Here is a 45451-nt window from a genome sequence, read left to right on the forward strand (position 1 = left end):
ATTCATTTGTTAAGGGGGTTTTTATTTTGTACGAAACTAGAAGTAGTAAAACGCAATTATAATTTCAAATTACTTGTAACATGAAATGACGAAAAAAGTAGAATTTTCAGTTTTGGAAGTTGTAATTGGATTATTCTTATGTTACTTTAATAATTATAATATGAACAATAAAAAAATTTGTAAAAATCATATTTTTTAAACCGTTAACGTATAATGCTTTGCTTTTCCCCCGGTTAATTCTTTTTTTGTACTTTTCTACCAAAGTGTTTTTCCTCTACACCATTATTAAATCTAATATAAGGAGTAAAAAGCTCTTTTACTTCACTTTACTTTAATTCCATTAAATAGTAAATTTAACATGATGAGGAAGATTTAAACGTGTAGATATATAAATTAAATGCTTGATAAAATGAAGTCATCATCTCTCTTACAAAAAATCAGGGAGGTATAGAATATGGGAATCTCTACACTACTATTAAATGCGTTTATTATTATAATTTGTATCCTTACTTATCAAGTATTTTGGCTAGATAAGACCGAAAAAGAACCACATAACGAGATATTGATTGCTGTTCTTGCGTCGATTGCACTTGTTCTTTGTATGACATTCCCTTTTCGCTTATATGATGGATATATTTATGATTTACGTTTTATTCCTATTATTCTGGTTTTCTTATATGGCAATACAAGAAGCATTATTGTTATAAGTGTTATATATATTTCTTATAGATTTTATTTGGGTGGGAATGGTTTTTTTCCATCGTTCATTATATTTAGTATAACTACTATTGTTACGTTTATATCCCGTTATGTTGTACCTATTCATTTCAAGAGAAATAAAATATTGTTTAATATACTTCTTATTTTGATTAATACAAGTTCTCTTTCTATCTTTGCTATAATCAATCAAATTAAAATAAATGGTAAAATCGAAGCGGTTTTTATTGAACTTCTAATCAATTATATAATCATTAACATTTTCACAGGACTATTATCTGCTTATTTAGTAGAAGGAATGATTGAGAAGTTTAAAATGAAAGAAAAAATTCAAAGAGCGGAAAAATTTTATACAGTTAGTGAATTAGCTGCATCGATTGCACATGAAATTCATAATCCACTAACTACCGTATATGGATTTACTCAGTTGTTTCATGAAAATGACATTCCGAAAACATCTCAAGATCAATACTTACAAATTATGTTAATGGAGTTAGAGAAAGTACAAATGATTATTAATAATTATGTATCCTTAACAAACTCACAAAACACGATAAAAAAACCACTGAATATAAGTAGTATTGTTCATGAAGTCACAGAAATGATTACACCGCTAGCACTTTCACACAATGTTGAAATTAAGAGAAATATTACAGGTGATCTGTATATAAATGCTAATCCTGAAAAACTAAAACAATGCCTAATAAATATTGTACAAAATGGAATTGAAGCTATGGAAAATGGAGGGATATTACAAGTTCATGCCCAAAAAATAAAAAGTAATATTGTAATTCATATTATTGATTCAGGAATTGGAATGTCCTGCCAAGAAATAAAGCGAATTGCCATGCCGTTTTATTCAACAAAAGAAAAAGGAACTGGATTAGGTACTATGATTGCTTATAGCATTATTAAAGAATTAAACGGAGATATAGAAATAAGGAGTACAAAAGGAAAGGGAACACGCTTTTCCATCATTATACCTTGCTAAGTAAAAACGAAATCAAGCGTTTTTTTATTGGTGAATTTTAATAAAATCATCACAAAAATTCAATACTAATAAAAAAGAGGTGATTTTGATGGGAAAATGGAATGAACAGGCAGCACCGAATAATAATTTGCCATCCAGCACAATTCGGTCATCTGAACTCCTGTTAGGGAAGAAAGCAGACCATGAATTTTCAGAGGAGCTTTCCGATGGCGGAGAAAGAGATAAAAATATTCAGATACTCAAAAACAGCCCTAAATAAAAAAACTGATGCAGAGGTGACGATGAAAAATCGTCACTATTTTTTGTTTTGTACCCCCATATTCTTTCAACATACGCTTCAAAAATATATGCCAAAATCAAAAGGATTATTGTATAGTTTAAATATTATATCAACTAGGAAGAACTATGCAGCAATGAGTGATGTTACGCAATCACTTTCGAGAAAAAGATACTAACTTTGTTTCTATTTTATTACTAAAGGGGGATTAGACATGGCACAGCAACAATTGAAACGCGAACTGCAACCACGTCACATCAGGCTTATGGCAATAGGCGGGATGATTGGGACAGGAATTTTCAAAGGAAGTGCAGATACGATTTCAGCTGCAGGGCCCGGCATCGTTTTTTCTTATTTATTTGCAGGATTTCTTCTTCTCATTGTTATGAGTGCAATAGCGGAAATGGCTATTGCTTACCCGGGTTTAAACATTCAAGGGATGATTCAAAAAGCTTTTGGTTCTCGTTTCGCCTTTGTCATTGGTTGGCTCTACTGGGTCGACTGGATTTTAGTTATTATTGTTGAGGTTTTGGCAGGGGGGAGCTTTTTACAATACTGGATTCCATCCGCTCCTTTATGGCTGCTTAGTTTAGCATGTACTGTGCTTCTTCTTCTTATCAATTTGTTTAGCGTCAAACTTTACGGCGAAATAGAGTTTTGGCTTGCGAGTTTCAAAATTATTACTCTTGTTTTATTTATTTTGCTTGGTTTTGCCTTATTATTTGGCTTCATTCCAAATCATGAAGCAGCATATTTTACAAACTATACAAGTCACGGCGGATTCTTTCCGCAAGGATGGGGAAGTGTTTTTACAGCACTCTTAATAGTTGTCTTTTCTTTCGGAGGTTCAGAATTAATCGGATTAACTGTAACAGAAACGAAAAACGTGGAACAGACGCTTCCTAAAGTAATAAAAGGGGTCATGTTCCGAGTGGTTTTATTTTACACATTACCTATTCTCATCATCACTGGACTTATCCCTTGGAATGAGGTAGGACAGCAAGGCAGTCCTTTCGTACAGGTTTTCTCTGCAACTGGATTACAAGGTGTAGCACATATTATGAACTTTATTTTATTGACCGCTGTGTTGTCGGCTGCCAATTCAGGAATGTATGCTACTTCCCGTATTTTGTACTCTCTAGCGCAAAATAAAGAAGCTCCTGCTCTATTCGCTCGTCTTACTAAGCGCGGTGTTCCTGTCTGGGGAGTTCTTGTTAGCTGCACTGGTTTATTAATCGGAGCTTTTATCGCGTTCCTTACACCAGAGCATGTTTTTGGCTATCTGATGTCTATCCCGGGCTTTACTGTTTTGCTCATTTGGACTAGCATTTGCCTTGCGCAATTCAAGTTGCGTAAACAGTATCCTAAAATGCCGTATTTTCGCGTGTGGTTCTTTCCATACAGCACCTTGTTTGCAGCAGCTGCCTTGGCAATTATTTTTATTTTCTTCTTGTTCAATGCAGGGAATATAATTAACTCTATTGTATGCGCAAGTATTCTTATCCTTTTATCGGTCCTATCCATTTTGGTTGGCAGAAAGGAATCGAAATAAAGATCTTCAGCTTAAAAAGGAATATTCACTTTCTAAGAGCAAAAAGGCCGTGTAAAGCGGCCTTTTTGTTTTGATATTTTCATTGAAAAGCTTCTGCAAGACTTTAATAGAATGTGTATTTCATACATGATTAGCTAACATGATGTTTTTAAAAAAAATTTCAGATGACTAATAGTAATTATGGAAAAATAATTTTTCACATAACGTCCGAAAAAATATTTGAAAAATCGGAAAAATTAGATTATTATTTAATTAAGGTGAATTTTTCGACAAATAAAGTCAAGTATTTACAAAGCGTGAGAAATTTTGTGGTTGTATTTTTCATTCTACATCTTTGATTCCAAAGAAAATTAGGAGGAATGATTATGCCAAAAAAAATCCGTAAATTACTCAGTAAATCATTTAAAGAATTAGTGCAAGAAAATAAACAAAAGATACTTGATGATAAACAAGAATTGGAAAGAATCGAACAACGAATTGAACAACGTCATATAATGAAAACACCAGCCTCATAATGGCTGGTGTTTTCATTTATCCTGCTATTTGCGGGCAGTAAGACTCGATGGAAGTTTCACTTTATTAAAAAAAGCTTCTGCAAGACTTTAACAGAATGCATATTCCATACATGATTAGTTAACATAAAATTTTTGAAAAAATCCTCAGATAATTAATGGTAACTTGTGAAAAATAATTTTTCACAGAAAGTTCAAATAAATAACATTTGAAAAACTAAAAGTTATAGTATTATTTAGGTAAGTTGAATTTTTCGACAAATTAAGACAAATATTTTACAAAGCACGAAAAATTTTGTGGTTGTATTTTTCATTCTATATCTTTGATGCCAAAGAAAATAAGGAGGAATGATTATGACAAGAAAGTCCCGTCAATTACTCAGTAAAACATTTAAAGAATTAGTGCAAGAAAATAAACAAAAGATACTTAATGATAAACAAGAGTTGGAAAGAATTGAACAAAGAATTGAACAACGTTATATAATTACAAAACCAGCCTCATAATGGCTGGTTTTTTCATTTGTGAAATTGTTATACAAGCTGTACGTTACAAAAGTGTAATGTTTATGTCATGTTTTTAAATTTTACCTTTTGCAAAAACGCATTATGATAACAACATAGTAAAAAGCACACGAGGTGAATGACGTGAAACGATATATTGCACTTTTTAGTATTTTAGTTGTATTTACAACGATGTTAGCTGGTTGTAACGTTAACCGTATGGGGAAAGATCAATACTATGTTCAAATTACAGCTGATGGACTAGAGAAAAATGAAAAAGCTGATAATGGTACGCCAATTAAATTATTTGAATATAAATTATCAGGATTTGATGAAGGTGGTAAAGAGAAAACAATGGAATTTACAGCTCCGAAAAATCTTCGCAAGGAAGCATTTTTACGCGTATATTATTCTGATAAAAAAGGTGTAACGTCCTGGGAAGAAGTAAAGAAAGATGATATTCCATCAAAAGTGAAAGAAAAGCTGGGTGTGAAATAAGGAGATAGCTGAAAAGCTATCTCCTTATTTTTTCTTTCACTGAAATACTTGAGGGAACTGCCTTACAATTCCTGCAGTAAGTGCATCCGCCATTTCTAAGGCTTCCTTTTCAATTTTGTCATACAATTGCACACCTGACTGATAATCTTTCTTTAGCATGGATACAGCCTCAGCTTTCGTCAATGCTAGATGCTCATAAAACATTTTCCTGAATTTCTCTTTAGGTATATACGGATTTATACTGCTTATGAACTCAACAATCTCGTCTCCATTGGCGTACCATTTTTTCTCTGCGATTGATGCAGTGTGTTGATCGCCAGCCTTTGCTGCCTTGACAAGGTCTGCGGCGATTACTAAGTGCTCTTTTATCAAATTACTATATTTTGTCGCTGCATTTTGACCGTAGAAAGGTTTGAGTGCATTACCCATATCTGGAGCGTTTTGAAGGAGTCGTGTAATCGTAACGTTAACATCTGGCAAATTAAAAATAATGCTGATAATAGCCAGTCTTGTCCAAGCGACATGCTGTTCCCATAGTGAGCGCATATAACTTTTTAAATCAACTTCATTTTTACTGATACGGTAATCTCGTGCCATTGAAAACGCAGATTGTGGATCCAAACTTACATAAGGTATATCATATGTGAAATAATTGGATTGCCAATAAGGGTAGTACATAATGATTACACTCCTTTGAACATATATACCTCACGATATGATAAACGTCATTCCTAAGTGTCGTGTCCAAATGTTTTATCCCGTTAGTGTGGGGTAAAATCATCTTCCGAAATCACCGTAAAACCATGTCGTCTGAATAAAGCAGTCGTAACACCGTAACCATCTTGTTTTTGACCATTAAATTCACCTGTATAAATGACGGAACTTCCGCAAGATGGACTGCGTTCTTTCAGAATAATATATTCAGGGTTTAAATCTTTTATTTGATGTAATGCTTCGTAGGCCCCCGCAATAAAGATTTCTGTCACATCATTTCCGTTTTGGTCTATTACTTTTGCAGTTCCGTTCAATACATCGTCACCGTTTCCACCGACAATTTCGGCTGGTGTACGAGGTGTTGGCAATCCGCCTAATACTTCCGGACAAATAAGAATTGTTTCTTCTTTGTCTAGCAGTTCTTGAATCTTTGCAACGAGATTATCATTTCCGTCATAACGACAAGCAATTCCAGCTAAACACGCACTAATTACGATCATATTTTCACCTCAGTTTGATGGATTTACTTTCATCATACACAAAATCTTTCGCCAGTTTTATGTTTTTCCTCTTATTTATAAAGTGAAACTTCCGTCAGTGGGGGGCTTCATCCCCCACTGATGGAAAGCTCTCACCAATCGGGCTTTTACGGGCAGTTATCCCCCGCCTAGCTTCTTTGCTTTTCTCTGAATCTTGAGGCGGGGATTTTACTGCCCGTTAATGCGGGATAAACAGGGGGATAAGCATGAGTAAATTGTATACGTTAATGAAAGAATATAGCGAATTTCGAAGTAAAGAAGAGTTTAATACATATCAACAGCAAATTTTGACGCAGTATCAAACTCATATGAATCAAACAGATTTTCTCGTGATTCGTTTGTTAGGAAGGTATGCGATAAACGAAAAACAAAAAACGGTTGGTGTTGCATGTCCGTTAATGGAAACGATTGCGATGAAAATAGGGAAAAGTATACGGACTGTACGCCGTTCTGTCGCAAAGCTTGAGCAGCTTAGTATTATTAAGCGTGTGTTCACGAAGGAAAGATATAAGCGCGGGGGATATAGTGCGAATTTGTATGTGTTTTGTAAACGGGCAGTTGACCGCATGAGTGACCGTATGCAAATGACCGCATGTGAAAATGGCGAAAGTGCAGGAGAGTGTAGGAAGGAGCAGTTGAATGAGGAAACGGAAACTAGTTTTTATGAAAACAATTTAAAGATACAACATAAAACAAAAACGTATAACATGGATGAAACGTATTGTCGTCATGATATACCAATGATATTTATAGATGCAGTTGCACCAATGTCTCGTCATCCACAAACGATTAATTTTGCTTGGAGCAAAGTGGAACTCGCTTATAAAAAGAGCGGTTTGTTTGAGCTGGGATTGTTGTGGGAGCAGCTTATGAAGCATGATGATATACAAATGCAAATCATTCGGCGAACAAAAAGTGTTGTAAGGGCTTATAAGTACGGTGAGATTCGTAAAGATTTCGGTGCGCTCTTATATAGTACGATGCAGGCATTATTTTTAGATATTGCTTTAGATTGGGGAGCGGCTGTGAGAAGGAACAGCGGGATTGTTTTATATAATCCATTTGAGGGTGAAAAAAGAAAAGAGTCATGCTTACGAAGCATAACTCTCTAGTTTTAATCAAATTTTCGTACAACCGGAACGCGAATGGCGATAAATAACACAAACAGAATGACAGCAATTGCACCGCTTTTCATAATGGTGACAATCGGCATTCCGGCAGCTAATGCAAGTGAGGTAAGGGCATAAGAAATAGGGATAAAGCCCATCGACGATAACATGAGTAAACTCATAACTCGGCCCATCATTTCTTCTTTCACAGTTGATTGAATCATGGCCATTAACGGTACGATTGCCATTGCGATTGTAATGCCGTAAAAGCAGCCTGCCAGAACTGCTTGCCAAAGTGTTGTACTAAAGTTAATAGATAAGAAGAAAACACCGGATAGCAGCATCATAATAATGCAAAATAAACCGCGTCGTCGATTAATATTTCGCAGCCCGACGATAACTGCACCAATGGCCATTCCCCCGCCAACAGCAGCTTCTAAGTAACTAAAGTGGAGTGAATCGCCGTGCAGTACATCTTTAATGAACAGCGGAAAACCGACTTGCATCGGTCCGATTAAAAATAAATTCAAAAAGGCGCTGCAAATAAGGAACGTTGATAAAAATGGCGATTCCTTCACATAAAGGATGCCTTCTTTAATAGAAGTGAACATGCCTTTGTTTTGGTTTGTTTCTTCTTGCACTGTACTTGTATGAACTTTTTGGATGAGTATGGAAGCAGTAAGTAATAATAAAATCGCTATCGCAAAGATTGTTTCATAATTACTGAATTTAATCAGTATCCCGCCAAGGACAGGACCAAGAATAACAGATGCTTGGTTTGTCATTTGTGTGAGTGAATTTGCTTGTGTAAGGCGATGCTTCTCTACGAGATCCGGTAAGATAGAACCATCAGCTGACCAGAAAAAGGCATCAGCTAAACCAAAGAAGAGCGCAAAGAAAGCAAATGTGTATAATGTAACGTGCCCAACGATGAACCAAATGAGAATAATCGTTACAAGAAGCGCACGCACAATATTAGAATAAAACATGATGTTTTTTTTCTGGAATTTGTCTGCAACGGCTCCGCCAATAATCATAAAGATTAGGCGCGGAACACTAAGAGCAACAAATACAATTCCAAGTGATGCTTCTAAGTTTAATGTTTTTGCTATGTACCACGTTTGCGAAAACGTAAAAAATGCTAATGCAAAGCTTGAACATAGGGTAGCGCCCCAAAGAAACAGGAAGTTTGTATTCTTTAATAAAGGCGTTCCCATTTCTTTTACAGCAAGTTTACTTTTATGTAATTCCTCCATATGAATCCCTTTCTGTCATATGTCTTTTTATCTTTGTTAACAGTTTCTAATCTTTCTATACAGATACTTTTTTATTGTATTCAAAAAAGCAGAATTTGCCCAGCAGATTGTTGAAGCATAAAAATAAGAAGGTGCCGAGGCATCTTCTTATTTACACTTTAAACTAACGCAATATAAATATCAACTTGTGCATCATTTGGATTGAAAGTTCGTTCATCATACAGCTCGAAATCTGTTGTGAATGCACGGTTGTTTTCTTTTGACCATTTCCAAATGTCTTGCCATGTTTCTGCGATAATTTCTGATAACGGGCCTTTGCGGGTTGTAAATACAGCATATGTAGCAGCAGGTATAGTGAGTGCTGTCATATTTTTAGGTGTATTGCTTATAGTCGAAACCGGAACCCCGATTGTATATGTGTAGTTACCTGTTTCATCGGATTCATAGTTTGAATAGAGTGCTATCGTTTCTGTTTGGGTAGCTTTATTTGGAATCTGGTTGGTGATTTGTTCTTGGAAGTATTGATTCCATTGGTGAGGAATTTTTCCATTGCTGGACATTTCAATTTCGTTGTTTGTAATAATGGAAATACCAATGGTTTGAAAAGCTTTTTTTGTTACAATTGTAGGTTGAATCATCATATCATCCTCCTCAGTATAGAACAAATGTTCTTTTTAATTATACCATAATTATACAAAGAGGAGATACTTGGAAATGGTTATTTTTTCATAAAAAGAACTCCTTTCCATTAGAAAGGAGTTCTTCAACGTATCTATTTCAATTAAAACATGCTAGAACTATGCATTGGCTGCAGTTTTGCGTTTGGATCGAAGTACGCTTTTGCATTATTTACCGCTGTTGGCGCTTCACCAAATCCGCATGCAATTAGTTTTACTTTTCCTTCGTATGTGCAAATATCACCAGCTGCGTAAATACCGGGAATGTTTGTTTCCATTTTTGAGTTCACAACGATACTGTTTTTTTGGATATCTAAACCCCAGTCTTTAATTGGACCAAGAGAAGATACGAAGCCGTAGTTTACGATGACATCATCAACATCAATGACAACTTTTTCTTCCGTTTTCACGTGTTGAAGTACAACTTGTTCAATTTTCTCTTCACCGATTAGTTCAACTGGAACGTATGGTGTTTTGACTTGTGCGCGAGAGTTCATTAACGTTTCAACGCTATGCTCATGTGCGCGGAATTTATCACGACGGTGAACGATTGTTACTTCTGTTGCGATTGGCTCTAACATCATTGTCCAGTCTACCGCAGAGTCTCCACCCCCAAACACGACAACGCGTTTGCCAGCAAATTTATTCATATCCTCAACGAAATAGTGTAAGTTTGCTTTTTCGAATTTCTCTGTACCTTCTAATTCTAAACGGCGTGGTTGGAATGCACCGTTTCCAGCTGTAATGATAACTGATTTAGAGTAGTGTGTTTCTTTATTTGTTACAAGCTTGAATACGCCATCTGCCTGTTTTTCTAACGTTTGAACAGCTTCTTCTAAGCAAACAGTTGGTTCGAACTTGCTCATTTGTTCTTTTAAGTTATTAATGAGTTCTTGTGCACGAATTTTAGGAAAACCTGCGATATCATATATGTACTTTTCAGGATATAATGCAGATAATTGACCGCCGAGTTGTGGCAAGCTTTCAATAATTTTTACGCTTGCTTGTCTCATACCGCCGTAAAAAGCTGTGAATAATCCAGTTGGACCTCCACCAATAATAGTGATGTCGTATACCTTTTGATTTTCTGTCACTGTTTACTCCCCCTATAATTAGGAAATTTTTCGTGATTCTCCTATATACACTCGTATGTATGTTATACGAAACTTCCGTGAACAGAGTGCAAGCGCACTCAAGACAAATGATATCATATTTCATAAAAAAAAGCGTTAGAAAACGACTGAATTGTGTATACGATTTGTATAGATCTGTTAGAAAAAATGGCCAATAAATAAAGTGCATATTATTCGGTAATTATATCCATTTATAGTTGGTTGAACAAATTTAATAGATGAATACTTCCTTATTTTAAGGTGAGAAGACTGTAACTGTCCGTTGAATATTGGGCAAATAAGGGAATGTAAAAAACTTAAAAAGACCTCGTTATTTTAAAATATTGATAATTCTTCAACTGCTTGAAAAGTAAAGAGAAAACGACTAATATAGGAAAGTGAATGTGAATGTGTTAATTTTTTATGACAAATTTCGTAACATTTTTCAAACTTAATTTTTTTATTTTGTCTAGATTGTGAAAAAGTCTACATTCTTAGCATTTAAATTGTTTTAGCATTATTTTTGCTATTTTTACTATCTATATAAAGAAGATTAATTTTTTTATTTTGTCTAGATTGTGAGAAAGTCTACATTCTTAGCATTTAAATTGTTTTAGCATTATTTTTATTATTTTTACTATCTATATAAAGAAGAGGGTTGTGATTAGGGTGAAGAAGCCAAAAATCGTAGTTCTAGGCGCAGGTTATGGCGGAATGATTACTACTGTTCGTCTGCAAAAAACATTATCTGTAAGTGAAGCTGAAATCACATTAGTAAATAACAACAGCTATCATTATCAAGCAACTTGGTTACATGAAAGTGCAGCTGGTACGTTGCATCATGACAAAGTTCGCTTAGACATCAAAGATGTAATCGACACAAATAAAGTAAACTTCGTACAAGACACAGTTGTAGAAATTAAAGCAGCTGAAAAGCGCGTTATCTTAAAGAATGGCGAGCTAGAGTATGATTACTTAGTAATCGGTCTTGGTTTCGAATCTGAAACGTTTGGTATTAAAGGATTAAAAGAGCATGCATTCTCTATCGCTAACATTAATGCAACTCGTCAAATCCGTGAGCATATGGAGTACATGTTCTCTCTATATGCTTCAGAAAAACGTGACGAGTTAGTTACAATCGTTGTCGGCGGTGCCGGATTTACAGGTATCGAGTATGTAGGTGAACTTGCAAACCGTATTCCTGAGCTTTGCAAAGAGTACGATGTTCCTCGTGAAAAAGCACGCATCATCTGTGTTGAGGCTGCTCCAACAGCGCTTCCTGGTTTCGATCCAGAGCTAGTTGAGTACGCTGTAAAACAATTAGAGAAAAAAGGTGTAGAATTCCGCATCGGTACAGCAATTAAAGAAGGAACTGAAGAAGGTATTCTTGTTGCAAACGGTGACGATGTAGAATTACTGAAATCTGCAACTGTAGTTTGGGCTGCAGGTGTTCGCGGTAACGGTATTGTAGAAGAGTCTGGCTTTGAAGCAATGCGCGGCCGTGTAAAAGTGGACGAGTACATGCATGCTCCAGGTCATGAAGAAGTATTCATGGTTGGTGATGCAGCGTTAATCATTAATGAAGAAATTAACCGTCCATACCCACCAACAGCACAAATTGCAATTCAACAAGGTTACAACATTGCACATAACTTAGCTGTTCTTGTTCGTGGTAAAGGCGAAATGCAGAAGTTTGTATTCGATAACAAAGGTTCTGTATGTTCATTAGGTCACGACGATGCAATGGGCGTTGTAATGGGCAAAAAATTAACTGGTTGGAAAGCTTCATTCATGAAGAAAGTAATCGACAACCGTTACTTATTCATGCTTGGCGGACCTTTATTAGTTCTTAAAAAAGGTAAGTTAAAATTATTTTAATATGTAATGTAAAGCAGAAATGGCTGTAAGCTGTTTCTGCTTTTTTTATTTTTTAGTCTGATTTTGCTGTATTACTATTTGTTTCAATAAGCCTTTAGTGGATTCTAATCCATATTTGATTGAAAACCCTGTTAAAAAGATAGCTGTTACAATTTTAGTATCAACTAATAATAAATCAGTTATACATTCACCTCTTTTAGAATATGCCTTAATTTAATTTCGTTGAATATTCTAAAATAAATAAAGTTCCTTTTACAAAGAGCACACATTCCCCAACATTCTCCTTTCGAAAGCTTTATAGTATAATGAAAGAAAAGAATGAATATTCTGTTCGTTTGATTGGAAGGGGTTTGCAACGATGAGTAAACGAGGAAATGTGTGGCTGGCGGTAAGCGGTCTCGTTATCACAGCAGATGGCAGATGGCTTGTCGTTAAGAAAAAATATGGTGGATTAAAAGGGAAATGGTCATTGCCTGCTGGTTTTGTGAATGAAGGAGAAACAATCGATCAAGCAGTGCAGCGTGAAGTATTAGAAGAAACAGGAATTGCCACAAATGTAAAAGGGATAATGGGTGCACGATCTGGCGTGATACGCGGTGAGATTAGTGATAATATGATTATTTTTCTTTTAGAGCCAAAAGGAGAAGATATTGTCATCCAAAAGAGAGAATTGTATGAAGGAGCATTTTTATTTCCAGAAGATATCGCACATGATGAAAACACTTCAGTGTTAATACGTTATTTGTTAGAAGCAATGCCAGCACCGCTTTTTAAAATGGACGAGACGTTAAATCCAGGAGACCAGTTTGGTTATACGGTATATAACGTTTTTGTAGGAAGAGCAGATTGATCAGTAAGAAAGGGTGAAGAAATCATGAGCATACCTGTTTTATTAATTTCAATGATGTTATTTTTAGTCTTATTTTTTGGAATTGGTTTTTTATTAAATATGATTTTACGAGCAACATGGGTGATGGTCGTTGTATATCCGCTTATTTGTGTGTTTATTATTGATAAAGTTGATTTCTTCGATTATTTTGTACAACCGAAAAAAGCATTTTCTTTATTAGGGACAAGTTTTCTTCATCTTGGAAAAGCTGATATTATGATCTTATCAACTGGCTTAGTTGGTGCCGCTTTATCTGGTGTTGTTATTAAGTCACTACGTCAACGTGGATATCAAATGTTTTGAAGCTCCTTTCTTAGGAGCTTTTTTTAGATTTGTCTAGCTTCAGCGCCCAGCCCCTTGATTCGTCTTATCCTCCAAAAAGCGCCTTCGCTCTGAAGGGTTTCAGTACTTTTCGCGGCTAACATGGTGCTTGCGTTTTTCTTATAAGTATTTTCTTCATCGTTTCGGGAACAATAACGATGAAGGAGTGTGGAAAATAAAAATGATAAAACGATATAGCATTCGCGTGATGATGGTTTGCTTATTTTTGGCTGCACTATGTGTAACTTGGCAAGCTGTGTCAGGAATCTCTCTTTCTGAAATGATTCATATGTATAAGAAAAATGAAGTGAAAGAAGTACACGCAGCTGAGCAAGACAAGCGGACACTTCCAAGTATGGAAGTCATTCGTGCTCTTGAGAATACAAAGGATTGGTCAAAATATCGTTCGATGGAAGTTACAGCAACAGGATATACGGCAGGTATGGAGTCAACTGGGAAGACAAAAGGGCATCCTGAGTACGGGATTACATATTCCGGTGTGAAAGTAAAGCGAGATTTATATTCAACAATTGCTGCTGATTTGCGCGTATTTCCGATTGGAACAATTTTATTTGTTCCTGGATATGGCTATGGTGTTGTAGCAGATAAGGGCGGTGCGATTAAAGGGAATCGCCTTGATTTATATTATGAAACTGTGCGAGATGTATATAATCAATGGGGAAAGAAAAAATTGAATGTTTATATTGTGAAAGTGGGAAATGGAAAGCTCACAGAAGAAGATTTAACACTTTTAAATGAAGATGAAACGATGCAAGTGTTTCGCGGACAATATTTAAAACAACGATAGTCTAGACGCTTATAGCTCTGGACTTTTTTTAATTCTCTTGTAATCATAAAGTGAAACTTCCATTAGTGGGGGGCATACTGCCCGTTAGTGTGGGATAAAGTGAAATGAAGAAAAAAACGCAGCAAAGGGAGAGAAATAATGGAAGATTATCCTTTAGCGTATTATGAGTTTTTTATAAGGTATAACGAAGGCGATTATTATACGTGTCATGACTTATTGGAAGAAATGTGGCTCGAAGATCGAGGGAATTTGTTTTTAAAAGGTTTATTGCAAATGGCAGTTGCTCAGTATCATTATAGCTATGGAAATATAAAGGGAGCACGAATGATGATGGAAGTGGCGGAAGAGTATTTAACTCCATATTGTCCTGTTTATTGGAATTTAAATGTGGAAAAGGTCGTACACTTTATTCAAGTGTGCCGCAAAATTTTACCGAAAGAGATAAATCGAATTCCATATGAGCAAGTTCAAACTTTGCCGCAGCTCCCAGAGTTTCTTCTATATATAGAAGAAGTTTGAATTGTCGCATTTTCACGAAAATAAAGCTATAATAGAAACAGAAAAAATCTGGGGGTGCTAGCATGTTTCAAGTGCAAAAAGAACTAGCAAGTCATGAAGCGGTAGTTGTTGCTTTATTTGAAGATAAGGTAATGAGTAGTTTTGTAAAAGAATTAAATCAGGCGTTTGATGGACATTTACAAGTGCTGCTAGACGAGAAAGAAATTTCTTCGAAGAAAAAAGTAATTTCGAAAGTACATAGCTTAGGGAAAACAGATGCAAAGCGTTACTACTTTGTTGGTCTTGGCAAAAAAGAAAGATATACAACAGAAACATTACGCGGTGCACTTGGAAAGTTAGCGAAGACGTTACACAGTGCAAAAGTAAAAAATGTCGCGTTTGTGTTAGATTCATTCGTTACTGAAAAAATGGATGCAATTGATGTTGCACATATTGCAGCAGAAACATATTGCCTTGGTACATATGAGTTAGTAACATATAAAACAAACCAAAAAGAAGCACATCAATTAGAAAGCTTTGTTGTTATTACAGAGGAAGATCCGCAAGAAATTGAAGCAGCGTTAACAGTTGGTTATGTACACGGCCGTGCTACAAACTCTGCGCGTACGCTTGTGAATCTGCCGCCAAACGTATTAACAGCAACAGCTTTAGCTAACTATGCGGTTGAGCTGGCAGAAAAATATGATATGGACTATAAAGTACTTGAGAAAGAAGAGATGGAAGAGCTTGGAATGGGTGCGCTTCTTGCAGTCAACCAAGGTTCTACAGAACCGCCAAAAATGATTGCTCTTTTATACAAAGGTAAAGAAGAGTGGACTGATGTAATTGGCCTAGTTGGTAAAGGGATTACATACGATACAGGCGGTTATTCTCTGAAACCGCGCGAAAGTATGGTTGGTATGAAAGGTGATATGGGCGGCGCAGCAGCTGTTCTTGGAGCGATGGAAATTATCGGTGAGCTTCGCCCAGAACAAAACGTAGTGGCTGTTATCCCGTCTACAGATAACATGGTGAGTGCTGATGCATTTAAACCAGATGATGTGATCACATCGATGAGTGGTAAAACAATTGAAGTATTAAATACAGATGCAGAAGGCCGCTTAGCGTTAGCTGACGGTATTACGTATGCGAAAAAGCTTGGTGCAAATTATCTTGTTGATGTCGCGACATTAACCGGCGGCATTATTGTTGCTCTTGGAAACCATACGACAGGTGCAATGACAAATAACGAAGCATTTTATGAGCAAATGTTAGAAGCAGCGATGGAAACAGATGAACCAATTTGGCAATTACCAATTTTTGAACGCGATAAAGAGCGTGTTCGTAACAGTAAATTTGCAGATTTAAACAACTCACCAGGACGCGATGGCCATGCAATCATGGCAGGAACATTCCTTGGAGAGTTTGCAGAAGAAACACCTTGGGTGCATTTAGATATTGCAGGAACATCTGATACAAAGGGCTCACACGACCTAGGTCCAGCTGGTGGGACAGGCGCGATGGCGCGTACATTAGCAACACTTGTTGAGCGTTTCGGGGAAGAGTAAGATCAGAATGAATACGTATAGATAATATATGAAATGACGTGCAAGCAGATAGAAGGTTTGCACGTCATTTTTTAGTATGTTTTGAAAGGACTACGATTCATGAAGGAAATGTTTGTCTTCATTTCGATGATGAGTTTGCTTGTACTTTTGACAGTGAGTATATCTCACAAAAATGTAAAACAAAACTATGATGTGATTTGGGCACAGCATTCGGATCATGAAATAAAAAATATGCTATGAACTGCTTACAAAAAATGAAATTTCATATCAAATCGATAACGACAGTAATGTGAAAATCATGAAAAAAGACGTAAACGAAGCAGTTATGTCTTGTACATAATTTTAAACAGGTAACAGTAATTTTTCTCATAAAGAAATTGTGTACAATGTACCATCCAAAGCAAAAGAAGTGCGTCCAGTTTCTTCTGATACAACTAATACAAAGGCATCGCTTACTTCTGATAAGCCAATCGCAGCCCGGTGCCGAGTACCTAATTTTCGTTCTTTTGTTACATGCTGAGATAGCGGAAGAATGTTAGCAGCAGAAATGATATGGTTCTCCTTGATTAGTACAGCCCCGTCATGCAAAGGATTGCCTGGATAGAATATGGATTCTAATAAAGGGGCCGTCAGCTGTGCAGTGAGCGGTGTTCCAGATTGAATAAAGTTATCGAGTGCATCTTGTCTTTCAATGGCAATTAAAGCACCGTGCTTTTTTTCTGCTAGGTGTTGCATAGCTGTTGTTAAGGAGATGTAACAATCGGTAAATGGTGATAAGTATGTTTTCATATAATAAGAAGCAGCGTTTGCCTGAATATGCATGAGCATATGTTGAATTCCTTCGACTTTACATAAAATACATTCATGCTCATTATCTAAGGCTTGTTTTATTTTTGTTAATTCCACTTCAACATTTTGAATGGATTCTTTAATTTGGTGTTTTAGTTTTTCTGATAGTGTCCATTCTTCCATGGTAATCCCCTTTTTGAGAAGTATTGATTTCTAATCGTTAGTGTGCACAAAATATAGAAATATAAAAGGTAAATCCTTTCTAAATGTCAAAACATATTGAGGATAGTGTAGTTTTTTTCATATAATGAGAGTATGTTAATCGAGGGGAGAGGACAACATGGATTGGAAACAAGAATATAGTCGCTGGATGTCATTTGCAAATTTAGATGCAGAACTAAAGGAACAACTAGAAGCGATGCAGCAAGATGAAAAGAAAATAGAAGACAGCTTCTATAAAAACTTAGAGTTTGGTACAGGCGGTATGCGCGGAGAAATTGGTGCTGGTACAAATCGCCTGAATGTATATACAGTTCGTAAAGCGACAGAAGGACTAGCGCGCTTTATTGCTAAGCAAGGGGAAGAAGCGAAAAGACGCGGTGTTGTCGTTGCTTATGATTCCCGTCATAAATCTCCTGAGTTCGCAATGGAAGTTGCAGCAACACTTGGTGCACACGGTATTAAAACATATGTATTTGAAAGCTTGCGTCCAACGCCAGAGCTATCATTTGCAGTGCGTTATTTACATACAGTAAGTGGGATCGTTCTTACAGCAAGTCATAATCCTCCTGAGTACAATGGATATAAAGTATACGGAGAAGATGGCGGACAGCTTCCACCGAAAGAAGCTGATGAGCTTATCGATTATGTTAATGAAGTAGAAGATGAGTTAACAGTAACAGTTGCGGATGTGGAACAATTAAAAGCAGATGGTTTATTGCAAATAATTGGACAAGAAGTTGATGATGCTTATGCCAAGCAGTTACAAACTGTTATCATTAACAAAGAGCTTGTACAAGAAGTTGGCAAAGACTTAAAAATTGTATTTTCACCGCTTCATGGAACATCGAATATTCCGGCGCGACGTGGATTAGAGGAAGCAGGCTTTACAAATGTAACAGTTGTGAAAGAACAAGAATTACCAGATCCGAATTTCTCTACAGTAAAATCACCAAATCCAGAAGAGCATGCGGCATTTGAACTTGCGATTCGCTACGGTTTAGAAACGGATGCAGATGTATTAATTGCGACAGACCCAGATGCAGACCGTCTTGGTGTTGCTGTTCGTGATCATAACGGTGAATATCAAGTGTTAACTGGAAACCAAACAGGTGCATTAATGCTTGATTATTTATTATCGCAAAAGAAAGAGAATGGAACATTACCAAGTAACGGGGTTGTGTTAAAAACAATTGTAACTTCTGAAATTGGCCGTACAATTGCAGAAGCATATGGTTTAGATACAGTTGATACATTAACAGGTTTTAAATTTATTGGTGAAAAAATTAGACAATACGAAGAAAGCGGACAATATGAGTTCCAGTTCGGATATGAAGAAAGTTACGGATATTTAATTCGTCCATTCTGCCGCGATAAAGATGCAGTTCAATCTGTGCTCTTTGCTTGTGAAGTAGCAGCATACTATAAATCGCAAGGAAAAACACTGTATGATGGTTTATTAGATGTGTTTGGCAAGTATGGCTATTTCCGTGAGGATCTTGTATCGCTTACGTTAAAAGGAAAAGACGGTGCAGAGAAGATTCAACAGATGATGACATCATTCCGTGAAAGTGCACCGAAAGAAGTAGCTGGTATTACAGTAACAGCGGTAGAAGACTACAAAGCAAGCAAGGCAACATCTCTGAAAGATGGTCATGTAACAGAAATTCACTTACCGAAATCAAACGTATTAAAATACCAGCTTGGTGATGGTTCTTGGTTCTGCCTACGTCCATCTGGAACAGAGCCGAAAATTAAGTTCTATTTTGGTGTAAAGAGTGATTCCTTGCAACATAGTGAAGAAAAGCTAGCAGCGATTAAAGAAGCTGTTATGAATCTTCTGTGATAAAGTGAAACTTCCATCAGTGGGGGGCTTACTGCCCGCGAATAGCGGGATAAAATAGGAGTAAATAAGTGAGAGGAGAGCGGATATATACGATCTCCTCTTTTCGCTCCTGGAAAAGAAAGCGGTTTAATTAATGGATTTTTATGCTTGGAATGACAAATTTTTTATAGGACTATTAGAACATGTACATATATAATAGAAAGAGATGTATGAGGAAATAAAATAGAAAAGAGGTTACCTTACATGAAAAAAGTAAGAAAAGCGATTATTCCTGCAGCTGGTTTAGGAACACGCTTTTTACCAGCAACAAAAGCGATGCCGAAAGAAATGCTCCCGATCGTTGATAAACCAACGATTCAATATATTGTAGAAGAAGCTGTTAAATCTGGTATTGAAGATATTATTATTGTTACAGGGAAAGGAAAACGTGCAATCGAAGATCATTTCGATAACGCGTTTGAACTTGAACAAAACTTATTAGAGAAGAAGAAATATGAATTGCTTGAAAAAGTACAAGCTTCTTCTAAAATGGTTGATATCCACTATATTCGTCAAAAAGAACCAAAAGGACTTGGGCATGCGGTATGGTGTGCACGTAAATTTATCGGTGATGAGCCGTTTGCAGTATTATTAGGTGATGATATTGTACAAGCTGAAAAACCATGTTTACGTCAATTGATGGATGAATATGAAAAGACACTTTCTTCTGTAATTGGTGTGCAAACAGTTCCAGAGCAGGAAACACATCGCTATGGTATTATTGATCCACTTGAGCAAGAAGGACGTCGTTATCAAGTAAGACAATTCGTTGAGAAACCTGAACAAGGAACGGCACCATCAAATTTAGCGATTATGGGACGTTACGTGTTAACACCAGAAATCTTTATGTTCTTAGAAGAGCAGCAAATTGGAGCGGGCGGCGAAATTCAATTAACGGATGCCATTCAACGATTAAATGAAATTCAGCGTGTATTTGCATATGATTTCGAAGGAAAGCGTTATGACGTTGGAGAAAAATTAGGATTCGTACAGACAACGATTGAAATGGCGCTTCAGCATCATGAGTTAAAAGATGATATGCTTGAGATGATGAGAAAGATTTTAGAAGAACAAACAAAATAAGTATAAGATAGAAAATCCCTTAGCCAAATATGGCTAAGGGATTTTTTTAAGAAATTGTAGAATGGGAATGCTGATACGCTGAGCGGCGCACAGCATAATAAATGCGCGGTGCAATCATTGCTCCAAGTGCAGTGAAGGCGATATCTTTTACAGCAAACCACATCATAATTTTCCAAGCAGCTGCGTAGCTAATATGACCGCCTACCCAGTTATTTATAGCTAAGTACATATAAGTTGTTCCAATAATATAGACAAGAATGATTCCGACAGCAGAAGCAGTAGCAAATGTACCGAATTTTGGGTTTTTGACTTGTTCAACGATTTTACCTGTTACATAGGCAACAATAATGAAGGCAAAAATAAATCCGCCAGTTGGGCTTAATAGAGTGCTAAATCCAGCTTGAAAGCCAGCAAATATAGGTGCTCCTGCAATTCCAACTAGTGCATAAACAATCATAGATAAGGCTCCGATTCGGCTTCCAAGAAGGAGACCAGCTAAAATAGCAAAGAAAGGTTGCATAGAAAGCGGAACACCAGCAACTTGTAGAAATGGTGCCCAAGATGTAATGTTGGCACCGATCGCCATAAGTGCGACAAACATTGCGGCTAAAGCTAAGTCTGATGCACGAAGTTTGTTCATAATGTTAACCTCCTGTTGTTTTGTAGTTAACATTATCGTACTGAATATATCTATGCATTGTCAATTAGAATATTTTGATACTTTGGCTTTAACACCTCTCGAAGCAGTGTATAAGGAATACGGAATTGTGGAATGCCGCTTACGTACGGTGCAATTTCGTACAGCGGAAAATAAATCATGAGATGGTTTTGTTCTAAAACGTACTTCAGTTTTTTTTCGCTCATTACTTTCTCGGCAGCATCAGGGAAGAAGTTTTCCTTATTTTGTTCAATTTGTCTAACGATTTCTGTCTTAATGATTGTTTCATATTGACTATCTTGTTGAAATAAATCTGCTAAGCGAAGCGGTTTGTTTTTCTCTAGATCGAATGTATTTGCTTTCCATTCGTACATGCCATGAGCACCGCCCGTATATTGATAGCGATTTACATATAGACTGAGTAATGGAAACTTATTTAATCCCACTTTGTAGTCAACATTCGCGATATATGGATGGAATGGAGCATCAGTCTCTTTTGATTGTTCATAATATGTTTTCGCATCTTTTTCTAATTTCTTTTTAAACTGGTTTGTGCTTTTTTCATAATACGTATTTAATTTTTTTTGAAATTGCCCATCTGGAATATTATGAAATTGTGGATAATTGAGTTGATATTCAAAATAAGGGTTTTTACCTTTTTGGGTCATAGTATGAACTTTAATTGTAAGGTTAGATGCTTGGGCTGCTATTGCATTTTTTGGTACAATAGCGATAGAGAAGCAAAAAAACAATATAATATATAATAGTTTCTTCATGAAATGTACCTCCATGTATTATAGATTCACTGATAGTTTGAAAAGAAATAGATATTATTATGCATTTTTTGGTAATTCGAAAGGGGACAGTCGTATGCCTAAAACATTAATGGAAGCATTAGGTATTGAATTATTAGAAATGACAGAGGAGAAGGTTGTAGCGACAATGCCGGTACATGGAAGTACGCATCAGCCATTTGGTTTTTTACACGGAGGAGCATCTGTGGCTCTAGCGGAAACAGTTGCAAGTGTTGGCACGTATAATTTAATTGATCAAGATAAATATCTGTGCTTTGGTCTTGAAATTAATGCAAATCATTTGAATTCAAAACGAGAAGGAATTGTAACAGCAATTGGAACACCACTTCATAAAGGGAAGACGACAATGGTTTGGGACATTCGAATTATTGATGAAGACAATACCTTAATTTGTATTTCAAGATGTACAGTTGCGGTGAAAGAGAAAAGATAAAAACGATTGCCTATATCGGCAATTGTTTTTTTCTTTTTCGTGCTGTATTTATATTGAGAAGATAAAAAAACGACTGCTTCAAGCAGTCGTTTTCTTATTAAAACTGGATTTTCTTCTCTAAGAAGCCTTTTAATTCGCTAATTGGCATACGTACTTGTTCCATTGTGTCACGGTCACGTACTGTAACTGCTTTGTCTTCAACAGAGTCGAAGTCATAAGTGATACAGAATGGTGTACCGATTTCGTCTTGACGACGGTAACGTTTACCGATAGAACCTGTTTCGTCAAAGTCCACCATGAAGTCTTTTGCAAGTTCTGCGAATACTTCCCCAGCACCTTCAGATAGCTTTTTAGAAAGCGGCAGGATTGCTGCTTTAAATGGTGCTAATGCTGGATGGAAACGAAGAACTGTACGAGAATCGTTTTCTAATTGCTCTTCTTCGTATGCATCACATAAGAATGCTAATGTTACGCGGTCTGCGCCAAGAGATGGCTCGATGCAGTATGGCACGTAACGCTCATTTGTTTGTGGGTCTACGTAGTTAAAGTCTTCAGTAGAATGCTCCATATGACGGTTTAAGTCAAAGTCCGTACGAGACGCGATGCCCCAAAGTTCGCCCCAGCCAAATGGGAATCTAAATTCGATATCAGTTGTTGCGTTACTGTAATGAGATAATTCTTCTTCACCGTGGTCGCGAAGACGCATGCTTTCTTCGTTCATACCAAGTGCAAGAAGCCAGTTTTTACAAGTGTTGCGCCAGAATGTGAACCATTCTAAATCGTCGCCAGGTTTGCAGAAGAATTCAAGTTCCATTTGTTCAAACTCACGCGTACGGAATGTAAAGTTACCAGGTGTAATTTCATTACGGAAGCTTTTACCGATTTGGCCGATACCAAATGGAAGCTTTTTACGCATAGAGCGTTGAACGTTTTTGAAGTTTACGAAAATACCTTGTGCTGTTTCAGGACGAAGGAAAATTTCGTTTGTGCTAGATTCAGTAACACCTTGGAATGTTTTAAACATTAAGTTGAACTGACGAATTTCTGTGAAGTCTTCGCTGCCGCAATCTGGGCATTTTACTTCGTGTTCTTTCATTAATCCAGCCATTTGATCGAAAGTAAGACCGTCAACGATCATTTCGATACCTTTTGCATCTAAGGCATCTTCAATTAATTTGTCAGCACGGTGGCGCGCTTTACATTTTTTACAGTCGATCATTGGATCGTTGAAGTTTCCAACGTGACCAGATGCTACCCAAGTTTTTGGGTTCATTAAAATTGCTGCGTCTAAACCTACGTTATACGGAGATTCTTGAATGAATTTTTTCCACCAAGCTTTTTTCACGTTGTTTTTTAATTCGATACCAAGTGGACCGTAATCCCAAGTATTTGCAAGACCGCCGTAAATTTCAGAACCCGGGAAAACAAAACCACGATGTTTTGCTAAGTTTACGATTTGTTCCATTGAAGCCATTTTCCATTCCTCCTTGAAAGGTAACGTATTGGCGATGAAGGATAGAGTAGTACTTGTAGAAGTGATAATTAGGGATGATCCGCTTTTCAATAAAAAAACGCTCGTCTCTAGGCTTATTTAGCCTAGGGACGAGCGTTTGCCCGCGGTTCCACCCTAGTTGACACACAAAATTGTATGTCCACTTTATATTGTATTGCTCGGGACTGCCTTTTTCCTTGCAGTTTCAGGCTTTCACCATCCCTGAATCGCTTCGTTTTTGCAAGTACTTATTTGTCCTTCATCGCTACCATATTTAAAAAATAGATGACCATATTTTATCATGTTCTTTTCTAATTCACAATAGAGAGACGTGTTTAGCGTAGTATATGCACTGTCTGTTATGTAGTATAGCCCAAAACTTACTGCTCGAATACTTCTTTAATATGTTTAATACTTTCCCGTTTACTAAGCGGTGCAAGATGATGTGTTTGTACGAATTCCCATACAGCTTGCGGATTTGTTTTTGCGTATTCACGAAGTACCCAGCCAATTGCTTTTTGAATGAAAAATTCTTTAGAGTGACTGAGTTGTTCAATTAAAGAGAAGAGAAGTTCCGTATCCGTTTTTTCTTTATACTTAAGCTGGAATAAAAGGCATGTTCGTTGCAGCCACATATTGTTAGAAGTCATCCACTTTTGCACATATGATTCGATTAAATGTGGATGTGCCGCCAAGATGAGGCCGACAAAATGACTTGCAAGCATATCCACAGAATCCCACCATGGTTTTGTAGTAATGAGTTCTTCTAAGAGTGGTAAATGCGTTTCATTTAAATGTTTGCGATATTTATCTAATAGAGTTAAAGCGAGCATTTGGAATTCCCGTTCTGGCAATGCCCATAGTTCATAAAGAATGACAGGAAGGTCTGCTACTTTTGGTGCTTCATTGTTTTGTAGTACTTCACGAAATAACTGTTTTCGCTCTGGTGTTTGAATGCCGAGAAATAGAAAATGATTTTTCATATAACGTTCCATTGATTCTGCTTTTTCGCGGTTGCGGTGTGCTTCGAAATGTTTTTGTAAGCTTTCGGTGAAAGGATGCATATGTTCACTCCTCCTTATTCTTATTTTTGTATTTAATTGTAACGTTTTTTGGAAAAGATAAAAATTTTTTTATCCGCTTCTTAATACTTTCCGTTACGAATATATAGAAAAAGAACGGAACTGAGTTAAAAGGGGGTATTAAGATGGGTGACCAAGTTGTAATAAGTGGGACAGCGAATGATGGGATTATAGCCGGCTTTTTAGCGTTAGGACTTATTTTTGTTATTATCTTTTTAGTCTGGGTTGTAGCTGCTTATTTGTTAACAGCATTCGCGCTGTATAACATGGCAAAAGCTGATGGATTGGAAGATACCTTCTTTGCGTTTATTCCATTTTTAAACTGTAAAATATGGGGAGATTTAATTGGAAAGAAATTACCGCAATTTATGCAGCCTCAATCCGGGTGGAAGTTATTTGGTGTGCATGTTGCCTGCTTTATTATCGGATGGATTCCATTTTTGCATACGATATCTTCAGTTCTATTGATTGTGTTAGGGATTTATATCGTATATTTACTGTTAGAAAGATACACAACAAATGCAGTACTATATACGGTGCTACACGTTATTACATGTTCTATTTTTCTTCCGATTCACTTATTTGTAATTCGGAATAATGAACCGAGGTATTGAGGATAAGAAAAAAACGGAAGGGGTTTCCTTCCGTTTTTCTTATCCAGCTCCATATTTATTTACATTAAGTAACGTAAATAAATATAAATGTTCGAAATGATTAATGAAACAATTGTAATTGGGAAGCCGACCTTTAAGAACTCCATATAGCTAAAGCTATGTCCTTCGCGGTTTGCAATGCCTGCAACGATTACGTTTGCGGATGCCCCGATTAATGTTCCGTTTCCTCCTAAACAAGCGCCAAGTGCAAGTGCCCACCAGAGTACGTCGACCTGTGCATCAGATGGTGTTAAGCCGAGTCCAATTGCCATATCGTTAATAAGCGGAATCATTGTTGCAACGAATGGGATATTATCAATCGTTGCAGAAGCGATGCCAGATACCCATAAAATAAGTACAGCAGCGAAGGAAATGTCACCGCCAGTTATATTTAATACTTGCTGTGCTAACGATTTAATTAAACCAATATCGATAAGACCGCCAACAAGTACGAATAAACCAGCAAAGAAGAAAATTGTAACCCATTCTACACTAGCAAATACATCTTCAATTTCATGCTCTTTTACACCGATTAACATTAATACAGTTGCCCCTGTTAAGGCGATAATCGCTGCATCAACGTGAAAAATAGAATGTGTCATGAATCCGATGATTGTAAGCCCCAGTACAGTTAGTGATTTTTTCATAAGTACTGGATCTTTAATGTACTGCTTTTCATCTAGGCTCATTAACTTTTTAATTTGGATTGGATCAGCTATTAATTGTTTTCTGTACATGAAATACAGCATAACTGCTGTCACTGCAATAATGATGACTACAATCGGAGCTAAGTTCACTAAGAAAGTATTAAAATCTAAATGTTTATTTGCAGAACCAATCATAATATTTGGAGGGTCACCGATAAGTGTAGCTGTTCCACCGATATTTGAGAAAATAATTTCTGATAGTAAATACGGAACAGGATTTACTTGTAAAATACGTGTGATAGAGAGTGTAACTGGTACAACGAGAAGAACCGTTGTTACGTTGTCTAAAAAAGCGGAGCCAACTGCAGTCAGTAAAGAAAGAATAATTAAAATACGAATTGGATTTCCTTTCGCTTTCTTAGCTGATTTAATCGCAACATATTGAAAGACCCCTGATTTGCTCGTAATGTTAACTAAAATCATCATACCAATGAGTAAGGTAATCGTTCCCCATTCAATATGCTTCGTAAAAGCGTTATGTAAATCAACAACTCCTACAATTACCATTAAGGCTGCACCAAGTAGCGCGATGACAGCACGGTTAATTTTTTCAGAAATGATGATGGCATATGTAACTAAAAAGACAGCAATTGCAAAATAGTATTGCCAGTTTGCAATTTCTTGTGTTGTTTCGTGCAAAAATCCCATCTCCTCTCAGTAGTTATTCTTATTATTTGATACAACTCTGTAATAAACACAATTAAAGCCATTATAAAGTAGAAAAATGTAAGATGTAAACGAAAGCATCTATTTTGTCATATTTTCTGCACAAATGAATTGAGCTATTTTCTTGTTTTTGAAAATATTTGCTGCTATTTGACATATATATAAGATACATCTTATTGAACCAATCGGGCTTTTATGGACGCTTCCTCTTTCTCAATTAGGATTCATGCATGTAAACATGTTCGTGGTTATTTGTTGTGATATAATGGATGAATATGGAAGAATTTATAAGGAAGGGATCGTATGGATGAACAACAATTATTATTTTTAGATTTTGAGTTCACGATGCCTCAGAATCGAAAAAAGCCAAAAGGATTTTTCCCGGAAATTATTGAAGTAGGAATTGTCTCGGTTGTAAATCATGTTGTAGTTGATACGTATTCTTCTTATGTAAAACCGGAAACTTTTTCAACGTTAACAGATCGGTGCAAAAAGTTTTTAGGAATTCAGCAAAAAGCAGTGGACGATGGGATTTCATTTGCAACACTTGTTGAAAAGCTAGCAAACTATGATAAACGTTGCAGTACAACAGTTGTGACGTGGGGAAATATGGATATGAGAGTGCTGAAACATAATTGCGAAGTAGCGAATATTGCTTATCCATTTGCGGGGCAGTGCCGTGATTTATCGTTAGAGTATAAGCGTTTTTTTGGGGATCGCAACCAAACTGGATTATGGAAAGCTATTGAGGCGTATGGAAAGGCTGCTACAGGTAAGCATCACTGTGCGTTAGATGATGCGATGACGACATATAATATTTTTAAACTTGTTGAGAAAGATAAGCAATACTTAGTAAAACCAGCTCCTCCAACACTTGGCGAACTTGTAGACTTTTCGAAAGTATTAAAAAAGGTAAGTGCACAATAACAGCCAAATTACAATCATAATTGTAATTTGGCTGTTTTGTTTGTTTAGCGCTACTAATCCTACAATTGATAATCATGCTTTAATTGTTCTAGCATTTGTAAGCTTCGCTCTGCAAATGGAGAGTCGTCTTCTTGTAATTTTCGCATTTGTTCTGTTAATGCTTTTTGAAGCGATTCTTTATAATCAGGCACTTTACCTTCATAGTGCTTGACCATTTGCTGCGGGATATTTGTTTGTTCACGAAATGCTAAGGCGCGGCGTTCATGGAAAAAGGGCACGTCAGCTTGTTTTACGTTATGTAGGTCGCCTTGCGTTGGATGTTTTACAACTGCGAGCACTTTTACAAGATAATGCTGTGGACGAACATTTGTAATTTCGCCAATGTACTTACCCGTTTTGTAAATGCCTGTTACGACATCACCGATTTGGAATGTTTCATTCATGTTTTTCACCTCTTTCTCATAGTAAGCAATGAAAGAGAAGGAGTCAAAGGAGAAGGAAGTTTTGTTTTGACTGAAAGTTCTGTATAATTGGTTATATAAAAGGAATGAACAAAGGAGTGAAGATTTATGATGCCTTTATACTTTCCAGAAGACAAGACAGAATATATTATACCTGCTATTGTATGTGTATTATTTCTTATCGGAGCAGTTGCCACGTGGCGTATGTTTATTAAATCATCAGAACGAGAAGCAAAGAATTTGCAAGAGATGGAAAAACGTATCATGGGACGAGAAGAACGGTAAAGCGAAACTTCCTTTTGGAGTGCTTTTCTCCAAAAGGTTAGCCATCACCAATCGGGTTCTTACAGACGGTTTGTCATTACTTCGTAGCTAAGCATCTTACCGACTGTTAGAGCGGGATAAGTTGCTTTTGTATGTTTCCTTCTAGGCTCGGACAATATAAGAACAGAATGAGTTTGGAGGGAATACGGATGAAAAAGCAACTCGTATTGGGATGTTTCGCAGCTGTTCTCTTTGCTGGATGTGCGAAAGGGAAACCGACAGAAATAGAAGTGAAGCTTTACAATGCTTCTGGAGATAAAGTTGGAACGGCTAAGGTCACTCAACAGACAAGCGGTGTAAAGGTTTCTATTAAAGCAGAAGGATTTACGCCTGGTGCACACGGAATACATATTCATGAAATAGGTGAATGCAAAGCACCGGACTTTATTTCTTCTGGAAATCATTTTAATGTCGAGAAAAAAAAGAAGCACGGATTATTGCATCCGAAAGGGTCTGAAAACGGAGACTTACCGAATGTAATTGCAGATGGTCAGGGAAAGATTAAAGCGGATATTACTGCGCCGCAAGTGTCTTTAAAAGAAGGGAAAACAACGATGCACAGAAAAGACGGTGCATCACTTATTATTACAGAAAATGCAGATGACGGAATGACACAACCGGCTGGAAATTCGGGGAAACGAATTGCATGTGGTGTAATTGTGAAAAAAGCTTCGGATATAAAAAAGGAAAAGGAAAAAGGGAAGTAAAGAAAACACTCGGAAAACCGAACGTATAAAGGCTGCCGTGAAAGTCTCGGCAGCCTTTATATATTTTGATGTTAAAATCATCGATACAAGTTCTTGGATGCGGGCACAAAGAGCTCATATTTGCGTGCGACATCCGCTAAAGCAACGGCGGACAATTTCACGACGACAAGCAGCCGTCGAAGAACGAACATGGAAATTTCACTTTATCACCTGAAAATATTTGTTTTACTACTTGATACCTCAGTTTGTATTCATATAACCTATTAATATATAATATTTCCATTTTATCCCTATATTTATGGGCGGTAAGACCTTCATTTCAAGATTCAGAGAGAAACGTTGTCCAGCTCCAGTGGCTAGAATGTTCGGTGGCTTCGCTTCTTCCTACGAGGTAAAAAACACCTCTACGTCAGAAGCTCCATCCCCTTCACATTCTGAACGAGCCACTTCCGCATTTCTTCATTGTCCAGCTCTAGCGGCTAGAATCTCCGGTCGTTTCGCCCCCTCGGACGAGGCAAAAAGCGCCTCTCTGCCTTGGGCGCGGGCGTCCTGCGATTCTGAGCGAGCCGCTTCCGCTTTTCTACAGAAGATAGGTGGAGGATAAAGAAAGGAGATTACATGAAAAAGAAGCTTCTATATATTGAGGACAATAAGGAAATTGGTGCTTGGGTATGTGAAGATTTATTCGAACGGGGCTATCAGGTAACTTGGATTACTTCAGGTGAAGGTGCCATTGAACATATGGCGGAAATCGACCTAGTCATTCTTGATATTATGCTTCCGGGATTGGATGGTTTTTCAGTTGGACAGCGATTGAAAAAGGAATTTCCAAAAACCCCTATTTTAATGCTATCCGCCAGATCATCGATTGATGATAAGTTGCAGGGGCTGCAGTTTGCAGATGATTATATGACAAAGCCTTTTCACCCCGATGAACTCGCGGCACGGGTGGAAGTGCTTCTCAGGCGGTTTGACAAGATATGCTCCCCGCTCATTGTACTATCACATCTTCGCATTTATTTGAATGAGAACCGCATTGTGGATTCCAGATCGAATAATGATGTCATACTTACGGCTAAGCAGTTTCAAATTTTCACCTATTTACTCCGTCATCCAAACCAAATCTTAACAAAAGAACAAATTTATGAGGCTGTATGGGGAAATCCATATATCGAAGGAGATAAAACCTTAATGGTACATATCCGCCATTTACGCGAAAAAATAGAGCAGGAGCCAAGTCAACCACAAATAATTGAAACAATTCGCGGTATTGGATACAGGGTGAAACAATGAAATTCCGCCATTCGCTGTTAGTTAGATATTTGTTGCTTATTACGACTGCGCTCGTTTTATGGCCGTTTGCTTTACCTGTTTATTACTTGCCGAAATATATACTAGACAAGGATATGCAACAAAAGGTCAAGTATATAGATACAAAAAAGTTGGAACAAATGTGGAATGATGAGGCGAAAAAGTTGGACGGTGCGCCCACGGATCAAGTGGATAAACAACTCCGTTCGTTAAAAGAACGGTATTCAATGGCGACAATGTTCTGGGTTGATGCCGCAGGAAAAACACAGCTCAGGCTTCCCGAAAAAAAGAGTATACCTGACCAATGGACGTTTCAGGAAAGCACTAAGTTTATGAAGAAAAATGTTGATAATAGCCTGTTCACAATGATTGCTTTTATTGGCGACGACCAGAGCCAAGGCTTTATGGTTTTTCAAGTCCCTCTTTCCGATACACAACCACCCAGTGTGTCCGTCATCGATGATAAATTTTTGCTAGTATATACTGTGCTTGTCTTTGCAATTTTTCTAATTGCATCTTGGGTATTTTTCTCGAAAATTCGCAGGCGACTCGTTCAACTACAAACCGCAATGGCCGAAGTCGATGAGAACGGCATTCCTCAGAAAATTCTCGTTCGTAAAAAGGACGAAATCGCGCAACTAGGGTCGGCATTCAATCATATGATTGACGAGCTGACAAATAGTAGGAAACGTGAACTGGAGGAGGAAGTTCTTCGTAAACAATTGATTGCTAATATATCACACGATTTACGGACACCACTTACCACCATCCGTGGACATGCTTATTCATTGCAAAAGGAAACTTTATCTCCTCAAGGGAGGGAATCGCTTCATTTAATTGAAAGAAAAGTAGATGCTCTTAGCCAATTGCTCGAAAACCTTCTTTCCTACACGTTATTATCGGCGGGGAAATATACTTTGCAACAGAAGGAGACAGATGTTATCCGATTAACGCGGACTTCCGCTGCAGGGTGGTTTCCTGTGTTTGAAAAGGAAGGATTTGAAGTAGAAGTTCGTTTGTCAGAAAAAGCTTTAATGTGGAATATCGATCCGCACTGGTTTACCCGTATATTAGATAATCTATTCCAGAACGTTGTTAGACACGCAAAAGCCGGACGGTATGTTGGTGTAAGTTTGGAAGAGTTAGATGGAAGGACTGCTATTGTTATTGAGGACAAAGGACCTGGAATGGATAGCATCTCCAGTGAAAAAGGAGCAGGGATCGGCTTATCAATTGTTTCATTGATGCTCCAAGAAATGAATCTTGAATGGAAAATAACAAGCTCGACGAACGGAACTCGCATTTATCTATATGAAAAAGTTGGACTGTAAACGAAATAAGCACTGTGCATGCATTAGCTCGCCCGGCAAAAGTTAAACGAAATTTAAACTAGACCCCACCATCATTTTAATCTTCACTGATTAGAATAATGGTGGGGTTAAATTTTGAAACATAAATAAGTGCCAATACCCCATTCGGTTGGTTTCGTAGGTATTTAAAATAGTAAAGAAAAGAGGAGAATTTCAATGGAAACTTCATCGCCGATAATTGAAGGAAAGATTGGGAAAGGCTTTACACGATGGCCCTTATGGATTGGATATGGAGCCGCGGGATGGTCACTGCTTTACGGCGTTGTACAGCTCTACTGGTTACTTGGAGGGGCGGGGTATCCCTTCAAACGTGGTGAAATGGATTTGTTTGCGGCAATGGTTACGTATCTTCCATCCAAAGCTTGTGGCCTTATTTTTGTTATTCTTTGTTTATTAGGAACAGTGATTGGCATAGCTATGCAAAAAACATGGAGAGGTGTTCTGCGTCGGTGGCTAATACTTGCTTTTGCTTGGTGTTTTGCCGCTGCCCTGCTCCTTTTTATTCCTGATATTAGCCTAATCGCAGTTATGGCTTATGCCTTTTTATTTAAGTTTGCTTTTAACTGGATTATGCTCAATCAGATTATTTGTATTATAGGTGCTATGCTTTGGATCTTGACTGCTGTTGCATACCAACGTAGGACCCGTGATGCTTGTGAATATTGCGGACGGACAGAGAACGGAAACACATTTTTATTGGTACGCTGGGGGAAATGGCTAACCATTATCGCGGCTCTTGCGCCTATTCCTTATGCCCTGACACGTTTTGCTTGGGCACTTAATATCCCTTTAGGGGTGGATCCGCAGTTCTTTCACGATTTCTCAAAAGTTAATTCTATGGCACAGATAACAGAATGGGTATTTGGGTCTATTTGCGTAGGTGGAGGAATTCTTACACTTGGTTTGATTCAAAAATGGGGTGAAATATTCCCCGATTGGTTCCCGTTCATTGGCGGTAAAAGAGTTCCGATCATGCTCGCTGTAGTCCCAGCTTCTATTATAGCCATTGCTGTAACTGCGGCCGGATTTGTCTTTACCTTTAATTTTTTTGCTGTGATATTTCACTTTATGCCAGCCGATACCCTCCTTCTCAGTCAGATATGGGGAACGATTGGACCTATGATTTTCTGGGTGCCGTGGGGAGTAGCACTTGGTCTTGCTGCCATTGCTTACTATTATCGCCGACGTGGTAAATGTACTCATTGCGGAAGAGGTAATCAAAATTGAAACCGGAAAAGAGAGGTGCATAAATATGAGCAAACTAATGAATAATGGGGAATCTTCGATGCAAAAATTGAATTCTTTTGAACGCTTTACAAAGAAAGCGGTATGGCCTGCTTACGTTGGTTGCCTATTGGCATTTATGTATGCAGTTTTTGTTCGATTTTATGAAGCGGCAGGGGGGAATATAGGCTTTTCGGACCAACTTAATGACCCTAAATCATTTTACATGGCAAGTTACATCGCTGGTGTCATCATCATGTTATGTGGATTTGCCTTGCTTACACTTATCAAACCATGGGGAAAGGTCATTCCAAAATGGGTGCCGTTGATTGGAGGCAGAAAGGTCCATCGTCTTATTTTATTAATCCCTACTCTTATCGGAACTGCCTTTTTAATTGCTCATGGAGTCAGTGGCATGATTACAAAAGCTATGCTTTTGGCAGGTGTCATTACAATGAACTTCCCTGCCTTTGCTGTAGTCGATGTCGATAGCTTAGCTATATGGGATCTCTTGTTTTACGAACCGTGGTTTGTCATTATGGGTATTTTGGCTGGTTTGACTGCTTCACATTATGCGCAAGCTTCTGGTGTTCCACTTTCTGCATTCAGACGCTGTACGTTAATTTATTTGAGTTTGGTTTTTCTCCTTACTGCGTTTTTTGTGTTCGCTATAATTTTTGACTTCGGAAAATTTTAATTACCGCTACTGCGTCGAATCTTATATGAATCTATCACCATACAGATTCTGGTTTGGCGCAACAGCGGATTTTTATCATATCTGGCGAGAAGACCCCCATCTCAAGCGCAAAGCGGTGGGTGGGGGTAGTTCAATCAAAGAATATTGGAGTGTATAATAATCAAGCTTAAGTCACATAGATAGCTTTTCCTTGGAAGTACAGGCAAATGCGCATTGTAAGCGACGGAGCGCATCTTCTAATACAGGGCGTGGACAACCGATATTTAAACGAATATGTTGCTCACCGCCAGCACCAAACTTTTCTCCTGGCTCTACAATGATTTTTCCTTTTTTCTCTAATAATTCCATTCGTTCATTTTGAGTCAGTCCAAGTTTGGAACAATCAATCCAAAGTAAGAACGTACCATCTGGCTGAATGACGGATAGTTTCGGAATATGCTGTTTAATGAAATCACATGCAAATCGTGCATTTTCTTCTATATAAGGTAATAGCTCTGTTAGCCATTCGTTGCATTCTGTGTATGCGCTTTGCATTGCTGTATAAGCAAATGTGCTTAAGCCATGAAAGCCTTGGCGATGCTGCACAGCGGTAAAGGCATCTCGCAGCTGTTCATTTGGAATAATAATAACCGATGCTTGCAGTCCAGCGATATTAAACGTTTTACTTGGAGCGATGCATGTAACAGTTCGCTCTGCTAAGTTTGCTGATAAAGAGGCAAGTGGTATATGTTTACGCCCATTGAAGATAATATCGGCATGAATTTCGTCTGCGATGACGGTTACATCATATATTTCGCAGAGCGTACCAAGTTTTGTTAACTCTTCCACTGTCCAGACACGGCCAATCGGATTATGTGGACTGCACAGAAACATCAGTTTTACACCTTGCTGAAATTGTTTCTCTAACTGTTCAAAATCCATTTGGTAAATACCGTTTTCTAGGCGTAGTGGATTGGTCAGCACTTGGCGCCCATTCGTTTTTACCATTTCGAAAAATGGTGGATATACAGGCGGCTGTACAAGCACTGAATCTTGCTTTTCAGTAAAAGCTTGTACAGAAACACTAAGCGCAGGGACGATGCCGGCGCTAAAGACAAGCCATTCTTTTTCAATGACCCAATTGTATTGTGTTTTTACCCAATGACAAACTGCTTCTTTTACTTGTTCACTTGAAGTGTTATAACCGAAAATAGGGTGTTGTAAACGATTTTTTAAGGCGTCTTGAATTGGTGAGGGAACAGGGAAGTCCATGTCTGCAATCCAGGCATGAAGAAGTTCCTCGTTTTTATGTGTATCCCATTTAACGGAGTCTGTCCCGCGGCGATTTATCATTTCGTTAAAGTTCCCCATATTTATTACTCCTTTCAATAGTAGATTGAAAATACTGAATGTTCCTCTGTTTCTTCTAGCATAGCTGATATGATACGATAAAGAAAAGTGGAAAATAAGAAAAAGGCGGGAAATGTATGGGGGCATATGAGAAGATGATAGACTTTGTGAAGAATTGGGATCCGTTTCAAATGGGACCGGAATTTTATGAAACAGAAGCAAGTGACATTGTCTATATTGTAAGTACATTTGATGATGCGAAATATATCGCAAAGAAAATACAGCACATTTATGTGCTATCATTTGAAAAAACATTGCCTATTGAAAAGTGTCAATGGTTAGCAGAACAATTGTTATTATTAAAAGATGGCGGAAGCTGTACGTTATAAGGTGAAACTTCCTTTTGGAGCGTTCTTCTCCAAAAGGTTAGTAGCGGGAGAAAGAGGCTGACATCCAAAAGTTCATTGAAGCTGGACTTTTGGATATCGGTCTCTTTCTTATTTCGCTCCTCTTTAGCGATAAGGCTTCCACCTCAAAGTTCTAAGAAATCAAAGAAGATAGTTACTGCAGACATGTATCACGTGTGTTCAATTTGCTAAGAAGGTCATAATCTCTTCATATACGTGTTCCGGTTTTTCTTCTGGTAATAAATGTCCTGTGTCTTTATAAGAGATAAAGTGTGAATGCTGCAGATCATTGTGCAATCGGTGCCCAACATTAATAGGAACAACACGATCTTTTTCTCCCCAAATGAGCAAAGTAGGGATCTTAATTGTTTGTAGTTCTTTTGATGTTAAATCGCCTTCGCGGTCACGAAGCATTCGTGTTAAAGCAGGAAAGATGCGATTATCATAAAAAGGTGCTGCATAGCCCTGCATCATTTCGTCATCGATTAATGAGTGGTCATGTACGACATTCATCAAATTGTGAATGATCCCGCGTCTTATAATCCAATTTTTTACGTATAAGTGGAAGAACGGTAAATAAGAAGTATAAATAAGCGGTAATTTTGCTCGTGATAAATAGCTTGAGCTGCATAAAAGAACTGTTTTTTGGATTAAATCAGGCCGTAATTTACTTACATATAACGCAATTTGTCCGCCCATCGAATGTCCTACTAAAATAACGTTTTTTGTCTGTAAATGTTCTATGAGTTCAATAACAATTGTTGCCAGGTTTTGATAGGAATATGTGAAATGATACGATTTATCACTTTTTCCAAATGGCGGTAAATCTAGAGCAATCACGTTCCCTTGCTGAGCGAGCAGTGGGATGAGACGCCGATAGCTAAAGGTTGAAGAGAGAAAACCGTGAATTAAGACAAATGTTGGTTTTTCTTCTTCGATGAAAGACTGATAGAGCTCATAATGAACCGTAATTCCTCTTGTAGAAAAGGTGAAGTGGGGGAGGTGAACTTCTTTTTCCATCTTCATCACTCCGTCGTTTTTTGTTCATATCATCTCCTTTTCAGGAGAAATTATCCCATGGAGGAAGTGAAAACAGGAGAAAAAGCAAACCAACTGTAAGGTCCCAATTAGTGAGGGGTAACCTTCTGGAGAAGAGCGTCCTCGAAGGAAATTTTGTTGTATATAAAGTATATAAAAAAGACAAAACCATTGTGACATGGCCTTGTCTCTTTATCCCGCTATTTGCGTGTAGTAAGACCCCCACCTCAAAATTGAGAGAGAATCGAAGAAGGGAGGTGGGGGATAACTGCTGGCATGCGCCCGATTGGTTCAACTAACCTTTTGGAGAAGGGCACTCCAAAAGGAAGTTTCACTTTATTGATTATTTCAGTTCATTGACGAGATTTGGAGGTGTATTCCCTTGTAATCCAGCTACTAAGTTCTTTGCTGCTGTCATTGCCATCGTTTGTCTCGTTTTTAATGTTGCGGAACCGATGTGAGGGAGCGTAACGACATTTTGCAGAGATAACAACGGGTTATCTTTTTCAATTGGTTCTTGTGTAAATGTATCAATACCTGCCGCAAAAATTTTCTTTTGCTGCAACGCTTCAATTAATGCCGCTTCATCTACTGTTTTCCCGCGGGATGCATTAATAAAAACAGCTGTTTCTTTCATAAGATCAAATTCTTTTTCCCCAATTAAATGATACGTTTCTTCTGTTAGTGGTGTAAGTAGAACGATAAAATCTGCTTTTTGCAGTAACGTTTCTAATTCACAATATGTTGCACCGAGCTCTCGTTCCGCTTTTTCTTTACGGCTTCGATTGTAGTACAAAACGTCCATATCAAATCCGAATTTCGCACGTTTCGCAACAACTTCTCCGATGCGCCCCATGCCGATGATTCCGATCGTTTGATGATGAACGTCTAAGCCGAAATGCTCTTTACTAATTTCTGCATTCCATTCCCCAGATTTCACGTAACGATCAAGTTCGCAAACGCGACGAGAGGCAGATAGCATTAATGCAAATACAAGATCAGCGACCGTATCATCTAACACGTATGGTGTATTTGTTCCGATTATGTTTCTTTTTTTCATAGCTTCGATAGCGAAGTTGTCATAGCCGACAGCAATATTGCTCACTACCTTCAACTGCGGAGCTGCTTGGAGTAATTCTTCATCAATGATTGCCCCGAAATTTAATAGTCCATGTATATCTTTTACTTTTTCTAATAGTACATGGCGTGGAATTTTTCCGCTTTCATTCCATGCTTCATATTCATAATGTTCAGCTATGTATTCTTCAACAAAGGCAGGAACTTGTTCTGCAATGTATACTCTTTGTTTCATGCTTTTATCCCCTTTCTATATTATCCCGTTACTCACTACTTTTGGACAGTAAGAGACTGATTGGGCGTGTCTTCCATCAGTCGGGAATAAAGAAAAACCCCCACTAATAGAAGTTTCACTTTATTGTTACATAATTCTCTGAAAAAATCTTCTTTTCAAATAGGAAAAGCAGTCTGTATAATTTAGAAAATACACAAAAAGGGAAGGACGAATATGATGACAGAAAAAGAATTAGAATTGTTAGCTTGTCTTGAAAAGAATAGCCGATTATCTGAAGAAACATTAGCCAAAATGTTAAACATAGATGTAGAAGAAGTGATAGCGATCCTTGGAAAATTGGAACAAGAAAAAGTGATTGTAGATTATGTTACGCTAATTGATTGGACAAAGGTAAAAGAGCATACAGGTTTAACAGCAATGATTGATGTTAAAGTTACACCGAAGCATGGCGTTGGATTTGACGCAGTAGCGGAGCAAATTTACCGATACCCAGAGGTGAAGTCAGTTTATTTAATGTCAGGTACATATGACCTTTCTATTACTGTAGAAGGAAGAGGGATGGCTGAAGTTGCGACATTTGTAGCGGAAAAGTTAGCAACAATTGAATCTGTCGTATCGACGACAACGCATTTTATTTTGAAAAAGTATAAACATGATGGAATTATATATGAAAACAAAGATGATGATAAGCGAATTGTGGTGACACCATGAGTAAATTTGAATTATCGAAAGTTGCACAATCTTTACAACCGTCCGGTATTCGTAAGTTCTTTGATTTAGCGGCCGGCATGAAAGGAGTTATTTCATTAGGTGTTGGAGAGCCTGACTTTGTAACGCCTTGGAATGTAAGACAAGCTTGCATTCGTTCATTAGAAGAAGGATATACGGCATATACGGCGAATGCTGGATTATTAGAGCTTCGCGAAGAAATTGCGAAATATTTAGAAAAACAATTTGCAGTATCTTATGACCCGAAAGAAGAAATTATTGTAACGGTTGGAGCAAGCCAGGCGTTGGATGTTGCGATGCGTGCAATTGTAAATCCTGGTGATGAAGTTATTATTATTGAACCGAGTTTTGTATCATATGCACCGCTTGTTACGCTAGCTGGCGGAGTACCTGTACCTGTTTCAACATCTCCAACTGACGAATTTAAAGTACAGCCGGAGCAGATTGAAGCTGCAATTACAACGAAAACAAAAGCGATTTTATTATGTTCGCCAAACAATCCGACAGGAACGCTCTTAAATAAAGAAGAGCTAGAAAAACTTGCGGTCATTATAGAAAAATACAATTTAATCGTACTATCCGATGAGATTTATGCAGAGCTTGTCTATGATGAGACATATACAAGCTTTGCGAGTGTGAAGCATATGCGCGATCATACAATTTTAATCTCTGGTTTTTCGAAAGGGTTTGCAATGACAGGCTGGCGCCTAGGTTTAATTGCAGCCCCTCAATATTTTATGGAATTGATGTTAAAGATTCATCAATATTCTATGATGTGTGCGCCGACGATGTCGCAATTTGCAGCATTAGAAGCACTTCGCTCTGGAGAACAAGAAGTTGTTCGAATGCGTGAGAGCTATAAACAACGCCGAAACTTTATGACTACTTCATTTAATGAAATGGGATTAGATTGCCATATGCCAGGCGGAGCATTCTATGTATTTCCTTCGATTCGTTCAACGGGATTATCTTCGATGGAATTTGCCGAACGATTATTATTAGCGGAAAAAGTCGCTGTTGTACCTGGAAGTGTGTTTGGGGAGAGTGGTGAAGGATTTATTCGCTGTTCATATGCAACATCACTTGAACAACTTATGGAAGCGATGAAACGTATGAAACGGTTTATAGAGAACGAAAAAAGGACAAAACATAATACGTTTTGTCCATAAAAGGGGGGGAATACTAGAAAGCCATGTGTTAGTATTTTATCCCGATATTTGAAGATTTATACATACTAAGGAAAAATTTTTCATGACTTTTGAATGAAATGCTAGTAAGTGGTATAATTTACTAATACAAAAGGTAAAAAATATGGGAGTGTTTCTTATGTCAGACAAATACACAACAGGAGTGGTTGTGAAGGGAAAAGTGACAGGAATTCAAGATTACGGTGCATTCGTTGCATTAGATGAAGAAACGCAAGGTCTTGTGCATATATCTGAAATTACAAATGGATATGTGAAAGATATTCATGATTTTTTAAAAGTCGGGGATGAGGTAGAAGTAAAGGTGCTTTCGGTTAATAGAGAGAACGGGAAAATGAGTTTATCATTGAAGGCTGCCAAACGTAAACAAGGAAAGGTGCGTATACCGAATCCGTCTGCAAATGGATTTAACACATTGCGAGAAAAGTTAACAGAGTGGATTGAAGAATCTCAAATCACAAAATAAAAGCAGGGAGCATAGCTCCCTGCTTTTATTTCTTGTTCACCAAGTAGTCGGTGAATGTTATAGATTATGATATAAAATAATCAAACGTTTCTTTTCCTGCATTTTAATCAGTATAAAAAAACGTCCGTATGTCGGAAGTTAGTAAAGCATCATAGATCTCCACTTGTTTGAAAACAAGTGGAGATGCATGTTTTATAATATCATTTTAGAATGCTATTAGATTTATCGTACTTCACGTGCTTCTGGGTGTGTTCCAAGCTCTTCAGAAGGTTTAAATAATAAACCAAGGTTAATTAAGCCTGAAATACCTACAATACCGTAGATAATTCGAGCAAGTGCTGTATCTTGCCCTCCAAAGATAGCTGCTACTAAATCGAATTGAAAGAAGCCAATGAGTCCCCAGTTTACTGCGCCGATAATCGTAAATACTAAGGCAATGCGTTGTAATGTACTCATTTTAAGCAGTCCCTCCTTAAATGATGAAGCAAAAACGAGATACATTTGCTCGTTTTAATGAAGCTTCCTTTATAGAATGGATACCTTTTGTTGTTCTTATACCAAAAAAATTAAAATTTCTTATTGTATACTTGTCTATACCGAAAAACGGAAGTTATGACGATTTTGTAAAAAAAATAAATTGGCTACGCTTACAATTTGTAGTTCGCTTGATTTACAACTGTGGTTTCGCTAAAGTGAAGACAGAAATACATATCCATATTGTATTGGAGGGAAAAAGATGAGCACACATGTAACGTTTGACTATTCAAAGGCGTTATCGTTCATCAGTGAACAAGAACTAACATATTTACGTGATGCAGTAAAAGTATCACACCATGCAATTCATGAAAAAACAGGAGCAGGAAACGACTTCTTAGGTTGGGTAGAACTTCCGCTTGCATACGATAAAGAGGAATTTGCTCGCATTCAAAAATGCGCTGAGAAAATTAAAAATGACTCTGAAATTTTACTGGTTATTGGGATTGGTGGTTCTTACTTAGGCGCACGAGCAGCAATTGAAATGTTAAACCATTCTTTCTACAATACACTGTCTAAAGAACAACGTAAAACTCCACAAGTGCTATTTGTTGGACAAAACATTAGCTCTACTTATATGAAGGATTTAATGGATGTATTAGAAGGTAAGGACTTCTCTATTAACGTTATTTCCAAATCAGGTACAACAACAGAGCCTGCAATTGCGTTCCGTATTTTCCGTAAGCTATTAGAAGAGAAATATGGAAAAGAAGAAGCACGTAAACGCATTTATGCAACAACAGATAAAGCGCGCGGAGCTTTAAAAACATTAGCTGACGGAGAAGGATACGAAACATTCGTGATTCCAGATGATGTTGGTGGCCGTTTCTCTGTGTTAACACCAGTTGGTCTATTACCGATTGCTGTAAGTGGTTTAAATATTGAAGAAATGATGCAAGGAGCAGCTGTAGCTCGTGATGATTTTGCGAAATCAGAGCTTGAAGAAAATCCAGCTTATCAATATGCAGCTGTACGCAATGCTCTATACAATAAAGGTAAAACAATTGAAATGCTTGTTAACTACGAACCAGCACTTCAATATTTTGCTGAATGGTGGAAACAATTATTTGGTGAGAGTGAAGGAAAAGATCAAAAAGGTATTTTCCCATCTTCTGCAAACTTCTCAACTGACCTGCATTCTTTAGGTCAATACATTCAAGAAGGACGCCGTGATTTATTTGAAACAGTTCTAAAAGTAGGAAAACCTACACACGAACTAAAAATTGAATTAGATGAGAACGATTTAGATGGATTAAACTACCTTGCTGGTGAAACAGTGGACTTCGTTAATACAAAAGCATACGAAGGAACATTACTTGCACATAGCGATGGCGGTGTACCAAACTTAATCGTTAATATTCCTGAACTAAATGAGTATACATTCGGTTATCTTGTATACTTCTTTGAAAAGGCATGTGCGATGAGCGGCTACTTATTAGGCGTAAATCCATTTGACCAACCAGGCGTAGAAGCATACAAGAAAAACATGTTTGCTCTACTTGGAAAACCAGGATTCGAAGAACTAAAAGCAGAACTAGAAGAACGTTTGAAATAGGGAAAGCGGAAATGGCTCGTTCAGAATGGAAGAAGCGAAGCCACCGACCGTTCTAGCCATTGAAGCTGGATAGTAGAAAAGCGGAGCCGACTGTTTAGGCTTGTCGGCTAAGGTTCTTTCGCACAGAAAGTGTTTTTTACTTTCTCGTAGGAAGGCGCGAAGCCACCGACCATTCTAGCCGCTGGAGCTAGACAATAAAAAAAGCTGTTGGGATGATCCCAACAGCTTTTTTTTATGTGCGTTTCGAATATTACCGAAGGGTCTTTATATTATGTCGAAGCGCCAATATATGGAGCGCGAAATGGGTATGCTAAAAAAAATTTAGAAAGGATGATACATTTGATTGGGATTCATTCAAAGTTAGAAGGACAAACATTCGCTCTTTTCCAGTTAGAAGAAATATTAAAGCCGCTCGGCTATACAATCGGCGGGAATTGGGATTATGAGAAAGGGTGTTTCGATTATAAAATAGATGAAGAGGAAGGGTATCAATTTTTACGATTACCGTTTACAGCCGTTGAAGGAGAGCTCGATGTAAATGGAGTTATCGTTCGTCTTGATACACCGTACCTTCTGTCGCATGTGTATCAAGATGAACTAGATGATGAAGTGAATACATTTACAGCAGGGATAGGGTCTTTTGATCAGTTTGCAGAACCAAAAGATTCAGATGGAGATATTCAAGCAAAATATATTGATATTGGAAAAGCTTTAGTTCGGGAATTAGAAGGATACTTGCTTAATGTTTAATTACAATCAGTAAATCATTTTTTTTCAGAGTAAATGAATGGTTAGGATTTATATGATAGTGTCCATCACGTTGTAGGCCAAGTAAGAGTATATTTTGTTTTAATAAAGCACAGTTACAATATTCGAATGTTTCACCCTCATATTGCTCGGGAATATGCAGGAGTTGTAATTTATTTGCAGTAATTTCATTGTAAATTGTAAACAGCACTTCTGAAATCGAAGGAAATAATAAAGAAGCGGCAAACACATAACTTGTTAATTTATTTCCTTCAATAATTTCTGTTGCGCCTGCTCGTTTGGCGTTATGGATTTGGTCGGAAGTTAACATTTCGACGATACAATAAATATTTGGGTTTAATCCTTTCGCTGTTAAAATGGTTAAAATAGATTGCGTATCAGCAGAGCTCTCGCTTTTTTCTTTGTCAGCTGTAATCAAAATAGTATGTGCAGTACGAATGTTTGCTTTGAGTAAAATATGATCATGATGAGGACAACCTTTAATAAATTGTAAATGATGGAATGACTTCGGGAGTAGAGGAAGTGTCTCATCTATAAGAACAATATCAAGGTTTGGTTGTAATACGCGCAGTTGACTTACTACATGCTTCACACGTTCGTTCCAACCGACAACAATCATATGTTTATGACAAGAGGCAGCCTCTTCACCTTTTATTTTCATATATTGTTTACTAATCATTTCTGTAGCAAATGAGACCATATAATAAGAACCGAATCCAGTTCCTAACAAAATGAGAATAATTGCGAGGATTCTTCCTTGTACACTATGAGGAACGTAATCGCCGTATCCAACAGTGAATGTCGTAACAAGTGCCCACCATATACCATCAAACCATGTTTGAAAGTGAACGGGTTCTAATTTGTATATAAGAAATCCAAAGAAGAGAATGAATAAACCAATTAAGGTGACTAATCGTAAAATGATAGAGTTGCGAAATGTGTCTAAAATACTACTTCTTACATTCAATGTCTGCAGCTCCTCCCAAATCAATATGATTATAGTGTTACCATTATAAAAAGAAGAAAAACCCCCTCATAGGAATGAGGGAGTCTTCACATGCTTTCCACTTCTGCTTGTCGTACACTTTCAAGGTGCTGAATGGCATAGTACACATCAGCTGTATGCATTTTTTGATCAACAGATATTTTCATTTGGAGAAAATGAGCCTCATTTTCTAACGTTTTGAGTTTCATGTTTTTAACTTTTATATCCATTTTTTTGATGTCTTCGATAACTGTAGGGATGCTTTCCATACTATTCACAACGAGTTTTACAGCAATCTCGCGTTGACGAAGGGACTTTGGTCCTAGAATACTCATTGCCAAAGGAATAAGTTCTACACTAACCATAAGAAAGCACATACCAAAGATTGCTTCTAAATAAAAACCAGCTCCGACTGCGATGCCAATTCCAGATGCTCCCCATATCATTGCGGCAGTGGTAAGGCCTGCGATGCTATCGTTACCTCTTCGTAAAATAACACCGGCTCCCAAAAACCCGATTCCTGATACAACTTGAGCTGCTAAGCGGAGAGGATCCATGCCGATTCTGTTTGAGGTTGAGCTTGGTAAGTTATAAGCAGCCTCAATTGAGACGATAGTAAGTAAACAACTAATAATAGAAATAACTAAGCAAGTTTTGAGACCTAGTGGTTTCCGTTTTAATTCCCGTTCTAAACCAATCGCAAATCCTAAAACGGCAGAGAGGCCTAACTTAAGTAATAAATCAAAGTGTTCCATCTGTATCCCTCCCTGTAAATTGTGGTAACAGACAAGTTTATATTTTAAGTATATGGTACAAGGAAGGGAAGTTGGACAGTTTTTATAAAAAAAAATTAAAAAGGGTGTTGCATTCCGATTTTCAACATGCTATATTAATAAACGTCGCTGATGCACGAAAGCAGAAAGCGGAAAGAAAAAAGAAATAAAAAACAATGTTGACATCAAAAAACAAAGATGTTAACATAAGGAAGTCGCAAATGAGCGACTGACAAGTTCTTTGAAAACTGAACGAAACAAACAACGTGAAACGTCAATTTTTATTTATGATGCTAGACAAACACTTTATTGGAGAGTTTGATCCTGGCTCAGGATGAACGCTGGCGGCGTGCCTAATACATGCAAGTCGAGCGAACCGATTAAGAGCTTGCTCTTAAGAAGTTAGCGGCGGACGGGTGAGTAACACGTA

Annotated in this window: 49 protein-coding genes and 1 rRNA gene; 32 read left to right on the forward strand and 18 right to left on the reverse strand. The window is 37.5% G+C overall.

Features of this window, described 5'->3' with window-relative positions:
* Positions 1-454 precede the first annotated feature (454 nt).
* The 6 genes from WAX78_RS11920 to WAX78_RS11945 all read left to right on the forward strand — a co-directional run bounded on the left by WAX78_RS11920 (position 455) and on the right by WAX78_RS11945 (position 5048).
* Entirely contained in the window at positions 455-1708 is a 1254-nt protein-coding gene (locus WAX78_RS11920; RefSeq protein WP_336482462.1) for an ATP-binding protein, read from the forward strand.
* Positions 1709-1796: 88 nt separating this feature from the next.
* The gene (locus WAX78_RS11925) at positions 1797-1967 is read left to right on the forward strand and encodes a hypothetical protein (protein ID WP_176524580.1); all 171 of its coding nucleotides are present in this window, start codon (positions 1797-1799) and stop codon (positions 1965-1967) included.
* Between the two features lie 232 nt (positions 1968-2199).
* The gene (locus WAX78_RS11930; protein ID WP_336482463.1) at positions 2200-3537 is read left to right on the forward strand and encodes an amino acid permease; all 1338 of its coding nucleotides are present in this window, start codon (positions 2200-2202) and stop codon (positions 3535-3537) included.
* A gap of 377 nt (positions 3538-3914) precedes the next feature.
* The gene (locus WAX78_RS11935) at positions 3915-4052 is read left to right on the forward strand and encodes an FbpB family small basic protein (RefSeq protein WP_336482528.1); all 138 of its coding nucleotides are present in this window, start codon (positions 3915-3917) and stop codon (positions 4050-4052) included.
* A 345-nt stretch (positions 4053-4397) separates the two neighbouring features.
* The gene (locus tag WAX78_RS11940) at positions 4398-4553 is read left to right on the forward strand and encodes an FbpB family small basic protein (RefSeq protein WP_336482464.1); all 156 of its coding nucleotides are present in this window, start codon (positions 4398-4400) and stop codon (positions 4551-4553) included.
* A gap of 132 nt (positions 4554-4685) precedes the next feature.
* Positions 4686-5048, forward strand: a complete 363-nt coding sequence (locus tag WAX78_RS11945) for a YxeA family protein (RefSeq protein WP_336482465.1) — start codon at positions 4686-4688, stop codon at positions 5046-5048.
* Between the two features lie 36 nt (positions 5049-5084).
* On the opposite strand, the gene WAX78_RS11950 is transcribed toward WAX78_RS11945, so the two are convergent.
* Complete coding sequence (locus tag WAX78_RS11950) at positions 5085-5726, reverse strand: acetylglutamate kinase (protein WP_336482466.1); 642 nt, start codon at positions 5724-5726, stop codon at positions 5085-5087.
* 83 nt (positions 5727-5809) lie between these two features.
* Entirely contained in the window at positions 5810-6262 is a 453-nt protein-coding gene (locus WAX78_RS11955) for a 2-thiouracil desulfurase family protein (protein WP_336482467.1), read from the reverse strand.
* A 245-nt stretch (positions 6263-6507) separates the two neighbouring features.
* On the opposite strand from WAX78_RS11955, the gene WAX78_RS11960 reads away from it, so the two are divergent.
* Entirely contained in the window at positions 6508-7413 is a 906-nt protein-coding gene (locus WAX78_RS11960; protein WP_336482468.1) for a helix-turn-helix domain-containing protein, read from the forward strand.
* Between the two features lie 2 nt (positions 7414-7415).
* On the opposite strand, the gene WAX78_RS11965 is transcribed toward WAX78_RS11960, so the two are convergent.
* The 3 genes from WAX78_RS11965 to WAX78_RS11975 form a co-directional block, all read right to left on the reverse strand.
* Positions 7416-8666, reverse strand: a complete 1251-nt coding sequence (locus tag WAX78_RS11965) for an MFS transporter (protein WP_336482469.1) — start codon at positions 8664-8666, stop codon at positions 7416-7418.
* Between the two features lie 158 nt (positions 8667-8824).
* Positions 8825-9307: a GyrI-like domain-containing protein gene (locus tag WAX78_RS11970; protein ID WP_336482470.1), complete on the reverse strand. Its 483-nt coding sequence runs from the start codon at positions 9305-9307 to the stop codon at positions 8825-8827.
* A 140-nt stretch (positions 9308-9447) separates the two neighbouring features.
* Positions 9448-10437 (reverse strand): NAD(P)/FAD-dependent oxidoreductase, encoded by a 990-nt coding sequence (locus tag WAX78_RS11975; RefSeq protein WP_336482471.1) that lies wholly within the window; start codon positions 10435-10437, stop codon positions 9448-9450.
* 687 nt (positions 10438-11124) lie between these two features.
* On the opposite strand from WAX78_RS11975, the gene WAX78_RS11980 reads away from it, so the two are divergent.
* The 6 genes from WAX78_RS11980 (at position 11125) to WAX78_RS12005 (ending at position 16417) form a co-directional block, all read left to right on the forward strand.
* The gene (locus WAX78_RS11980; RefSeq protein WP_336482472.1) at positions 11125-12333 is read left to right on the forward strand and encodes an NAD(P)/FAD-dependent oxidoreductase; all 1209 of its coding nucleotides are present in this window, start codon (positions 11125-11127) and stop codon (positions 12331-12333) included.
* A gap of 358 nt (positions 12334-12691) precedes the next feature.
* On the forward strand, positions 12692-13183 hold the full coding sequence (locus WAX78_RS11985) for an NUDIX hydrolase (protein WP_336482473.1): 492 nt from the start codon (positions 12692-12694) through the stop codon (positions 13181-13183).
* Positions 13184-13207: 24 nt separating this feature from the next.
* Complete coding sequence (locus WAX78_RS11990) at positions 13208-13525, forward strand: YuiB family protein (protein WP_336482474.1); 318 nt, start codon at positions 13208-13210, stop codon at positions 13523-13525.
* 199 nt (positions 13526-13724) lie between these two features.
* On the forward strand, positions 13725-14351 hold the full coding sequence (locus tag WAX78_RS11995; RefSeq protein ID WP_336482475.1) for a 3D domain-containing protein: 627 nt from the start codon (positions 13725-13727) through the stop codon (positions 14349-14351).
* A 138-nt stretch (positions 14352-14489) separates the two neighbouring features.
* A complete protein-coding gene (locus WAX78_RS12000) occupies positions 14490-14870 on the forward strand; it encodes a DUF309 domain-containing protein (RefSeq protein WP_154710450.1) in 381 nt (126 codons plus the stop codon).
* Between the two features lie 62 nt (positions 14871-14932).
* Positions 14933-16417, forward strand: coding sequence for a leucyl aminopeptidase (locus tag WAX78_RS12005; RefSeq protein ID WP_336482476.1), 1485 nt, complete (start codon positions 14933-14935; stop codon positions 16415-16417).
* A gap of 366 nt (positions 16418-16783) precedes the next feature.
* On the opposite strand, the gene cdaS is transcribed toward WAX78_RS12005, so the two are convergent.
* A complete protein-coding gene (gene cdaS / locus WAX78_RS12010) occupies positions 16784-17389 on the reverse strand; it encodes a sporulation-specific diadenylate cyclase CdaS (protein WP_336482477.1) in 606 nt (201 codons plus the stop codon).
* Between the two features lie 157 nt (positions 17390-17546).
* Here cdaS and WAX78_RS12015 point away from each other — a divergent pair, with 157 nt between their 5' ends.
* Together WAX78_RS12015 and galU are read left to right on the forward strand one after the other, a co-directional pair.
* Positions 17547-19271: a phospho-sugar mutase gene (locus WAX78_RS12015; protein ID WP_336482478.1), complete on the forward strand. Its 1725-nt coding sequence runs from the start codon at positions 17547-17549 to the stop codon at positions 19269-19271.
* 243 nt (positions 19272-19514) lie between these two features.
* A complete protein-coding gene (gene galU, locus WAX78_RS12020) occupies positions 19515-20393 on the forward strand; it encodes a UTP--glucose-1-phosphate uridylyltransferase GalU (RefSeq protein WP_336482479.1) in 879 nt (292 codons plus the stop codon).
* Positions 20394-20439: 46 nt separating this feature from the next.
* On the opposite strand, the gene WAX78_RS12025 is transcribed toward galU, so the two are convergent.
* Both WAX78_RS12025 and WAX78_RS12030 read right to left on the reverse strand, forming a co-directional pair.
* Positions 20440-21033, reverse strand: a complete 594-nt coding sequence (locus tag WAX78_RS12025) for a biotin transporter BioY (RefSeq protein WP_336482480.1) — start codon at positions 21031-21033, stop codon at positions 20440-20442.
* 50 nt (positions 21034-21083) lie between these two features.
* Positions 21084-21827, reverse strand: a complete 744-nt coding sequence (locus WAX78_RS12030) for a DUF3298 and DUF4163 domain-containing protein (protein ID WP_336482481.1) — start codon at positions 21825-21827, stop codon at positions 21084-21086.
* 94 nt (positions 21828-21921) lie between these two features.
* On the opposite strand from WAX78_RS12030, the gene WAX78_RS12035 reads away from it, so the two are divergent.
* Positions 21922-22299, forward strand: a complete 378-nt coding sequence (locus WAX78_RS12035; protein WP_336482482.1) for a hotdog fold thioesterase — start codon at positions 21922-21924, stop codon at positions 22297-22299.
* Between the two features lie 97 nt (positions 22300-22396).
* Here the strand turns inward: WAX78_RS12035 and WAX78_RS12040 are convergent, their stop codons facing one another.
* Positions 22397-23773, reverse strand: a complete 1377-nt coding sequence (locus WAX78_RS12040) for a glycine--tRNA ligase (protein ID WP_336482484.1) — start codon at positions 23771-23773, stop codon at positions 22397-22399.
* A 398-nt stretch (positions 23774-24171) separates the two neighbouring features.
* Positions 24172-24855, reverse strand: coding sequence for a DNA alkylation repair protein (locus WAX78_RS12045; protein ID WP_336482485.1), 684 nt, complete (start codon positions 24853-24855; stop codon positions 24172-24174).
* A gap of 143 nt (positions 24856-24998) precedes the next feature.
* Here WAX78_RS12045 and WAX78_RS12050 point away from each other — a divergent pair, with 143 nt between their 5' ends.
* Positions 24999-25487, forward strand: a complete 489-nt coding sequence (locus WAX78_RS12050) for a hypothetical protein (RefSeq protein WP_336482486.1) — start codon at positions 24999-25001, stop codon at positions 25485-25487.
* Between the two features lie 59 nt (positions 25488-25546).
* Here the strand turns inward: WAX78_RS12050 and WAX78_RS12055 are convergent, their stop codons facing one another.
* A complete protein-coding gene (locus WAX78_RS12055; protein WP_336482487.1) occupies positions 25547-26872 on the reverse strand; it encodes an ArsB/NhaD family transporter in 1326 nt (441 codons plus the stop codon).
* Between the two features lie 330 nt (positions 26873-27202).
* Between WAX78_RS12055 and kapD the strand changes: the two genes are divergently transcribed.
* Positions 27203-27826 carry a 3'-5' exonuclease KapD gene (gene kapD / locus WAX78_RS12060; protein ID WP_336482488.1) on the forward strand — a complete coding sequence of 208 codons (624 nt, stop codon included), beginning with the start codon at positions 27203-27205 and terminating at the stop codon, positions 27824-27826.
* Positions 27827-27885: 59 nt separating this feature from the next.
* Here kapD and kapB read toward each other — a convergent pair whose 3' ends face one another.
* Positions 27886-28269: a kinase-associated lipoprotein KapB gene (kapB, locus tag WAX78_RS12065; RefSeq protein ID WP_336482489.1), complete on the reverse strand. Its 384-nt coding sequence runs from the start codon at positions 28267-28269 to the stop codon at positions 27886-27888.
* Between the two features lie 126 nt (positions 28270-28395).
* Between kapB and WAX78_RS12070 the strand changes: the two genes are divergently transcribed.
* From WAX78_RS12070 to WAX78_RS12095, 6 genes are all read left to right on the forward strand, one after another.
* Positions 28396-28572 carry a hypothetical protein gene (locus WAX78_RS12070; protein WP_336482490.1) on the forward strand — a complete coding sequence of 59 codons (177 nt, stop codon included), beginning with the start codon at positions 28396-28398 and terminating at the stop codon, positions 28570-28572.
* Positions 28573-28760: 188 nt separating this feature from the next.
* On the forward strand, positions 28761-29318 hold the full coding sequence (locus WAX78_RS12075; RefSeq protein WP_336482491.1) for a superoxide dismutase family protein: 558 nt from the start codon (positions 28761-28763) through the stop codon (positions 29316-29318).
* 618 nt (positions 29319-29936) lie between these two features.
* Positions 29937-30611 carry a response regulator transcription factor gene (locus WAX78_RS12080; protein ID WP_230574759.1) on the forward strand — a complete coding sequence of 225 codons (675 nt, stop codon included), beginning with the start codon at positions 29937-29939 and terminating at the stop codon, positions 30609-30611.
* Positions 30608-31960 carry a HAMP domain-containing sensor histidine kinase gene (locus tag WAX78_RS12085; protein ID WP_336482492.1) on the forward strand — a complete coding sequence of 451 codons (1353 nt, stop codon included), beginning with the start codon at positions 30608-30610 and terminating at the stop codon, positions 31958-31960. Before WAX78_RS12080 ends, WAX78_RS12085 begins: the two co-directional genes overlap by 4 nt.
* 195 nt (positions 31961-32155) lie before the next feature.
* Positions 32156-33226: a hypothetical protein gene (locus WAX78_RS12090; protein WP_336482493.1), complete on the forward strand. Its 1071-nt coding sequence runs from the start codon at positions 32156-32158 to the stop codon at positions 33224-33226.
* Positions 33186-33920, forward strand: coding sequence for a DUF3995 domain-containing protein (locus tag WAX78_RS12095; RefSeq protein ID WP_336482494.1), 735 nt, complete (start codon positions 33186-33188; stop codon positions 33918-33920). Before WAX78_RS12090 ends, WAX78_RS12095 begins: the two co-directional genes overlap by 41 nt.
* 171 nt (positions 33921-34091) lie before the next feature.
* Here the strand turns inward: WAX78_RS12095 and WAX78_RS12100 are convergent, their stop codons facing one another.
* Positions 34092-35270, reverse strand: a complete 1179-nt coding sequence (locus WAX78_RS12100; RefSeq protein WP_336482495.1) for a MalY/PatB family protein — start codon at positions 35268-35270, stop codon at positions 34092-34094.
* 116 nt (positions 35271-35386) lie between these two features.
* Between WAX78_RS12100 and WAX78_RS12105 the strand changes: the two genes are divergently transcribed.
* Positions 35387-35638, forward strand: coding sequence for a DUF1871 family protein (locus WAX78_RS12105; protein ID WP_336482496.1), 252 nt, complete (start codon positions 35387-35389; stop codon positions 35636-35638).
* Positions 35639-35836: 198 nt separating this feature from the next.
* Here WAX78_RS12105 and WAX78_RS12110 read toward each other — a convergent pair whose 3' ends face one another.
* A complete protein-coding gene (locus WAX78_RS12110) occupies positions 35837-36676 on the reverse strand; it encodes an alpha/beta fold hydrolase (protein WP_336482497.1) in 840 nt (279 codons plus the stop codon).
* Positions 36677-37037: 361 nt separating this feature from the next.
* Positions 37038-38006 (reverse strand): 2-hydroxyacid dehydrogenase, encoded by a 969-nt coding sequence (locus WAX78_RS12115; RefSeq protein ID WP_336482498.1) that lies wholly within the window; start codon positions 38004-38006, stop codon positions 37038-37040.
* Positions 38007-38219: 213 nt separating this feature from the next.
* On the opposite strand from WAX78_RS12115, the gene WAX78_RS12120 reads away from it, so the two are divergent.
* The 3 genes from WAX78_RS12120 (at position 38220) to yugI (ending at position 40406) form a co-directional block, all read left to right on the forward strand.
* Positions 38220-38717: an Lrp/AsnC family transcriptional regulator gene (locus tag WAX78_RS12120; protein ID WP_336482499.1), complete on the forward strand. Its 498-nt coding sequence runs from the start codon at positions 38220-38222 to the stop codon at positions 38715-38717.
* On the forward strand, positions 38714-39904 hold the full coding sequence (locus WAX78_RS12125; protein WP_336482500.1) for an aminotransferase: 1191 nt from the start codon (positions 38714-38716) through the stop codon (positions 39902-39904). The genes WAX78_RS12120 and WAX78_RS12125 overlap by 4 nt, the downstream gene beginning before the upstream one ends.
* A gap of 157 nt (positions 39905-40061) precedes the next feature.
* Entirely contained in the window at positions 40062-40406 is a 345-nt protein-coding gene (gene yugI, locus WAX78_RS12130; RefSeq protein WP_098309219.1) for a S1 domain-containing post-transcriptional regulator GSP13, read from the forward strand.
* Between the two features lie 222 nt (positions 40407-40628).
* Here yugI and WAX78_RS12135 read toward each other — a convergent pair whose 3' ends face one another.
* Positions 40629-40862, reverse strand: coding sequence for a DUF378 domain-containing protein (locus WAX78_RS12135; RefSeq protein ID WP_230574769.1), 234 nt, complete (start codon positions 40860-40862; stop codon positions 40629-40631).
* A 23-nt stretch (positions 40863-40885) separates the two neighbouring features.
* Between WAX78_RS12135 and WAX78_RS12140 the strand changes: the two genes are divergently transcribed.
* The 3 genes from WAX78_RS12140 (at position 40886) to WAX78_RS12150 (ending at position 43245) form a co-directional block, all read left to right on the forward strand.
* Positions 40886-41146 carry a hypothetical protein gene (locus WAX78_RS12140; protein WP_336482501.1) on the forward strand — a complete coding sequence of 87 codons (261 nt, stop codon included), beginning with the start codon at positions 40886-40888 and terminating at the stop codon, positions 41144-41146.
* Positions 41143-42495: a glucose-6-phosphate isomerase gene (locus WAX78_RS12145; RefSeq protein WP_336482502.1), complete on the forward strand. Its 1353-nt coding sequence runs from the start codon at positions 41143-41145 to the stop codon at positions 42493-42495. The genes WAX78_RS12140 and WAX78_RS12145 overlap by 4 nt, the downstream gene beginning before the upstream one ends.
* Before the next feature lie 339 nt (positions 42496-42834).
* Positions 42835-43245: a YugN-like family protein gene (locus tag WAX78_RS12150; RefSeq protein WP_336482503.1), complete on the forward strand. Its 411-nt coding sequence runs from the start codon at positions 42835-42837 to the stop codon at positions 43243-43245.
* Here the strand turns inward: WAX78_RS12150 and WAX78_RS12155 are convergent.
* Positions 43235-44230, reverse strand: coding sequence for a potassium channel family protein (locus WAX78_RS12155; protein ID WP_336482504.1), 996 nt, complete (start codon positions 44228-44230; stop codon positions 43235-43237). The two genes, WAX78_RS12150 and WAX78_RS12155, sit on opposite strands and share 11 nt — an antisense overlap.
* A gap of 86 nt (positions 44231-44316) precedes the next feature.
* Entirely contained in the window at positions 44317-45003 is a 687-nt protein-coding gene (locus WAX78_RS12160; protein WP_336482505.1) for an MgtC/SapB family protein, read from the reverse strand.
* A 324-nt stretch (positions 45004-45327) separates the two neighbouring features.
* On the opposite strand from WAX78_RS12160, the gene WAX78_RS12165 reads away from it, so the two are divergent.
* Positions 45328-45451: ribosomal RNA gene (locus tag WAX78_RS12165) — 16S ribosomal RNA — on the forward strand; the annotation flags it as partial.

It is taken from the genome of Bacillus yunxiaonensis, assembly GCF_037104695.1.
Taxonomy (GTDB): domain Bacteria; phylum Bacillota; class Bacilli; order Bacillales; family Bacillaceae_G; genus Bacillus_A; species Bacillus_A yunxiaonensis.

Bases quoted from the DNA above. Each gene is read 5' to 3' on its own strand.
- WAX78_RS12005 (WP_336482476.1), top strand. From the start codon at position 14,933: ATGTTTCAAGTGCAAAAAGAACTAGCAAGTCATGAAGCGGTAGTTGTT.
- WAX78_RS11920 (WP_336482462.1), top strand. From the start codon at position 455: ATGGGAATCTCTACACTACTATTAAATGCGTTTATTATTATAATTTGT.
- WAX78_RS12105 (WP_336482496.1), top strand. From the start codon at position 35,387: ATGGGGGCATATGAGAAGATGATAGACTTTGTGAAGAATTGGGATCCG.
- WAX78_RS11940 (WP_336482464.1), top strand. From the start codon at position 4,398: ATGATTATGACAAGAAAGTCCCGTCAATTACTCAGTAAAACATTTAAA.
- WAX78_RS12145 (WP_336482502.1), top strand. From the start codon at position 41,143: ATGAGCACACATGTAACGTTTGACTATTCAAAGGCGTTATCGTTCATC.
- WAX78_RS12025 (WP_336482480.1), bottom strand. From the start codon at position 21,033: ATGAACAAACTTCGTGCATCAGACTTAGCTTTAGCCGCAATGTTTGTC.
- WAX78_RS12110 (WP_336482497.1), bottom strand. From the start codon at position 36,676: ATGGAAAAAGAAGTTCACCTCCCCCACTTCACCTTTTCTACAAGAGGA.
- WAX78_RS11990 (WP_336482474.1), top strand. From the start codon at position 13,208: ATGAGCATACCTGTTTTATTAATTTCAATGATGTTATTTTTAGTCTTA.
- WAX78_RS12100 (WP_336482495.1), bottom strand. From the start codon at position 35,270: ATGGGGAACTTTAACGAAATGATAAATCGCCGCGGGACAGACTCCGTT.
- WAX78_RS11925 (WP_176524580.1), top strand. From the start codon at position 1,797: ATGGGAAAATGGAATGAACAGGCAGCACCGAATAATAATTTGCCATCC.
- WAX78_RS11930 (WP_336482463.1), top strand. From the start codon at position 2,200: ATGGCACAGCAACAATTGAAACGCGAACTGCAACCACGTCACATCAGG.
- WAX78_RS11950 (WP_336482466.1), bottom strand. From the start codon at position 5,726: ATGTACTACCCTTATTGGCAATCCAATTATTTCACATATGATATACCT.
- WAX78_RS12120 (WP_336482499.1), top strand. From the start codon at position 38,220: ATGATGACAGAAAAAGAATTAGAATTGTTAGCTTGTCTTGAAAAGAAT.
- WAX78_RS12080 (WP_230574759.1), top strand. From the start codon at position 29,937: ATGAAAAAGAAGCTTCTATATATTGAGGACAATAAGGAAATTGGTGCT.
- WAX78_RS12115 (WP_336482498.1), bottom strand. From the start codon at position 38,006: ATGAAACAAAGAGTATACATTGCAGAACAAGTTCCTGCCTTTGTTGAA.
- WAX78_RS12075 (WP_336482491.1), top strand. From the start codon at position 28,761: ATGAAAAAGCAACTCGTATTGGGATGTTTCGCAGCTGTTCTCTTTGCT.
- WAX78_RS11995 (WP_336482475.1), top strand. From the start codon at position 13,725: ATGATAAAACGATATAGCATTCGCGTGATGATGGTTTGCTTATTTTTG.
- WAX78_RS12040 (WP_336482484.1), bottom strand. From the start codon at position 23,773: ATGGCTTCAATGGAACAAATCGTAAACTTAGCAAAACATCGTGGTTTT.
- WAX78_RS12045 (WP_336482485.1), bottom strand. From the start codon at position 24,855: ATGCATCCTTTCACCGAAAGCTTACAAAAACATTTCGAAGCACACCGC.
- WAX78_RS12125 (WP_336482500.1), top strand. From the start codon at position 38,714: ATGAGTAAATTTGAATTATCGAAAGTTGCACAATCTTTACAACCGTCC.
- WAX78_RS12015 (WP_336482478.1), top strand. From the start codon at position 17,547: ATGGATTGGAAACAAGAATATAGTCGCTGGATGTCATTTGCAAATTTA.
- WAX78_RS12030 (WP_336482481.1), bottom strand. From the start codon at position 21,827: ATGAAGAAACTATTATATATTATATTGTTTTTTTGCTTCTCTATCGCT.
- WAX78_RS11965 (WP_336482469.1), bottom strand. From the start codon at position 8,666: ATGGAGGAATTACATAAAAGTAAACTTGCTGTAAAAGAAATGGGAACG.
- WAX78_RS12090 (WP_336482493.1), top strand. From the start codon at position 32,156: ATGGAAACTTCATCGCCGATAATTGAAGGAAAGATTGGGAAAGGCTTT.
- WAX78_RS12070 (WP_336482490.1), top strand. From the start codon at position 28,396: ATGATGCCTTTATACTTTCCAGAAGACAAGACAGAATATATTATACCT.
- WAX78_RS11985 (WP_336482473.1), top strand. From the start codon at position 12,692: ATGAGTAAACGAGGAAATGTGTGGCTGGCGGTAAGCGGTCTCGTTATC.
- WAX78_RS12050 (WP_336482486.1), top strand. From the start codon at position 24,999: ATGGGTGACCAAGTTGTAATAAGTGGGACAGCGAATGATGGGATTATA.
- WAX78_RS11955 (WP_336482467.1), bottom strand. From the start codon at position 6,262: ATGATCGTAATTAGTGCGTGTTTAGCTGGAATTGCTTGTCGTTATGAC.
- WAX78_RS12085 (WP_336482492.1), top strand. From the start codon at position 30,608: ATGAAATTCCGCCATTCGCTGTTAGTTAGATATTTGTTGCTTATTACG.
- cdaS (WP_336482477.1), bottom strand. From the start codon at position 17,389: ATGGAAGAATGGACACTATCAGAAAAACTAAAACACCAAATTAAAGAA.
- kapD (WP_336482488.1), top strand. From the start codon at position 27,203: ATGGATGAACAACAATTATTATTTTTAGATTTTGAGTTCACGATGCCT.
- WAX78_RS12160 (WP_336482505.1), bottom strand. From the start codon at position 45,003: ATGGAACACTTTGATTTATTACTTAAGTTAGGCCTCTCTGCCGTTTTA.
- WAX78_RS11960 (WP_336482468.1), top strand. From the start codon at position 6,508: ATGAGTAAATTGTATACGTTAATGAAAGAATATAGCGAATTTCGAAGT.
- WAX78_RS12135 (WP_230574769.1), bottom strand. From the start codon at position 40,862: ATGAGTACATTACAACGCATTGCCTTAGTATTTACGATTATCGGCGCA.
- kapB (WP_336482489.1), bottom strand. From the start codon at position 28,269: ATGAATGAAACATTCCAAATCGGTGATGTCGTAACAGGCATTTACAAA.
- WAX78_RS11970 (WP_336482470.1), bottom strand. From the start codon at position 9,307: ATGATGATTCAACCTACAATTGTAACAAAAAAAGCTTTTCAAACCATT.
- galU (WP_336482479.1), top strand. From the start codon at position 19,515: ATGAAAAAAGTAAGAAAAGCGATTATTCCTGCAGCTGGTTTAGGAACA.
- WAX78_RS12140 (WP_336482501.1), top strand. From the start codon at position 40,886: ATGAAGCAAAAACGAGATACATTTGCTCGTTTTAATGAAGCTTCCTTT.
- yugI (WP_098309219.1), top strand. From the start codon at position 40,062: ATGTCAGACAAATACACAACAGGAGTGGTTGTGAAGGGAAAAGTGACA.
- WAX78_RS12000 (WP_154710450.1), top strand. From the start codon at position 14,490: ATGGAAGATTATCCTTTAGCGTATTATGAGTTTTTTATAAGGTATAAC.
- WAX78_RS12035 (WP_336482482.1), top strand. From the start codon at position 21,922: ATGCCTAAAACATTAATGGAAGCATTAGGTATTGAATTATTAGAAATG.